Here is a 51676-nt window from a genome sequence, read left to right as displayed (position 1 = left end):
AGGCGCCTACCATGACGTCCTTCGCCGCCCTGCCCGACTTTCACCGTCCTTAGAAGCCGTTGGCGCTGCTGAGGAGGCCGATGCCGACGTTGTTGAGGGCGTTGAGGCCGATGAGGTTGCCGTTCGCCTGGGCGATGCCGTGGCCGAACCCGCTGCCGGCACTGATGTTGCCGTAGTTGCCGCCCCCGAAACCGCCGAAGCCGCCGCCGCCGAAGCCACCGCCACCGAAACCGCCGAAGCCGCCGCCGCCGAAACCGTTGCCGAAGCAGGGGTCAGAGGGGATCGCCGCTGCCTGAGCCGGAGCGGCGGCCAGTGCGGGCGCGGCCAGGATGGCGCCGAAAGCGATCAGTCCGGCGGCGATTGTGGTGCGCTTCATTACGATTCTCCCTTTGAGCAGAGATGTCCCGCCTGCTGCGGGCCACCCTCCCGTTAATGCACGGTCCATATGACTACTCGAAGTGAGTGAATCCAAGCTTGGCAGCATCCGGGCGTGTCCATCTGAACTGGGATTCCGCTTACTGCACCGGTCGGTTCTTCTTGGATACGACGTCCCTCGCGTACGTACGCGTAAGGGGCCCCCGAAAAACCCCGAAATTCAACCCTCGGGTCAGTTCTCCCGAGGTATTTACCGCAAAGTCCGGGCATCCGGAGACCGTTATCATTTCAACGCGTGCCACAGCTGTGCCACGACAACCGCTTCAGGAATCAAAAAAAGCCCTCTCCCGAAATGGCAAATTCGAGAGAGGGCCCCGTTCACGTAAGTAAGGTCATGCGCCATAGATCGGGTCGACATGCCGGTAGTCATCCACGGCCCGCCCGGTGAACACCTCGTTGCGCAACAGCGCTCCTACGCCGTCGATATGCCACATGTCACCCCATACTCGGGCTGTCCGCTGGATGTGGGAGGTGCGCGGAATGCGCTCGTCCTGGTAGGCGTGCAGTGCCTTGTCCACGGAGACGGCATCCGGGGCGGCGTCCGTCAGGTGCCGGTCCAGCGAGTCGGCGAGCGACACTCCGTCCTCGATCGCCTGACAGGCGCCCTGGGCGAGATACTGCAGCATCGGGTGAGCGGCGTCGCCGAGCAGGACCGTACGGCCGGTCAGCCAGTTGTCCAACGGCTCGCGGTCGTACATCGGCCAGCGATTGTTGCGCCACAGGGACGGAAGCGCCCTGCGGACGGGCTCGCACGTGACCGAGAACGCCGCGTCGAGCTCGTCCGGGTTGCCCCAGTCGGGATCACCGGCCGCGAACCCCGGGCTGCGGAACACCGCGACCTGGTTGAGCAGCCGGCCGGAACGCAGCGGGTACTGCACCAGGTGCAGTCCGGGACCGAACCAGACGACGACCTCGGAGAGCGAGATCGGGCCGGTGACCTCGTCCATCGGAATCGTGCCCCGATAGGCCACGTATCCCGAGTCGATCGGCTGGTCGTCCGACAGCCGGCCGCGCACGCCCGACCGCAGGCCGTCGGCCGCCACGGCCAGCACGCCGGTGTGGCGCGACCCGTCCGCACAGGTGACGGTCACGCCGCCGGGCTCCGTGGTGACCTCGTCGACCTCCCTTCCGTTCTCCAGGGCGACGCCGTGGGTGCGGCAGGCCTCGACGAGGATCCTGAGCAGGTCGCTACGGTGCATGACCACGTACGGGCCCCCGTAACGCCGGCGGAAGTCCTCGCCGAGGTCGAGGTGGGTGAGCCGCGCACCGGTGAGCGCGTCGTTGAAGACCAGGCGCTCGGGCAGGACACCGGCCTCGACGCACGCGTCGAGCACGCCCAGCCGGTCCAGCAGCCGGGTCGCGTTCGGCGCCAGTTGCAGGCCCGCGCCGATCTCGGCGAACTCGGGCGCGCGCTCCAGCACGCGTACGGCACGTCCCGACCGAGCGATGGCCAGGGCGGCGGTGAGTCCTCCGATGCCGCCGCCGATGACCAGAATCTCCCCGTCGCTCACGAAACTCCTCCTTTGTTATTCATTCAGGTGTCCTTCGCGGCCGTCACGATGCGACCCGGCCGGGTACCCCGGGCCGCGGGCTCTCCGCCGTCGTGCCGGCGAGCGAGGTCCCCACGGTCTCCAGGTCGATCTTGCGGGTGTCGGGCAGGCCCCAGGCCGCGATCAGCCCGAGCACGGCCGTTCCGACGATCACGAAGGCCGGGGCCAGCGGCATGTCGTACGTCGTGGTCAGCACGTTGACGATGACCGGCGGCAGACCGGCGAAGATGAATGTGCCGAGGGTCCCCGCGATTCCGGCCGCCGTCGCCCGCACCTCGGTGGGATAGAACTCCATCGAAATGGCATGGATCGACCCGAGGCACAGGGGGACGCTGATCAGGATGAGCACGCCGCCGAGCACGGCCGCGAGGAAACCGCCGCTCTGCGCGACGAGAAAGCCCGGCAGGACAAAAAGCACCGACGCGAGCCCGCCCAGCAGGAGCGGAAGCTTCCGGCCGTAGCGGTCACCGAGCATCCCGACCAGCGGATTGAACACCACGAGCAGCGAGATCAGGATCAGCGGCACTATCCGGGAGTCGCTCGCGGAAAGTCCGGTCTCCTTGACGAGATAGGTCGGGTAGTACACGAACATGATGTAGAACGTGGTTCCCAGGGCGCCGAGGCAGCTCACCCGCAGGATCATTCGCCAGTGCCGCAGGGCCGTCCTGATCGGCGCGGGCTTCACCCGCGATCGCGCCTTCTGGTACGTCACCGGCTCTTCGAGGCCGTAGCGGAGGTAGAGGGCGAAGAGAGCCAACGGCGCGGCGATCAAGAACGCGAACCGCCACCCGTAGTCGTTGAACGTGCTCTCGTTCACGCTCAGGCCGACGATCACACCGGTGGCGGCGGCCACCAGGGTGCCCAGGTTGCCCGCGGCGGCGACGAACGAGGTGATGAATCCCCGGCGCTTCCGGGAGGCGTACTCTCCCAGGAACACCGGGGCCACCGTCGCCTCGCCACCCGAGGCGAAGCCCTGCAGAAGCCGGCAGACGACGAGCAGGATCGGGGAGAGCAGCGCCGCCGTCTCGTAGGTGGGAATGAGACCGATGGCGGCGGTCGACCCTCCGACGAGCAGGATCGAGGCCATCAGCGAGTTACGCCGTCCGACCCGATCGGCCAGGACCCCGAAGAACAGGCCTCCGGCCGATTTGGAGAGAAAGGAGACACCGAAGACGGCGAGTGTGGCGATGAGTGCCGCGTCCGCGTTTCCGGCGGGGAAGAAAGCCGTGGCGATGGGCGCCACGAAGAGCCCGTAAAGAGCCGTGTCGTATACTTCGATGAAATGACCGAGCACCAGTGCCGCGACCGTTCTCGGGCGTGGTTTTGTCGTTTGGATAACGTGGTCGTCGGTTGGATTTTGCATGCCGTTTCTCCTGGTCATCCAGACTTGACAGCGATCGTCCCCCGAAACCGCGTTATACGGACGCGTTCATTGAACGCGCGTTATCAATAGCGCACCCTGTCTCTCTGCCGAACCTTTTCCATCGATTCTCATGACCAGGTCCTGAGCATGTTGTGAATCGCCGCCCCAAAGGTCTCCGGTGCGAAATTCGGGCAGGCCAAACCGCCCGTCGGTCCCCCGGTGAGTTCGCGAACCGGGCTGGAAAAGGTTCGCGCGAAGTGGCCTCGGAAAATCCAGGCCTTGTTGGTCGGTGTTGATCGGTGTTGATCGGTTTTTCCGGCGAGCCCGCGGGTTCCGGAACGCGTTGGCCCGGCGGACTCGATGGTCCGCCCGCGCTCGGGAACCTGCGGGATCTCGCGGCTCGGATGAGTTCAGGTGGGCTCAGGTGGGCTCAGGTGGGTTCGGGCAGTGGTCGGCGGATCAGCCGGCCAGGGCCTGACCGCTCAGGTAGCCGAAGACCATCCCCGCGGCGAGCGTCGCCCCCGCTCCGGGGTATCCCGGGCCGAACGGGCTGGAGGCGACGTTCCCGCACGCGTAGAGTCCGGGGATCCGGGCTCCGTGGGTGTCGAGGACGGCGCCCTCCGTGTCGGTGAGCGGGCCGCCCTTCGTGCCCAGGGCGCCCAGGTGGAGCTGGACCGCGTAGTACGGACCCGATTCGAGCGGCCGCAGGTTGCGGTTCGGCGTCACCTCCGGGTCGCCGCGGTAGAGGTCGTAGACCGATTCGCCGCGGTGGAAGACCGGATCCACGCCCTTCGCCGCGTGCCCGTTGAACTCCTCGACCTGCGCTCCGAGACCGGCCGGGTCGATTCCCGCCGCCTCGGCGAGCTCGGCGAGGGTGGGCGCGGTGAGCATCCAGTGCGGTGTCGGGGTCCCCGGGGTGACCGTCGCGATCGGGTACGACTGGCGGAAGCGCTCGTCGAAGACCAGCCAGCACGGGAGGTTCGCGTACTCGTAGTCGTGCGAGTCGAACGCCGCGAGCATCTTGCCGAAGTCGTTGTAGTTCATGGCCTCGTCGAGGAATCGGCGGCCCTTGCGGTTGACGATGATCCCGCCGGGGAGCGTGCGCAGACCGCTTGTCGGGCGGTACAGCGGCGCACCGTCGTAGCTGTCTCCCGATGCGGCGATCATGGGGCCCCACCAGGCCTCGCTCATGTTGCCGAGCGCGGCGCCAACGGCCATCGCCATGTTCAGACCGTCGCCCTCGTTCGCCGGAGGGCTCGCGGGCGCGTCGCACGGCACCCCGAGGAAGTTGTCGACCAGCTCCCTGTTCCACTCGAAGCCGCCGGAGGCCAGGATGACCCCCTTGGTGGCCCGGAACAGCCGTCGCTCGCCGTCCACCTCCGCGTACACGCCCACCACCCGGCCCTGCGGGTCGCGGTCGAGTTCGACGGCGCGGGCGTTGACCACCGCCTGCACGCCCTTCTTCAGGCAGGCGTCGAGCAGCGTGCCGACCAGGGAGGCGCCCATGCCCACCAGGCCGCTCGCGACGCGCTCGGCGAGGAGCTTCCAGTCCCAGCGTTCGGGCCGTTCCATCCCCCAGGCGTCGCCCTCCAGCCGGGTGATCGGAACCGAGCTGTGCCCCTTGCGCAGCTGGCTGGCGCGTTCGCCGAGGAGATTGGTGTCGTAGATGCCGACCTGCAGCGTGCGCCCGCCCTCCCTGGCTCCCGGAAGGTGCGGCTGGTAGTCGGGGTGGTGGGGGTTGGAGGAGAACTCGATCGCCGTTTCCTTCTCGAGGAAGTCCAGCGTCGGGTTGATGGTGTCGACGAACGTCTCGATGAGGCGATCGTCCACCCGGCCCAGGGCCAGCGCCCGCACATACGTCAGCGCGTCCTCGCGGCTGTCGGGCCGACTTCCCCGCTCCAGATACTTGCTGTTCGGCGCCCATACGGAGCCGCCGGAGACGGCGGTCGTGCCGCCAAACACCGGGGCCTTCTCCAGCAGCGTGACACGCAGCCCCAGGGAGGCCGCCGACAGGGCCGCTGTCAGGCCGGCCGCCCCTGACCCGATGATGACCGCGTCGTTCTCTTCGGTCATTTTATTGTTCCCGTCCTTCCAGCTCCGTACGGATCCCGACCGCCAGGTCCTTCGCTGCCGGTTCGAGTAGAGGTGACATCAGCAACTCGATCATGGGCGCCATCGGCCCGCCCGGGCTCACTTCGAGGTGGAAGGTGAGCCTGGACCTCGGGCCGCTCCCGGACGCACCCGCGGGAGCGGTGTTCGGGGTGCCGGTCGGCGCGTTCCGAGTACGCTGACCGGCCTGTCTTCTCGCCGACTTGGTGATCACTCTGAACACGAACTCCGCCCAGCGCCGGCCGAGTCGCCTGCGCCACGATTCGCCGGCCGGGGACGCGCCCGTCCCCGCCGGAGCGGACGCGGAGCCACCGGGCCCGGACGGAACGGCCTGAGCGGACACGGAACCGCCCTGCCCGGACGGAACGGCCTGAGCGGGCGCGGAGCCGTCCGGCACCTCGCCGATCCCGAACGTGCCGCTGCCCGCGATCTGCTCGGTCAGCCCGTTGACCGTGAAGTTCAGGAAACTCCTGGGCTCCCACTCATCGATGATCACTTCGAGGTCGACCTCGCGGCTGAGCACGCCGACATCGCCCTTGAGCGTCCAGACGGAGTGCTGCTCGTCGACCACCTTGACCGTCTGGAAGCCGATCATCAGATGCGCCCAGTTCGGAATGTTCCAGAGGTAGGTCCACACCTCGTCGATCGGGGCGGCGATCTCGACCGTGTAGTCGATCTCAATCATCGGTGGCGTCCATGCTCGTGCCCGATGCCCGCCGCCGTACGTGCGTCATCGCGCTCGTTCCAGGGACCCGCCGCCGTACGTGCGTCATCGCGGTTCACTCGTCGTAGGTGATGATCGGAAGCATGCTGTCCCGGTTCAGCGAGTGCCACAGCGCCTGATCTCCCTTCTCGAAGGGCATGACCGGATCGCAGAGCGACTTCGCGTCCAGGTATCCCATCTCGATGAGCTTGGCCAGGCGCGGGATGTCGCGAAGGACGTTGGCGCCGCCATAGGACGCGGAGAGATACTTCTTGCCCTCGTAGTCGAAGGGGCCCGGCGAGCCCGGCCACCACTGCGGGTCGTTGGTCCGCTCGATCCACCCGGTGTGCACGAACGTCCCGCCTCGCCGGGTGGCCTGGTAGCCGTAGCCCAGGGCCGCCGATCCGGTGGTGTCGGCCGGCTTGCCCGTCGTGGGGTCGCCGATCGTCTTGCCCGCGGCCTCGTAGATGTGGTCGGCGCCGCGCCCGTGGTAGAAGCCCACGGACGGCTTCCCACCCGCCGCCATGTTCGGCGTGTCCGGGCCGCACAGCTCCTGGATCTTCTTGACGATGTCGGCGCCGTACTCGTCGGCGTCGAGGACGATGTGCGCCCCCGCGCGCTTGGCGGCCTCCATCCGGTGCGGGATGCGCTCGACCGCGATGATCAGCTGGGCGCCCATCATCTTGGCGGCCTGGATGATGGAGAGACCGAGCGCGCCACAGCCGAGCACGGCGACCTTCGAGGCGATCTCCACCGGCATGCCGAAGAGCGCGAAGCTCCAGCCGGGCCCCGGAACGCAGGCGAGCGAGGCGAGCTCGACGTTGGACAGCGGGGAGTCGAACACCGGCACGACCCAGGACTCGTCGCAGACCGCCAGCTCCGCGAAGCCACCCGTGTGGTCCTGCCACACCGGTGTGCCGTCCTCCAGCTCCGCGAACGGCGGGGCTTCCTGCGTGGCGAAGTCCAGGTCGTTCTTGTGGCCGCAGGCGTGCCATTCGCCGCGCACGCAGCTGTAGCACGTACCGCAGCTCGGCAGCACCGGCGTCACGACCCGGTCGCCGACCTTGACCCGCCGGACCTGGGAACCGACCTCGACGACGACCCCCATGGCACCGTGGCCCGGGCTCCTGGCCTTGCCGTGGTGCGCGGGCAGGTCCGCGATGTTCGGCACGAGCGTGTAACAGGCCTGTGCCGCGAGGTTGCGGATCACCACGTCGGTCGGTCGCCTCGGCCGCAGCCTGAGGCCCCGGATCTCGAACCAGTCCTGGTATCGCACCCAGCCCTTGAACTCGCCGGACTGGTTGCCGGGGTATCCGACCGCAGCCGCTGGATTGATTGATTGGTCCGTCATGTACAGCCTTCCTTAGTTCCCACCGGTTCGAGCACCTGCCCGGCCGTGACCGCGGCCGGTTACTTCCACTGCCTCGGGGTCAGGTCGCCGCGTTCTTCAGCGCGGCCCGGACGTCGACCGGCTCCCACCACGGAGCGAGCCCGAGGTCTTCCGCGATGATCCGAGAGACGATGTAGCCGGCGCCCCCCGAGATCGCACCACCCGGATGCGTGGGCGACCCGGCCATGTACAGGCCGTCGATGGGGGTCCGGTAGCCGAAGTGGTTCCACATGCTCTGCTCGCCCGCGAAGGACCCCATGAAGATGTCGCCCCGCGTCATGTTGATCAGCTGGCGGCTGTAGTCGTTCGCCGTGTGGGTCCAGGCGTGCAGGATGTTGTCGCGGGTCATGTTCGGCGCGTACTCGCGCCACTTGTCGAGAACGCGCTCGGTGAACTCCGCCTTGACCGGCTCGATGTTCTCCGGGCTTCCGCCGGGTGCGAACGGCATCACGTGCCAGGCGTACGCGGTGTGGTGTCCGGGCGGGGCCTGCGACGGGTCGAACTGCGTGATGTGCCCGGTGCCGAATGAGATGTGCTCGGGGACCTTGCCCGCGGCCACCTCGTCGTGCAGCGCGAACAGTTCCTCGATGCTCTCGCATCCGACGTTGTACTTGAGCGCCTTGTTCACGTTCGGATCGAAGTCCGAGCCGAGGTAGTCGGGCGCCTCGCGCAGTGCGAGGTGCACGCCGAACAGCGTCCAGGCCGTCTGCTTGAACTTCTCGACCTTCTCCCGGTACGCGACGGGCAACTGGTCCGGGCCGACGAGCCTGGTGAAGGTCTGCGGGACGTCGAGGGTGCTCGCCACGAACCGCCGTGCGGTGAGGCTGCGCCCGTCGACCAGTTCGACACCGGTCGCCCTGTTGCCGTCGACGACGATGCGCTCCACCTCGGCGTGGTTGATGAAGGTGCCACCGGCCCGGATGAAACTCTCCATCAGCCCGCGTGCCAGGTTCCAGCTCCCACCGACGCACACCTGGTAGCCGGCGGCGAGGTCGAAGCCGCGGATCGCCGCTCCCATCGGGCTGCGCTGGCTCACCGCGTCGTAGAGGACGGTGCCGAAGATCGAGAGCTTGAAGAGCATCAGCAGCTTGACGCGCTCGTTCTCGAACAGCTCGTTCATCAGGTCCAGCGGCTGCCGTTCGATGATGTCAAGGAAGTCGCGCCCGACGGCGGTGCCCGAGAGCAGCTCGTTGCGCTCGTCCTCGTCGAGGGGCTCGGAGTAGCGCTCGGCCAGGAAGATCGCGTCACTGATGGCGTCGGCGCGACGGTTCCACTCGCGGAAGGTCTTGGCATCGCGCTGCGAGAACCGGCCGATCGACGCGCAGGTCTCGTCGACGTCACGGGAGAAGACCAGCGACGTGCCGTCGGCATGCGGCTGGGCGAAGTCAAACCGCGGCGTCTCATACCGTACGGTCGCCGCCAGGCCGAGGTCGCGATACCACGGCGTCTCGGTGATGTTGAAATGATTGATGGAATGCGGATTCTGGTAGAACCCGGGCGGTCCGGGCTCGATGGTGCTCAAGCCGCCACCGAACATCATGCGCCGTTCCAGAACCGCGATCTTGAGCCCAAGCTTCGACAGGTAGCTGCCCAGAACCAGGCCGTGCTGGCCGGACCCGATGATGATTCCGTCATATTCACCGTTAATGGGAACCGCCCCCTAGCTCGAACTGGATGTAGACGTTCTTCTGCTGGGTGTAGGAGTAGAGCTCCTCGACCCCTTCCTCACGACCCACGCCGCTGTTCTTGAATCCGCCGAACGGCGCGCCCGGGATGTGGATCGAGCTCGTGTTGACCCAGACGTAGCCGGCCTCCAGATCCCGGGTCGCCCGCATGGCCGTGCTCAGGTCCGTGGTCCACACGCTGGCCGTCAACCCCAGCGGGAGCCGGTTCGCGCGGGCGATCACCTCGTCGTACTCTTCGAACGGCAGGACCGACAGCACCGGGCCGAAGATCTCCTCGTTCAGCAGCGGCGAGTCGCAGTCACCCTCGTCGAAGGCGAAGACGGTCGGGCGTACGAAGAGGCCGGCATCGGGGCCTTCGACGTCGCCGCCCGCGATCAGGCGCGCTCGCGGGTCGGCGGTTCCCGCCTCGATGAACCGGACGACCCGGTCGTACTGCGACCTGCACACGATGGCGCCCACGTCGGTTTCATCGTTCTGCGGGTCGCCGATCTGAAGCTTCTCGACCCCCACCTTCAACCGGTCGAGAAACTCGTGCCACAGGCTGCGGTGCACGTACACCCGTGAGGTCGACCCGCAGCTCTGCCCCTGCCAGGTGAAGTTCATCCCGCGGATCGCCCCGGCGACGGCCGCGTCGAGGTCCGCGTCGGGGAAGACCAGCAGCGGGTTCTTGCCGCCCAGCTCCAGCGTCACCGTCTTCACGCGGTCCGTGGCGGCCTGCCGCTGAATGCCCAGTCCGGTCTGGACGCTGCCCGTGAAGGCGATCCTGGTGACGTCGGGATGCGTCGTCAGGCGCGCGCCGACGGTGGCGCCGAGCCCGGTGACCACGTTCACCACCCCGGGCGGCAGGATCTCGGCGCACAGCTCACCGATGCGCAGTGCCGACAGCGACGTGTGCTCGGAGGGCTTGAGGACCACCGTGTTGCCGGCGACGAGCGGTGCGGCGATCTTCGTCGCGGCGAACATCATCGGATGGTTGAAGGGCACGATCCGCCCGACGACGCCGAACGGTTCGTGCACGGTGTAGTTCAGCCCTCCCGCGGGCGGGGGGATCGACTGTCCGCGCAGCTCAAGCGCCAGCCCTGCGAAGTAGCGCAGCTGGGTGGTCGCGAGGCGGATGTCGTTGCGCAGCATGCTGATCGGCGTGCCGTTGTCGATCGAGTCGATCCGGGCGAGTTCCTCGCCGTGCGTCTCAACCGCGTCGGCTATCTCGTTGAGCAGGCGAGCACGCACGACGGCCGGAGTGCGCCTCCACCCGTCGAACGCGTTTTTCGCCGCCGCGACGGCCGCGTCGACATCCGCCTCCGTGGCCGCCGGAATCGTCGTGACGACCTGACCGGTGGCCGGGTTGACGACCTCCAGCCTGCCTCCGTCGACGGCGCCGACCGGCTGGTTATCGATGATCATGAACCATTCCCGGTCGACGACAGCCGTGGCGTCGGGTGGTCTCATCATCCGCGTCTCGCTCCTCCCACTCACGATCAGCCGAGGTGTCCTGGGCGTCGCGTCGGACCAGCGGGAACGCGGGCCGTTGCGGGCCCGGCCTGACCGCTGATCTGGCGACGTGTTTTCCCTGAAGCCTTGCGTTCTACAGTGGAGAACGGTAGACCGTCATGCAGAACACCATGGATGTTAAGCACGCGTGTCGCCCACCGTCAAGGCATCCCTTTCTTGACCATTTGGGGTCAAATCGACCCACTGTGCGGCGGCGAGTTACAAAGAGATAGGAGACATCTGGTGGACTCTATGGAGCAGTCTGCTCTCCATGACCGAAATGCCCGGACAGCGTCCGGGCCCGACCCGGCCGGCAAGGTCGGCATCATCACCGGCGCGGCCCAGGGCATCGGCCGTACCTTCGCACGCGCCTTCGCCGAATCCGGGTCCCGCGTCGTCGTCGCCGACCGCGACACCGACGGTGCCGAATCCACCGCGGCCGAGCTGCGCAAGGACGGTCACGACGCCATGGCGGTGACCGTCGACGTCGCCGACGAACAGAGCGTCGACATGTTGCTCCGCCTGACTCTCGAGACCTACGGGCGGGTCGACACACTCGTGAACAACGCCGCGATCTTCTCGACCATCGTGATGAAGCCCTTCGACGAGATCAGCCCGGCGGAGTGGCGGCAGGTCGTCGACGTCAACCTGACCGGCGTGTTCCTCTGCTGCCGTGCGGTCGGCGCCCACCTGCGGGCCCAGCGCGGCGGCAGCATCATCAACGTCTCCTCGGCGGCCGTGCTCCAGGGGCGGCCGAACTACCTGCACTACGTGGCGTCCAAGGCAGGCGTGGTGGGTCTGACCCGATCGCTGGCGCGCGAGCTGGGCGCCGCGGATGTCACCGTCAACGCCCTGATGCCCGGCTCGGTGGACACCGGCATCCCCCGCGACTCCGTCAAGCCCGGCCAGGCCGAGCAGATCATCGCCGGCCAGGCCCTGCACCGGCGCCTGCGGTCGGACGACATCGCCGGTACGGCGGTCTTCCTCGCGTCCGACGCCGCGCGCACGATCACGGGACAGAGCATCGTCATCGACGGAGGGATGAATTTCCTGTGAGCTCGTCTCGATCGAACGTGCATCTCACCCTTGCGATCAATGACTCCGACCAGGTTCGCGATCTGGTGTCAGGATCTGTGCCGGTGAACGGCGTCGACCTGACCTGCCTTCTTCTTGAGGTCGAGGAGATCTTCTTCAGGTTCACCAAGTTCAGGGAATGGGACATCTCGGAGATGTCGCTGGGCAAGTACTGCTCGCTGCGCGCCCGGGGCGACGACTCCCTCGTCGGACTGCCGGTGTTCCCGTCCCGTTCCTTCCGGCACTCCGGCATCTTCGTCCGCGCGGACGGACCCGTGGACGATCCGGCCAAGCTCGCCGGGGCGCGGATCGGCCTCCCGGAATGGACGGTGACCGCGACCGTCTACCAGCGGGCACTGCTGCAGCACGAATTCGGCGTGGACCTGGCCGGCGTCACCTGGGTACAGGGCGGGATCAACGAGCCCGGACGCATCGAGACGCTGCCCGTCGGACTGCCCGACGGCATCACGGTCCGACCCGAACGGCAACGGTCGCTGAACCGGCTGCTGCTCGACGGCGAGCTGGACGCGATCATGGTGCCCCACCCGCCCACCGCGTTCGAGGACCGCTCGGGGCGCATCGTCCAGCTTTTCCGCGACGGCCCCGCGATCGAGGAAGAGTACTACCGGAGGACCGGCATCTTCCCGATCATGCACCTGGTGGTGCTGCGTCGCGAGGTGCACGAGCAGTATCCGTGGGTGGCCCAGAACCTCGTCACGGCGTTCACCACCGCCAAGGACCGGAGTCTGGCCAGGCTGCTCAGCCCGACCGCGCCGCACTTCCCCCTGCCCTGGGGACCGGACCGTGCCCGGATGGCGGAGAAGGTCTTCGGTCGGGATCTGTGGCCGTACGGAACGGCGCCGAACCGCACGACCCTTGAGGCGTTCCTCCGTTACGCCCACGAGCAGGGAGTCTGTGAGCGCCTGCTCACCTCCGACGACCTCTTCCCCGCGTCGATCGCCGAATCCCACGTGATCTGAGATCGGTCGTCCGCGGGTGACGAGGCGGTACGGACCTGCGAGACGTGAAGCGTCCGGACGTTGGCGGCAAACGGAAGCTCCCCGGCTGGTGACCCGCGGAACCGTGTCACTAGGCGGGGAGTACGGCGCTGATTCTGTCCGCGCCTTCCGTCAGCACCCTGGCGATGTTGGCCACCGCGTCCTTGTCCAGCCGGGACGGTGGCGCCGAGATGGCCAGCGCGGCGCGCACGTTGCCGCTCGCACCTCGCACGGGCACCGCGACCGACCACACCTCGTCCTCGCTTTCCCCGAAGTTGGACGCGTATCCCAACTCGCGGACCCGCACCAGATGCGCCTCAAGGTCACGCCGACTCGTCAGGGTCAGACCCGTCAGGGGAGCGAGCTTGGTCTGAGGGAGCAGGCGCCGGACCTCGTCCGGCTCCAGCCCGGCAAGAAGCACCTTGCCCGACGCCGTGGCGTGCGCGGGGAGGACCATCCCTGTCCGTGAGCCGACGCGCAACGACTTTGTCGTCTCGATCGACTCGACGAAAAAGATGTCGGAGCCGCGCAGGATGCTGATGTGCACCGTCTCCCCGAGCTGCCGGACCATGTCCTCCATGATCGGACGGGCGACCACCCGGAGGTCCAATCCACCCACGAGTGACACGGCCATGCCGATCAGCTCGGGCCCGGCCGTGTAAGCCTTCGATTCTGGATCTTGACTTACGAAGCCGTGATACTGCAGCATCTGCATCAATCGGTGTGCCGTCGATCGGGCGACCCCGATGTCCCGGCCGGCCTCGGCCACCCGGACGGATTTCTGCCTGCCGAAGAGCCGGAGCAGACGCAGCGCGTTGTCCACTGATCCGATGGGGTAATTCGGCACATCCTCGGATCCGGGATGCTCCATCGCGTCACCAGCCCGTTCTGTAGCCATCACCGCGCACCAGTGTCTCCAGCGTCTGGGAGAGCCGGTTTTGTATGCCTCAATTCTAGCATTGCAGAACCCTATCCCACCTAGCAGAACGCATAATGTCGTCGTGGTGAACCCGGCCGGCCGCCGGCCGACACCCTGATCCGGCCACACCGCCGAAGCTCACCCGACCGCCACCGGCCGGGCTTTCAGCATGCCCCTTCACGGGGCCGGCGAACACTTGCCCACTGTTCGCTCACCATTTGCGCCCTATTTGCCGAGATGCCCGAAACTTCTGGGCGAGTACTGCTCATTGTCTGCTGTGGGCCCTGCGAAGAGGACATCAACGTTGCATAAGAATTGGCGTGCGCCAATCACATTGATAGTCGCGTCCCTGGCGGCTGTCCCGTTTCTCGTCGCGGGGACGCCCGCCTCGGCGGACGACCTGGTTCCGTCCACCGTGAAGATCAATGAGGTCGAGTCCAACGGCGGCACCCCCGGCGACTGGATCGAACTTCTCAACACCGGTGCAACCCCCGTCGACGTGTCCGGCTGGGTCCTGAAGGACAACGACGACACCCACGCCTTCACCATCGCCGCCGGCAGTACGGTGGCCGCCGGTGCCTTCCTGGCCCTCGACGTCGACCCGGTCTTCGGCCTGGGCGCCGCCGACTCCGCCCGCCTGTTCCTGCCCGACGCCACCACCGTCGTCGACTCCTACAGCTGGACCGCCCACGCGGCCACCACCTACGGCCGATGCCCTGACGGCACCGGCACTTTCGCGACCACCACGACGCCGACCAAGGGCGCGGCCAACGACTGCGGAACCCCCTCATCGGTCGTGAAGATCAATGAGGTCGAGTCCAACGGCGGCACGCCGGGTGACTGGGTCGAACTCGTCAACACCGGTGCGGCTCCCGTCGATGTGTCCGGCTGGGTCGTCAAGGACAACGACGACACCCACGCCTACACGGTCGCGGCGGGTACCACGGTGGCCGCCGGTGCCTTCCTGGCACTTGATGTCGACCCGGTCTTCGGCCTGGGCGGCGCGGACTCCGCCCGCCTGTTCCTGCCGGATGCCACCACGCTTGTCGACTCCTACAGCTGGACCGCCCACGCCGCGACGACCTACGGCCGGTGCCCGAATGGCACCGGCGCGTTCGTGACCGTCACGACGTCGACCAAGGGCGCGGCGAATGACTGCGGCACCCCGTCACCGGCCGTGAAGATCAACGAGGTCGAGTCCAACGGCGGCACCCCCGGCGACTGGATCGAACTCCTCAACACGGGCGCAACCCCCGTCGACGTGTCCGGCTGGGTCCTCAAGGACAACGACGACACCCACGCCTTCACCATCGCGGCGGGTACCACGGTCGCCGCCGGTGCCTTCCTGGCCCTCGACGTCGACCCGGTCTTCGGCCTGGGCGCCGCCGACTCCGCCCGCCTGTTCCTGCCCGACGCCACCACCCTCGTCGACTCCTACAGCTGGACCGCCCACGCGGCCACGACCTACGGCCGATGCCCCGACGGCACCGGCGCCTTCGTCAACACCACAACACCGACCAAGGGCGCGGCGAACGCGTGCCCCGGTCAGGTTTCCGCCTCGCCGTGGCCGGGTGGCGCGGCGGTGGCCACCGCCGACGACGCCAACGTGTTCAGCACCAACATGAGCGGCCTGGCCTACGAGGCATCCGGCGACGCGACGCCCGGTGTGCTCTGGGCGGTGAAGAACGGTCCCGGCACGCTGTACCGCCTGGAGTGGGACGGGACCAAGTGGACACCCGCCACGACCGACGGCTGGAACGCCGGCAAGGCGCTGCACTACCCGGACGGCACCGGCGATCTCGACTCCGAGGGCGTGACCCTGACCGGAGCCGGTCCGGCCGGCGGCGTGTTCGTCTCGACCGAACGCAACAACGGCAACAGCGGCGTCAGCCGGCCCGAGGTGCTGCGCTTCGACCCCCTTGGTACGGCGACCAGCCTCACCGCCACGAAGGAGTGGAACCTCACCGCGGACCTGCCGGCGGTGGCCGCGAACAGCGGGCTGGAGGCGATCTCCTGGATCCCCGACTCGTTCCTGACCTCGCACGGCTTCCTCGACGAGCACACCGGCGCGGCCTATGAGCCGGCCACCTACCCGGGCCACGGCGACGGCCTGTTCTTCGTCGGCCTCGAAGCCAACGGCACCGTCTACGCCTACGCGCTCGACCAGAACGGCAGTGGATTCACCCGGGTCGCCACGATCACGAGCGGGTTCCCCGGCGTGATGGACCTCGAATTCGAGCCTGAGACCAACCACCTCTGGGTGGCGTGCGACGACACCTGCAACGGCCGTACCGCGACCCTCGACATCAACGCCGGCGGGAAGTTCGCCGTCACCACCGTGTACGAGCGGCCGAGCTCGATGCCCAACTACAACAACGAGGGATTCGCGATCGCGCCGCAGTCGGAGTGCGTGGACGGTCACAAGCCCGTCTTCTGGTCCGACGACAGCAACGACGACGGGCACGCGCTGCGCAGCGGAACGCTCAACTGCACCGTTCTCGACCTCGACGCGGACGACGACGGCATCAACGACGACGTGGACGTGACGTTCCCGCCGGGTACCTCGCAGGCGGCCAACCCGACCAACGAGACGTTCTCCGACGCACTCGTCGGCGGCACCACGTCGGGCAGGATCCTGAGCCGCAAGGACCGCACGCTCACGGTCTCCGACGCCCGCACCCCCTCGGGCGTACGGGTGAACGCCGGTGCCGGCTCCACCCCCGCGCAGTTCCAGCTGGCCGGTAGCGGCGCGACGGTCTCGCTGGGACGGGGCTCCTACGAGCTCACCGGCTCCGCGAAGACCAGTACGGTCACGACGCTCGACGGCGAGCAGGCGGTCGTCACGGTGAACGTGAACGGCACGCCGATCACGCTGACGGTCGGCAAGGGCGCCTCGGTCACCTACACCGAGGTGTCAGCCAACGGCAAGGTCACCGGGCTGACCGGCATCCAGCGGACCGGGACCGTCGGCGTCCGCGCGGACGGCATGTCCGCGACCGCGTGCGCCGGCATCGCGATCCAGAACGTCATCGTCGCCACGACCGGCAACAACCAGATCGCCGGTACCGGCGACAACGACCTGGTCCTCGGGCGAGGCGGCAACGACACGGTCAACGGCAACGGCGGCAGCGACTGCGTCACGACGGGCAGCGGCAACGACCAGATCACCACGACCGGCGGCGACGACTGGATCGACGCGGGCGGCGGCAACAACGTGGTCCGCGTCGGCGGCGGCGCGAACACCGTGGTGACCGGTTCGGGCAACGACCAGATCACCGCCGGCGACGGCGACGACACGGTCAACGCGGGCGGCGGCAACAACACGGTGACCACCGGCGGCGGCGACGACGCCGTCACGACCGTGAGCGGCAACGACGGCATCGACTGCGGTGCCGGCTCGGACACCGCGCACGCCGGTGGTGGCAACAACACCAACGTCGGCAAGCGGTGCGAGGCGTTCGGGGTCTGACCTCGGTCGATTGATCGCGTAGGGCCGGCCAATTGGCCGGCCCTACTTTTTTCCGCAGCCGGCGCACGCTGCGCCATCGCCGCTCACGGGCCGACGCGGTCGGCGGACGAGGGTGTGCCGAACCTCGCTGTCAATGGTGAGCGACGTGATGCCGTCCAGGCGTTCGATCACCCCTCGTCGGGTTTTGCGACACGCGCCGGACGACGGCTACGGTCGTCCGCATGACCGAACCCTCCTATCTGACCGCCACTCGGGCGTCCTACGACACCGTCGCCGTCGACTACGCGGAGCGCTACGGAAACGCGCTCACGTCGATGCCGCTGACCCGCGCGATGCTGGCCGCGTTCGCCGAACTCGTACGGGCCGCCGGAGACGGGCCGGTCGCCGACATCGGGTGCGGGCCCGGGCATGTGGGGGCGCATCTGAACACGCTGGGAGTGCCGGTGTTCGGCATCGACCTGTCGCCCAAGATGGTCGAGGTCGCCCGGCGGAGGTATCCGGGCCTGCGGTTCCACGAGGGTGCGATGACCGAGCTGGATCTCAAGGACGGCGAGCTGGGCGGCATCGTCGCCTGGTATTCGACCCATCACGTCCCGACGGAGCAGTTGCCGACGGTGTTCGCCGAGTTCCATCGGACGCTGGCACCGGGCGGCCACCTGCTGCTGGGGACTCATGTCGGCGATGAGAACCTGCACTTCCAGGAGGCGTACGGCCACCCGGTGTCCTTCGGTTCCTATCTGCTGCCGCCCGACCGCATCACCGAGTTGCTCGCCGAGGCCGGGCTTGTCGTCAGCGCGCGACTGCTGGAGGAACCCGGCGAGGGACAGAAGAGGCCGCATGTCTGCCTGCTGGCCCGCAAGCCCGAACCGTCGTGACAGGCGGGCTCATCGACGATCGGCACACATGGACACGCTCATGATCGACGCACGTCGGACGCATGAGCCACGATCAAGAGTCGCCCCTCTGCCATGTGCCGAACTGGGGGGCGGGCGGGTCCATCAATTCTCTGAGCCGCTCTGCCCTCTTCACGCAGTCGGAGCAGATGTGTTCCTTGACCGATCTGGCGGTGACCTCCGGTGCCGGCTCCCGGAAAGCACCTGACACCGTCATGCCCAGCGGAAGATTGGTCTCGGGGTCCATCATGATCGTCATGACACTCGCAGGGGTGAAGCTGAAGGTTCGCTTGCACATGTGACATCTGCCGATTGTCGTGATCTGCTCGTCTTCCATAAAGCATCCGCCCTCCTCCGTCGCACCGTACAACGTAGGCCGAGGAGTGGGCCATCTCGCGTACTGGCGGCTCTGCCACCTGTCCGCCTGCCGTCGGCCCGTCTGACCGATCGGGCGGCGGCGCGGTGCGCCGGTGGCTCATGCGCGCTCGGCGTACTCCGGCAGACGACGGGCGACCTCGTCCGGGGAGGGCATGCGGGCGATCTCCTCGGCGATCGTACGGACCGCGTCGGTGTGACCGACCGACGCAAGACTGGCGAACAGCACGCGCATGCCGACGAATCTACGCCCGACAACCCGGAGCCGGGTTTGACGGTTGTCGACTGAGCAGCCGAAGCGGGCAGATCGCCGACTCAGTCACGTCCCGCCCATCGCGGCTCCCTATCGGCAACTTGGTATGGTGCCCAGGTCGCACCGCTTGGGGAGTACGGCAGCGCTCAAGGAAGAGGACCAGACGACGATGCAGGCGTCAGAGGTCCCGCGTGCGGTGGCAGCGGCCATGTCGATCGCCTCGTCACTTGGCCTGACAGCCGACGACGCGATCGTTCTTCATGACTCGAACAAGCTCACTCTGCGTCTGCTGCCCTGTGACGTCCTGGCCCGGGTGGCACCCGTAGCGCATCGGGTCGCACAGTTCGAAATCGATCTTGCTCAGCGGCTCGCCGAATCCGGGTGCCCCGTGGCCGCTCTCGATCCTCGGGTGGAGCCACGCGTTTATGAGCGTGATGGTTACGCGGTCACGCTGTGGACCTACTACGAACCCGTGACGCATCGAGAGGTCTCACCAGCCGACTACGCCAATGCGCTTGAGCGGTTGCATGCCGGCATGCGCAAGCTCGATGTCCCGACGCCGCATTTCACGGATCGGGTCGAGCAGGCTCAACAACTCGTGGCGAGCCGCGACCGTACTCCGGCACTCGCCGACGCGGACCGGGAACTGCTCGGCGACACATTGCGAAACCTGAGGCGAGTGATCGGCGAGCGCGGCGGCTCCGAGCAGTTGCTGCACGGCGAGCCGCACCCGGGCAACGTGCTCACCACGGAGAACGGGCTGCTGTTCATAGATTTCGAGACGTGTTGCCGTGGGCCTGTCGAATTCGACCTCGTCCATGCGCCCGAAGAAGTCAGCGAGCACTATCCGTGTGTCGATCAAGCCTTGCTGCGCGAGTGCCGGATCCTCATGCTGGCAATGATCACAACGTGGCGCTGGGACCGAGGCGACCAATTCCCGAACGGGCGCCGGCTGGGCACAGAGTGGCTCAGCCAGATCCGAACAGCGCTCGACCGCAAAGGGCTGGACACCCATGGCTGACCGCGGGCCGACGGACCCTGCTCCTGCTCCTGTCGATCATCCCGGAGCCCGATCGTCGCCGCCGTCCAGACCGCGGGCGACACTTTTTCAGCCGTTGGTACGGCGGCGGAACAGCCAGGCGGCGAGGATGAACGAGCCGGTCAGCAGGCCGGCGCACCAGGCGAGTGCGATCCAGCCGGTGTTGCCGATCGAGGTCCCGGTCAGCAGGCTCCGGACGGTCTCGATCACCGGAGTGATCGGCTGGTTCTCGCTCACCGCGTGCAAGAACGACGGCATGGTGTGCGTCGGCACGAAGGCGCTGCTGAGATAGGGCAGGAACAGCATGAGGAAGCTCAGCGTGCTGGCCGACTCCACGGACTTCGCGATCACGCCGAGCCCTGCCGCCAGCCATGACAGCGCGAGCACGTAGAGCAGGAGCAGACCGGCCGCCAGCATCCAGTCGGTGACCGTCGCGTTGGGACGGAAGCCCATCGCGATGGCCGCGCCGATGACGATGGTGGTGGACAGCAGGTTCCGGACGACGCTGGCGGCGACGTGTCCTGTGAGAACGGCGGAGCTGCGGATCGGCAACGAGCGCAGCCGGTCGATCATGCTGCTGGTCATGTCGTCCGCGACGGACATCGCGGTGGACGCGGCGCCGTAGCCGGTGCACAGCAGGATGATGCCGGGCACCACGTAGTTGATGTACTGGGTGCCGGTGTCGATGGCCCCGCCGAAGACATAGACGAACAGCGACATCATCAGCAGCGGCAGGACGATCGACATGATCAGCGTGTCGACGTTGCGGCGGCTGAGCCGGATGCTGCGGCCGATCATGGTCAGGGAGTCGCTCACGGCGTTGCGGGCGCCGCCGTGCACAGCGATGGTGGTCATGGTCGTGGTCCTTTCGGAAGCCGGGTCAGACCCGGGCCGGGGTCCGGTCGGTGGTGGTCAGGGACAGGAACACGTCGTCCAGCGTCGGCCGGTGCGACGACACCTTGACCACCGGCACGCCCGCGATCCGCAGGTCGTCCAGCACCCGGTGCAGGTGCTCCGCGCTGCCGTCGGACGGGATGCCCAGCACGAGCGGGTCGGTGCCGCGCGGCGCGTCGAACAGCGCGGCGGCATGGGCCACGTCGGTCTCCGCCGCGAACCGCAGGTCGAGCCGGTCCCCGCCCACCTGGGACTTCAACTCGTCGGTCGTGCCGGACGCGGCGACCTTGCCCCCGTTGATCAGTACGATCCGGTCGGCCAGCCGATCCGCCTCCTCCAGATACTGCGTGGTGAGGACGATCGTCGTCCCCGACGAGACCAGGTCCTTGATGGCGTCCCACATCGTCGTCCGGCTGGACGGGTCGAGGCCGGTGGTCGGCTCGTCCAGGAAGATCACCTTCGGCTGCGAGACCAGGCTCATCGCCAGGTCCAGTCGTCGGCGCATGCCTCCGGAGTAGGTCTTCACTCGTCTGTTCATGGCGTCCACCAGGTCGAACCGTTCCAAGAGGTCCGTGGCGCGGCGGCGAGCGGCGGGTCTGCCCAGGTGCATCAGGCGGCCGATCATGACCAGGTTCTCCCAGCCGGTCTGCTGGTCGTCCACCGCGACGGACTGACCGGTCAGGCTGATCACGCCGCGCACCTTGGTCGCCTCGCGTACGACATCGTGCCCGGCGACCCGCACGCTGCCGAGGTCAGGGCGTAACAGCGTGGTCAGGATGCGGATGGTGGTGGTCTTCCCGGCGCCGTTCGGACCCAGCAGCGCGAAGACCGTACCCTCCGCGACGTGCAGGTCCACCCCCTCCAGAACCTTGGTGGATCCGAAGGCCTTGTGCAGGCCGGTGGCCTCGACGATCATTCGCGCTCCTCGGATGCGATGGCATAATTGCGTATGTGCTACGCCTAAAAGCGTAGCTCATACGCATCGGGGCGCGGAAGGGTGTTCCTAGACTGTGTTCGTGTTCGTGATGAGAGGGACCGGATGACCGACGAGATCGACCTGCCCGCCGAGGTGACCCTGCTCTGGGGGTTGCGCGAGACGGTGCGGCGGGGGCGCAAACCGTCCCTCACGGTCGCCGACATCACGCGGGCCGCGATCGAGGTGGCGGACGCGGAAGGGCTGGCCGCGGTGTCGATGGCCAGGGTCGCCGCCCAGCTCGGCAACTCCACGATGGCGCTGTACCGCTACGTGAAGAGCAAGGACGAGCTGCTCCTGCTGATGTCGGACGCGGCCCTGGACGGACCGCCGGACCTGCCGGACGGCGTGGACTGGCGGACCGGGCTGACGCTGTGGGCACGGGGCGTGCTGCAGGTGCTGCGACGGCACTCGTGGTCCGCGCAGATCCCGATCAGCGGTCCACCGATAGGGCCCAACAACCTCTGGTGGTTCGACCGTGCGCTGCACGCGTTGGGCGACACCGGTCTCACCGAGGAGGACAAGGTCGGCGTCGTGATGGGCCTGCTGACCTTCGTGCACGGCGAGCTCCGGCTGAGCGTCGACCTGGCCAAGGGCTACGCGGAGAACCCCGATGCCTTCGGCCGCCAGTACGGCATGGCCCTCACGCAGGTGGTGGACGCAAAGCGGTTTCCCGCGCTGAGCAAGGTGGTCGTCGCCGGCGTCTTCGAGGGCGAGATCCCCTACGACGAGGAGGCCGAGGGGGAGTTCGTGCTGGGCCTGTACCTGGACGGCGTGGCCGCGTTCATCGAGCGCAGGACCGCCAGGCAGGGGTAGTACCGAAGCCCCGACTTCTACCTCAGCGTGCGACATGGAGGATTGACAGGCAAGTGACGGCTTGCCTATCCTCACCCGCATGGGCGATGTCTTCAAGGCCCTCGCCGATCCCACCCGGCGAACCATCCTTGACGAGCTGACCGAGCGCGACGACCAGACCCTGTTCGAGATCTGTGTCCGCCTGACGAGCCGACATCAGCTGAGCCTGACCCGGCAGGCCGTATCCCAGCATCTGGCGGTGCTGGAGGAGGCCGGGCTGATCACGACGCGCAAGCAGGGGCGGTACAAGTTCCACCACCTCGACACCACCCCCCTGGCCGCCATCTTCGAGCGGTGGCCGGTGACCAGGAAAGGACAGGCACCGTGAAGATCTACGTCACCAGCGTGTTCGTGGACGACCAGCAGAAGGCCCTCGACTTCTACACCGAGGTGCTCGGCTTCACCGTGAAGCACGACATCCCGCTGGGCGAGGCCCGGTGGCTGACGGTCGTCTCACCGGAGGACCCCAAGGGCACGGAGCTGTTGCTGGAGCCGGACGGGCACCCCGCGGTCAAGCCGTACAAGGAGGCGCTGGTCGCCGACGGCATTCCGGCCGCCTCGTTCCAGGTCACGGACGTGCAGGCGGAGCACGAGCGGCTGCGCGGGCTGGGGGTGACGTTCACGCAGGAACCGATGGAGGCAGGGCCGGTGACCATGGCGGTCTTCGACGACACCTGCGGGAACCTGATCCAGATCGTGACCCTGGCCTCGTAGTCCTTTGTCATGATCGGGCGAGGGTTGATCGGTACGCTGCCCGCGTGACTGGGGACAGGGATAAGGATCCGATCGAAGTAGGCATCGATGATCAGAGCTGGGGCGCCACGCGTACCTGGGTGGAGAAGGGTCTGCCCGAGGGGGACCGGGTTGAGCATGTCGAGCGGTTGCGCGGCGGATGGACGTCGGAGATGCGGCGTCTGCACATCACCGGGCCACGCGGCGAACGCTCACTTGTCCTGCGGTCCTTCGTCAAGCCGTTCTTCCGGCAGCATGCCGAAGGACTGCTCACTCGCGAGGCGGACATCCTGACCCTGCTCCGCGGTACGGACGTGTCGGCGGCCACGCTCCACGCCGTCGACGCGACCGCTCAGCACTGCGACCACCCCTCCCTGCTGATGTCCCTGCTCCCCGGCAGCGTGCGGCTGGATGAGGACGGAGCCGAACGGCGCGCCGACCTCCTGGCTCGACAGCTGGTGCTCATCCACCAGGTGCAGGTGACCGAGCGGACCCGCCCGCGCTCCTACCAGGCGTGGACCTCACCCGAGCGCGTCCGTATACCCGAGGTCACCCACCGTCCCGAGCTGTGGCATCGTGCCGTGGACGTCATTCGCCGTGACCCTCCGGACTACCGCGCCTGCTTCCTGCATCGGGACTTCCACCCCGGCAACGTGCTCTTCGCCGAAGACGGCGACGACCTACGGATCAGCGGCATCGTCGACTGGGTGGAGACCTCCTGGGGGCCGGCGGACTTGGACGTGGCCCACTGCTCCACGGCACTGACACTCCTCCACGGCGCCTCTGCCGGGATGCTCTTCGCCGATCGGTACGTCGCCGCCGGCGGCCGGCTGACCGCCGATCCCGCCGCCCACCTGTACTGGCGGATATTGGACGCCCTGGCCTTCGCGCCAGATGCCGAAAAGGTCGCCGGCCCCTGGCACGAGCTCGGACGCATTGATCTGACCTCCACGCTGCTCACCTCCCGGCTGGAGGACTACCTCCAGGAGCTCTTCAACCGTTACGGCTGACGTCACTGCGGAGGCTGGGAGACTCGAACTCCCGATGGCATTGCTGCCAAACCGCATTGGCAGCACGGGGCATGACCGTTCAGGACGGTTCCACCTGGACCAATGCACCTCGGTGGTCCAGGTGGAACGAGCTGGTACGGCGGTGAACTGCAACCCGTGCAGGGTTCGAGCTGCGTGTCACGCATGCCTTGATCAGGCCCACCTCAGCCAAATACGGCCCTGTGGCCGCGTACTGACGATCATTCCGGAGTCGAGCGCCCTCGCCGGAGTCGTAGGGAGATCCACGAGGGACCCGTCAAAAGCCGTCGCCTTGGCCGGGCTCGTCGCCGAGGTCCACGACCTCGGCGTCACCCTCGTCGCGCTCGTCGCGCTCGGGCTTCTTGGGCGCGCAGCTGTTGCAGCCGCCGAACCGGGAGCTGTCCACGGGGTGGAAGGGGGTCTTCTTGATGCCCTTCAGTGCGTCGAGCATGGTGGCCTTCCAGATCCGCCCAGAGATGTCGGCTCCGAAGACCGTGGAGTAGCCCTGGCCGCCAATGGTCACCCCCCTAAGCGGGTGATCGATCGGGCCGCGGGGGTCGCCGAGGCTGACCGCGCCGGCGAGGTCGGGGGTGAACCCGCCGAACCAGGCAGTGTAGGAGTTGTCGGCGGTTCCGGTCTTGCCGGCCGCGGGGCGGCCGATGCCTCCGACGTGGCTCATCGTGCCCCGGGTGAAGACCCCCGACATGATGTCCGTCGCGGCGTCGGCAACGCCCTCGTCGATGGCCTGGCGGCATTTGGGCTCGTAGGTGGTGGTCTTGCCCTCGCGGTCAGTGATCGAGGTGACGGCCATCGGCGCGCAGTACTTGCCCCGCGCCGCGATGGCTGCGTAGGCGGTGGCCACAGTGACCGGGTCCATCTCGTTGACGCCGAGCGTGAAGCTTTCGACCTCCTGCAGCGGCAGGCCGTCCGAACGCTTGATGCCCAGCGCCTTGGCCGTCGTGACCACGTCGCACAGGCCGACGCGCTGCTCCAGCGTCATGAAGAACGTGTTGACCGACTGCTCGGTGCCGGTGCGCAGGGTCAGGAAACCGGCGTCGCCCTCGTCGTTGGTGACGGTGTGGGTGGGATCTCCGCGGGTGCCGCCCTTGCAGTCCTTGAACGACGAGTATCCAGGCGCCCGGTAGCCGCCGGGGGCGTTGAACCCGTCGTTGATCTTGTAGCCCTTATCCAGGGCGGTCAGCAGCGTGAACACCTTGAATGTCGAGCCGGCCTGAAAACCGGTGGCGCCGCCGTGGGCCCTGTCGGCGACGAAGTTGACAGAGGTCTGCTTCTTGCGCTTGTTGTCCCCGAACTTCCTGCTCGTCGCGAGCGCCTTGATCTCTCCGGTGCCCGGTTCGACCAGGGCCTGGGAGGCGACCGGGTAGTCGGTGGGGTACACCTTCGCCCTGATCGCCTTTTCCGCGGCCTCCTGCATCGTCGGGTTGATCGTCGTCTTGATGGTGAGACCGGCGTTGTCGAGGTACTTCTCGCGGGCGTCCCGCGTCTTGCCGAACGCCTTGAAGGCCGGGTTGGTGAGGATGTCCTCGCGCACGTACATGCAGAAGAACGGGTAAGGGCTCGTGCCACACCCGCCCCTGAGCACCTTGGTGCTCTTGTAACCCAGCGGCTTGGCCTTGGCCTCCGCGGCCAGCGCGGGCGTGATCTTCTTCAGCTCCAGCATTCGGCCGATCACCACGTCGCGCCTGGCCAACAGGCGCTCCCTGGCCTTCCTGCCCGCACTGGGAGAGGTCGCATTGGGGTCCTGTACGGCCCCGGCCAGGGTCGCTGCCTGGGCGAGGTCGAGGTCGGAGGCCGAGACGCCGAAGAACTGCTTGGCTGCTGCCTCGATACCGTTGGCCCCGGCGCCGAAGTAGGCGATGTTGAGATACTTCGCGAGGATCTCGTCCTTGGAGTACTTCTGCTCCATGCCCATCGCGTACCGCAGCTCGTTGAGCTTGCGCGCGTAGTTGGCCTCCAGCGCCTTGTCCTGCTCCGCCTTGCTCTCGGCCTTGTTCAGCTGCACCTGCTTGACGTACTGCTGGGTGATGCTGGAACCGCCCTGACTCACCCCGCCGGCCTGCAGGTTCTTGGCCAGCGCGCGGATCGTTCCCTCGATGTCGATCGGCCCATGCTGGTAGAACCGGTAGTCCTCGATCGAGATGATCGCGTCTTGCATGATCTTGGAGACCTTGTCCAGCGGCACGACCACACGGTACGTGTCGTAGAACTGCGCGATCTGCTTGCCATTCGCGTCGAGCACGGTCGACTTCTGGGCAAGCGGAGGTTCCTCCAAATCCTTGGCCTTGAGATCAAGTTCGTCGGTGAGGGCCACCACTCCGAGCCCGATGCCGCCGACCGCCGGTAGCCAGATGCCCGCCACCAGTACGCCCGCCGCGACAGCGATCACGAGGAGAAGAGCGATGCCCTTTCCCAGTCCTGTCCGATTTAACCCCCGATTTGGCATGCGCCAAGATTATTCCGAAAGCACGGAATGCTTCGTACGGTCGTATGAGCAAGTGTCCGCTTCCGGGTCGCCGTCACCCGGGGTCGAAGACGTTCGCATCTGCCTTGCAGGTACCTCACCATCCAACGGCTTTCCGTGGCTTGCCGTGAGTCACCGTGCTGACGGGCACGCGACGGGCACGGGCAAGAAGCGCCGGTACGGGTAGCCGTCGAGGTGGAAATCGATAAGGTGAGATCCATGGATTCCCGAGCCGATCCGGACGGCGGCGATGGTCACCGTAGTCCGCGGGACGTGTTTCTTCGCCTGGTGAATGGGGTCTGCGAAGGGCCGTACGAAAATTTGGCCGACCTCTATGCCGAACAGACCCATGTCACCCACCCGTTTCACCCGCTCAACCCGCCGCCGCTGCTGAGCCGCAGTGAACTGCACGAGCACTTCACCGCGCCGCCGCCGTTTGCCCGGACGCTGAACCGTAAGCCGGTCAACATCATCATCCACGACACCGCTGATCCGGAGGTGATCGTCGCCGAGTTCGCTTACCAGGGGCACGTGGACGAGACAGGAGAGGCGTTCACCGTGCCCTGTGTCTTCGTTCTCCGTATTCGCGACGGGCTCATCGTCGAGTCTCGCGATTACATCGATCACATTGCCAGCGCACGGGCATGGGGCCAGCTCGAAAGCCTCCTGGCCGCGCTGCGCCCATCGAGCGACGTCGACCGCTGAAAGACAGTTGCTGGTGATCGCGGGATCGCGTGCTTGGTCTGCGGCCGAACCAGACACTGGCCGAGGTCGTGCCTCGCTCGGCGCAGCCGCTCACCGCAACCTTGGTTCGCGCCATCTTCGACCAGCCCGACGCCGCCTCCGAGATTCTGTTGGTGTTGGCGGTCTGGTGCGTTCCGGCCGTGTTGCTGTTCTTCCTCATCTACTGGGCGATCCGTCTGGCGATCCGACACGAGAAGCGGCGGATGCCGTCTGCCATCGACCCCGACCGCGAAGCGGCAGCGGGCCGACGACGGAGGTGCAAGTCCGGCTTGACGTGTCCCTGCGCCTGTGCACCTTCCACGGTGCTTGGACGCCAACGGTCACAGCCGGGCTGCTGGGCTTGCCTGGGTCGATGGCGGGTGGAATGGACCTCGAACCCGCGTAGCCAGTTTGGAAGACTTCGGTACGCGATCCGCTGACGTGCGGCGCTCCAGGTCAGAGCGGGTGACGCTCTCTCCGTGAGTCCCCGTGATTCCTTCTGATTGCCCGTCCGTACTGGCGTGCGAGTGGCACGGCCTGACCTTCTGATCCGTAGGTTCCCAAATGATCTCCAGCGGCGTCCGAATCAGTTCGTGGCGCTGGTCGTCGACACCACGGCCGTTCAGACCCGTACGGCTCGATCCGGCGTCGTCCGCTCCGGTGGCTCCCAAGTATGCGCCGACAGCCTCACGGCGATGGGAGGACGATGCGAGCGACCTGCGCCGGATGGGGAGCTGGGCGGCCAGTACCGTCGTCTCATGAGTCAGAGCGGATCTCAGGCCGCCGCGTTCTTCCGCGACGTGGTCGTCTGCAGGAAGGTTTGGACGGTTCGCAACTCGGCTGGGTACCCGGCACCGTTGACGTCAGATGGCCGGAGAAGCATGCCGTTCTGGTCGGCCCGCTTACTTCGGCAACGGTCTTGCTGTCGTGACCTCGGCTGATGCTGCGGAAATGAACGCCTCGACGGCGCAACGCACGTCGTCGCCTCGTTGGGTCAGGGCGGCTTTGTCGTTGGCATCGTGCATGTCGGCGACGATGGCCATGGCGTCCTCTGCCAGCCGCGTGATTTCGGGGTCGTCGGCAAGAAGCCGGACGCGATAGAGCGAATGCCAGGCAGACGCACGAAGTGTGTAGGACGTCGTCTTGGCCTCGTCATAGGCCGTGCTGCTCTTGCTCTCAAAGGCGCGGAGGGTCCGGTTGTACTGCGCAGTTCGGAACTCAAGGACAGTACCGGCGAAACCGCTGTAGACGGCCATACGTTCCTCGCGAAGGCGAGCTGAGATCGTGAACTGTTCGGCCCGCTGAGCGGCTCTCTGCTGGAAGATGTATGTGACGAGCGAACCTAACAAGGTTCCCCCGATCGCAATGAGCCCCGCTATGACGGCTTCCATAAGGGACAGTTGATCACAGCCGCCGCGGTTGCGCCTCCTGTTTGAGCGCCTATCTGGGTGCCGATCTGGGTACCGATCTGGGTGCCGTTCAGGACCTCAACTGAGACGGAAACTGAGACTGAGGGGCCCCGAGTTTTCGGACGGTGGAGATCACCTCAGAACCCCCGTTGGTAGTCGACGACGTCGCGGTGTGACCACATGCCCACCGCAAGCACGTGACAGGATGTTTCGGCACTCTCCCGGAGCCTGTGCCATGTGTCTCCAGGTCCAAGGCAGCGTGAACCGGCACTGTCAGCTTGGGAAGTGTATGGATCGCGCCTCGTAGAGCGGCTGAGCTGGGCGTTCGGCCGGTCGTGAGTGACCGTGGGTGACCCCTCGTCACCCCGTCTAATGGCACGCCAATGGCACGAGCGGCAGGATGATCCGGTGAAGCTGAACGAGAAGGTCGCGGCGGGGATCGCGGAGGAGCACCTGGACCGGTGGCGACGTGTTGCACGCTACGACGAACTTGCCGTGATGGAAGAGAACGGTGACAAGGACTGGGAGAACGTCACCGGCGAGGATGGCCAGGAGTACAAAGTCCTCGCCTATGTACTTCCGCACGGCGACGAGACGCTTCGGATGGTGATCTCGGTGAACCGCTGCAGGAAGGATCATGCGGCTGCTGACTCGATGATCCGGGAAGCGGTCATGCGCTCAGACGGCATTGTGACCACACCGGCAGATCTGGCTGAGCTAGAGGACCGTTGGCTTCTGCCCTACCGAGGGATGCAGGTGGTCCAAGTCCGGGTGAGTTATCAGTTGACGTTGCTTCTCGACGGTGGCGCTCAGGTGAACGTCGAGTCCACGGCGACGCTCACCAGCGGCCCACTGAGCGCTCCCGATGCGGAACCGGTCCAGCTGGCCCCTGAGCGCCAGGAGGTGGCGCCGACCCTGGCGCTCTTCGGCGCGACGATCGTGTCATCGATTGCCTTCAAGTCCGGTGCGCTGCGGCTGGTCTTCGACACCGGGACACACCTGAACGTGAAACCCGATTCTCAATACGAGGCGTGGAGCACCTGCGGTCCTGACGATTTGCGCTTCGTCTGCCTGCCGGGCGGTGGGCTTTCGATTTTTCGATGATTGGAGGAGCCAGTTTGGAAGATCTCGGTACGCAACCCTCTGAGCTGCTGCGCCCCAGCTCAGAGACGGTTTCGCTGTATCCGTGAGTCTCCGTGATTCCCCCCTTGTTCACCCTCCTGACGGGCACGGCCGGAGAACTCCGTGCGAACGCGCACCTCTCCCCGCCTGATCGTCCCGTCTGCCTCGTCCCACCCCGGAGGGGCAACAGCCCGGGGACGGAGGATCAAGGCCGTCTTCGCGTGTACGTCAACCGGTAGGCGTTCCTCGGCCATGGGATGCCAACGGTCACAGACGGCCTTGATCCGGAGGAGTCGAGCTGTTGGGCTTGCCTGGGACGCGGCAGGCGGGACGATCAGGCCCCACCTCAGCCATCTACGGCTCTCCAGGTGTGCAACGTCGATCATCTCGGAGCCGAAGTGCCCCCGCCGGAGGCGACCTTCTCTTGCTGAGCCTGTCGGAGGCGTCTGGAAGGGTGTCGTCATGATGGATGAACGTGTGTCAGTGTTCCAGCAAATCACCGACCAGCACGAGATGTCCCCCGACCTGCGACGGGAGCTGATCGAGTGCTGGATCACGGTCAGCAATGCCGGGGGCGCGGCCGGCTTCCCTTTTCCTCCGGTCAGCTTCGACCAGGTGGCTTTGGTGACCGATCAGCTCATCGCGGGTCTGGACTCGCAACGCAGCCGACTCCTTCTGGCCTTCGTCGATGAGACGCTGGCCGGCTGGCTGAATGTGCGCCGGGATGTCAATCCACTCATTACGCACTGGGGTACGGTCCACCACGTCCAAACACACACCGGTTTCCGCGGCAGGGGCATCGGCGCCGCGTTGATGCATCGTTTGGGCGATGTGGCTCGTGAAGAGATGGGACTGGAACAGCTTCACCTTGCCGCGCGAGGTGGCATGGGGCTTGAAGATTTCTACGGACGGTTGGGCTGGAAAGAAATAGGCCGATGGCCCGGCGCACTGCGGCTTATGCCTGGTGACGATCGCGACGAAATCCTGATGATGCTCACGCTCTGACTATGTTGTCGACTGAGCAACGTGCTGCGGCGGCGCGTCGCTGGCATCGCCGAGTTCGCTTGGTACGGCGGGCGCGCGGTGCGGCCACGGCCCGGGGCGCCGCCGGCCGGGACCGGCGGCCACGCCGCACGCCCGGCCGGCGGGCGGCAGAGGGCCGGGTACGGCGGCGCGGCGCGCCGCCGCTTGATACCTCATAAGAACAATTCGGCAAAACTCCATACCCCGGTCCGTCAGTCCTTCGACAAGACCGGGTCCACCGCCAGAACGCCGGGCATTGGTCCGATAGCGGGGGCGATCGTGCGGGCGAGAGCCGGGTCGGAGAACTTGACGTAGAAGGAACCCGGGTAGGTCTCATCCAGCTCGGATTTTGGATCGGAGAGCTTCGCGAGTTTCAGGTAATGGCCGGGGTCTTGGAAGTAAATCGTCTCCACTCCGGGCAGGTCCCGCAGCCGAGCGACGATCGCGGCCTTCTCCTTCTCGGTGACCATCCCCGTCGCTCCTCCGCGCTTGGTCCGTTGGCACTCGGATGTGACCTGGGAGATGGGGTCTTTCCCGCACAGAGAGATCTGGGCCTCAGCCCTGCCAGCCCAGAAGCTGACCCCCGGCCGCCACACAGTGGAGACCCTCGGCATCGATCTCATCTTCTCGGCCACGGCGGGGAAATCCTCGGCGCGACGGAGCATGCCCTGTAGAACGTCGCCGGACAGGCTCGAACTCTCTGCTTGCCTGGTGTCCCCGATTCGGGCGTACCCTCTCCACCGCTGGTCGTCCAGCTCTCGGCCGCTTCGCACCTCAACCGAGGTCACCTGGGGCAACGCCCGGAGCATGGCCTCGGCCTCCTGCCGTTGCTCAACGGTCGCCGAGGTCAGGCCGGGGCATCCGCACATGGCCACCGCGAATTCGAGGGACGGGGACAGCGCGACATCCGGCGGGGGCTGGGGTAGCCAGGACCGCTCATAGAGATACCAGCCGCCGGCCCCGGCCAGACCGAACACCACCAGCACCGCGGCGCAGACGGCCAGCAGCTTGGTATGCGCCGCCACCCAGGGGCCGAGCCCCGGCCCGTAACCAGGGTCGTCACCGCCGAAGGCCAACTCCTCAGGTTCCATTCACCCGACTATGTCGATCTTTTCGAGTTCCGGTCAAGGCGTGTCAGAGGGGCACTACGGTCCGCCTGCCCAGCAAGTGAGTCGCACCGTACGGCTTGGCGCCGATACTTCCGGCAGGCTTGGCGACTATTCATGCCACTACTACGGAGACCTGATGCACGAACACATTGAAGTCCGTGTTACCGCAAGCAGCGATGAGGAGGCGAGGCGGATTTGTTCGGCAGTGGTGGAGCGCCGACTGGCCGCGGGGGCACAAATCGTCGCGCCGATCGAGTCCACCTACTGGTGGGCCGGGGAGGTCCAGCGCTCTGGCGAGTGGCTGTTGCTGATGACGACCACCACCGAACGGTTCGAGGATCTGGCTCGGTGTGTGCGGGAGCTGCACTCCTATGAGGTGCCACAGATCGTCGCCGTCGCACTCGTGGCCGGCACGGCTGACTACCTGGAGTGGATCAGGCGGGAGACGGCCCCTCGTTCCGGCGCGTAGCGGCGATGTCGCCGAGAAGCTCGCGAACGGTGTGGTCGGTGTGCGGGGCCAGAGCTTTCTCCACCGTGGCGAGGTGCTGGATTCCCCAGGTGGATTCGCTGCGCTGGGCGGATTCCAGGGCGCGGCGAGCGTAGGTCACTCCTTCGGCAATGTCGCCGATCTGGAGTTGAGCCTGGGCGATGTCGGCGTAGATGATCGCCGCCTTCTTGTGGTCGCTCTCTTGGCCAACCGCGGACAGAGCGGTCTGTCCGGCTTCGATGACGTGGTGTTCGTCGCCGAGTCGTACATAGGTGGAGAGCTGGAAGGCGGCCATCCGGCCGGGGTCCAGGAAGCGGGTCCAGGCGCGTTCGCGGTGCGGGCGGGCTCGGCCGTATGCCTCTTCGGCCTGGTGCAACACCTCGATGGCGCGGCGGTCGCCGAGGGCTGCCAGTTCTTCGGCTTCGCGGCTGAGAAGCCATGCGCGGGTGGCGTCGTCGCCCTGGGCGGGGAGGAACTGCTGGGCTTGGCGTACGGCTTCGTAGGCAGCTCGACCCTCGACGGCGTACGACTTGTAGGCGTGGGTGCACGCCTGGATGATCTGGTGCCCGCTTTCCTTGGCGGCCAGGGCGGAGACGCGCTCGAAGGAGGCGGACTGCCTGGGCTGTTTGAGATCCCAGGCGATCCAGGAGGCAAGGGTGGCGGCTTCGCCGGCGGTGGCGGCCAGACGGCGACGGAAGCGATCGGGCGGACCGCTCTGGAGCAGGGTGCTGAGTTCGTTGATATGGGTGGTGAGTCCCTGATAGATGGCTCGGGCGGGGAGCACATACTCCAGGCGGTGAAAACCGATGGTGCGTGCTTCGAGACGCTCGATGGTGTCGTCGTCCAGTGCCTGAGGTCCGGTCAGGGCGCGGGAGAGTCGCTCCCAGGGGTCGGTGATGGCGGCCGCGGCCTCGGCGGTCATTCCGGCAGCGAGGAGAAGCATCGTTCGACGGTCCACGTGTGAGTCCAGCCTTCCCACGATCCAGGCCAGCGTTGGTAGGTCGACGTCCCAAGGGGTCATCGAGCTGGCGCGGGCCGACAACAACAACGCTCTCCACGTTAAGCAGGGAGCTTGTTGGCGTTCCATCCCGAGACGGGATGACCGCGTCGGGATGAGTGGAGGTGGCGATCACCCGGGGTGGCGCGGTGCGGATGGGGGCGAGTCCCAGGGCCATTCGGGCGGAGTTGGGCATGTCCAGGCCATCGGCGACGCGCTCGAAGACGTCGAAGGCGGTGACCTTCACGGCCCCTTTCATGATCTCGCTGACCTTGCCTTGGCTGAGATTCACCGCCACCCCGATACGGGTCTGACTGAACCCGGTGTACTGGCGAATCAACCGGAATACGTGGCCGATATTCCGGCTTCGAAGAGCCGCGAGCATTTCCGGGCGTTGCCATAGCTCCACCAGGGTAACGACCGGTTCAGTCGCTTCTGCGGGCATATGGCGCACCCCCTACGACTCCTCGACTACCGGATATACAACGCTTGCCACTGTGGGTTATCCCGTCAAGGGATATCGACTATCCGGGGCAAGGATTCCGCCTCGGGATGGGCATCGTAAGTGCGGGTGATGACCCTTGATTCATGACTTCCGAGGGTGAGCCGACGGACGAAGATCGCGGGGCCCGTTGCGGGCGTGGTCGGCGGTGGATCCGCAGGGACCGCGCAGGTGTCGAATGTCGCATCGACGATCAGGTTGCAAGACCGGCCGGGCTCACGTGCCTCGGCTGGCGGGCACCGGCGAGGTGGCGGCCCGATGAGCATGAATGAGGTTCCGATCACCAGGAAGACCTCAGTGATCACGCCGGTGAGCGCGGCGCGACGTCTACGCGATGAACTGGCCGCCCTGGAGATCACTTCTGATGTTCACGACGGGTACGGCCTGGCTCTGGTGTCCGCCTGGTTCGAGTTGGTCGTGTGGACCGATGGCCGGGTGTTTCGCTGGTGGACGGGCCAGCAGTCCGGACGTGCTCGACGGCGGCGGTATGTCTTCTGCCCTGTGGATGATGCGGTGACGGCTGCGCGTCGGGTGGCCGATCGCTGCGCCGAGCTTCAGAAGAAGCATCCCCGGCCGGTTCCAATGACGGGGGATCCGCGGTGATCGGGGTGAGTGACTGCCTGAGTCCGCACGTGGCGATGCCACAGCGGGATCACATGCGATTGGTCTGGCGAGAGCCGTACCAAGGAGTAACGCGCCTACGGGTGATCACTTGGACCTGCCGTTGCCGGGCCACGCTGTATGAGCTGTGCCAGACCGGAGGGCAGGCCTTCATCCGCCGCACGCTCCAGCTCGACGGCGACCGGCAGGTTCACGAGACCTATCGCTGGCCGATCCAGGAGGCAGGCGATGTGTGGAGGGCTTTGCTCTCCGGCGAGGCCCGATAGGGGTGATGACGCGGCAGGCCTCGGTCGCCCGTGTCGCGAGTGAGTGTCTCATTGCAACTCGAACTGCAACTATGGCGACCTTGAAGATCAAAAAGGCCCTCTCCCAGAATCTGGGAGAGGGCCTCTGACCTGCGGAGGCTGGGAGATTTGAACTCCCGATGGCATTGCTGCCAAACCGCATTAGCAGTGCGGCGCCATAGACCTGACTAGGCGAAGCCTCCTGGTTGCCGTGCGGCTCAGCACAGCGTACCGGCCTTACGGCGAGGCGGCAAAGTGGTTTGCCTTCGCGTCGCGAACGGCGATCGCCGCCAAGTTATCCACAGATGGTGGATAACTTGCTCCCCATCTGTGGACAGAGCAAGGAATTCCCAGCTAGGCCTGATGATAACCCTGGGGATTCCTACTATTCGAGACACTAAATCTCAACACGCGAGCACAACGAGGGCTCCTTCTCGCGGACGAGGAAGGAGCCCGTACAGATCATGGAGCTTAGGCGCGGTTGGCTTCGCCCTCGACCTCGATCTTGATCTTCTTCGAGACCAGGACGCCGCCGGTCTCCAGCGCCTGGTTCCAGGTCAGACCGAACGCCTCGCGGTCGATCTCGGTCGTGAGGGAGAAACCCCAGAGCTCCTGGCCCCACGGGTTGGTGCCGGCGCCGCCGTACTCGACGGTGAGCTCGACCTGCTTGGTGACGTCACGGACGGTGAGGTCGCCCACGAGAACGAACTCGTCGCCGGAGTGGCCCGCGACGCTGGTGCTGCGGAAGGTGATCTCCGGGAACTTGTCGACGGAGAGGAAGTCGTCGCTGCGCAGGTGGCCGTCACGGTCGGGAGAGCTGGTGTTGATGCTCGCGGCCTTGATCGTGAGCTCGGCGGAGGACTCGAGGGGGTTCTCGGCGACCGTGACGGTGCCGGTGAACTCGTCGAAGTGACCGCGGACCTTGCTCACCATCATGTGCTTGGCGACAAAACCGATCCTGGTGTGGGCCACGTCAAAGGTGAAGGTGCCGGGGGTGGGGAGCTGAAGGTTTTCCCAGGTCCGAGTGGTCATGTCTACTCCCGAAGAGATTCTTGCTGCGATGATGGTTGCGACAACAGATTTCTACACGAGGAATATTCCTCACGTCAACTACTGTGGGATAGAGTGTGAACGTGATCCCCTTTGATGACTCGCGCCTGACGGCCATGGGCCTCCTCGCCGAGGTCTACACCGGCATCTCAGCGAAGACGCACCACTCTTTCCTCGCGGTGGGGCTTTCAGACATCGACTTCGAGACGCTGATCCGGCTGGCACGCTCGCCGGAACGTCGCCTGCGCATGAGCGACCTGGCCGCACAGACGAGCCTGTCCACCAGCGGGATGACGAGGGTCGTCGATCGGCTGGAACGTGAGGGGCTGGTCACAAGACAGGCATGCCCCACCGACCGCCGGGCCTCCTACGCGGTCATCACCGAGCTCGGCACCGACCGGCTCGGCGCCGTGGTCCCGCAGCACCTTCACGACATCGAGACGTGGTTCACCGGCCTGCTCTCCCCCGAGCAGCTCTCTGTCTTCCTGGACACCCTCAGGGTCGTTCGCGACGCCGTACGGCCCTGCGCCACGGCGGGCGCCGAATTCCCGTCCCAGCGCACACCGTGCGACCACGAGGCGGAAGAGCGCATACCGGCGGATCTCACTCCGTCCGAGTAATGCTCCCCCCGGTGGACGAGTAATGCCCACCCCCGTGGACGAATGATGCTCACGCCTGTGGACAAGTGTCGCTTACCCATGTGGAGGAGCAACCCCATGTGGAGGAGCAACGCTCACCCGGCGAACGGGTGCCGCTCACACCTGTGGACGAGTGACGCTCACACCGGTGAACGGATGAGGCTTACCCGTGTGGACGAGTGACGCTCAGGCCGGTGGATCTCATCTCGTCCAGATGACGGAGAGCTCCCCCTCCGCGGCCATCGCGCGCAGTGTCCTTTTGGCGAACTTGCCCACGGAGGTCTTCGGGACCTCCTCCACAAACGCCCACTGATCCGGCAGCTGCCACTTCGCCACCTTGTCCTCGAGGAACTCCCTCAGCTCCGCGGCGGAGACCACGCCGTCCAGGACCACGCACGCGAGCGGCCGCTCCCCCCACCGCTCGTCGGGCACGCCGATCACCGCCGCCTCGACGACCGCCGGGTGGGACATCAGGAGGTTCTCCAGCTCCACCGATGAGATCCACTCGCCGCCCGACTTGATGACGTCCTTGGCCCGGTCGGTCAGCGTCACGTATCCGGCGTCCAGCCGGCCCACGTCGCCGGTACGCAGCCAGCCGTCGTGGAACCGGTCGGAGTCGGGGTCGAGGTAGTACTCCGAGGTGACCCACGGGCCGCGGACCTCCAGCTCGCCCACCGCCTCGCCGTCGGCGGGCAGCACCGTGTCGCCGTCGCCCACGATGCGTCCCTCGACCCCGGCCAGCAGCCGCCCCTGGGTGACCCGCAGGTCCCAGTGGTCCTCCAGCGGGGCGACGGTGGCCAGCGGCGAGGTCTCGGTCATCCCCCAGGCGTGCGCGATCCGTACGCCGAACTCCTCCTGCAGCGCCCGCATCAGCGACGCGGGGACCGCGGAGCCGCCGCAGGCCACCAGCCGCAGCGAGCCCAGCTCGGTGGGATGCGTCCGGGCGTATCGGAGGATGTCGTTCCAGAGCGTCGGGACCGCCCCCGACACGGTCGGGCGCTCCTCGGCGATGATCCGTACCAGGTGCTCGGCCTGGAGGAACCTGTCGGGCATGACCAGCGACGCCCCGGCCATCAGGGAGGCGTACGGCAGGCCCCAGGCGTTGGCGTGGAACATCGGCACGATCGGCAGGACCCGGTCCCCGGCGGTCAGGCCCATGGCGTTGGCCGTACAGACCGACATCGAGTGCAGGTAGGCCGAGCGGTGGCTGTAGACGACGCCCTTGGGGCCGCCGGTGGTACCGCTGGTGTAACACATGGCCGCGGCCGAGCCCTCGTCCAGCTCGGGCCAGTCGAAGGAGGTGTCCGCCGCGTCGAGCAGCGTCCGATAGTCGTGGACCTGCGGTCCGTCGATCGAGCCCTCCCCGACGACTATCACGTGCCGGACCGTTTTGAGCTGGGGCAGGATCGGCGCGAGAAGCGGTATCAGCGTGGCGTCCACGAGCAGGACGTCGTCCTCCGCGTGGTTGGCGATGTATGTCAACTGCTCGGGATAGAGCCGGATGTTGAGCGTGTGCAGCACCGCGCCCATGCTCGGCACGGCGAGGTAGGCGGCCAGGTGGGAGGCGTTGTTCCACATGAACGTGGCGATGCGCTGGTCACCGGTGACCCCCAGCCCGCGCAGGGCGTTCGCCAGACGGGCGGCGTCCCGTACCAACTCTCCGTACGACTGCCGCGTGAATCCGTCTCCGGTGTAGGTGACGACCTCGCGATCGGGGAAGAGTTCTGTGACGTGCCGCATGATCGAAGTGATCGTGAGGGGGAAATCACCCATCGTGCTCCGCATCAATCGAGTCTGACTCGATTACCGGGCAAACGCTAGGTCTGCGGCTCCAACTGCCGCTGCTCCGGCACGGTGAGGTCGCCGCGGAGCTTGGCCATCGCCCGGGAGACCGTGCTCTTGACCGTTCCCACGCTGATGCCCAGGGCCTTGGCGATCTCCGGCTCGGTCATGTCCTCGTAGTAGCGCAGCACGACCGCGGCCCGCATCCGGGTGGGCAGCCGGTCGAGTGCCTCCTCCACCTGCTCGGGCAGCCGGCTGTGATCACCGGTGACCATCTGTTCGGGCAGATAACCCTGTCCGCCGCCGAGCACCGGCTCCGGGAGGTTCTCCGAGGGATACTCCTCCAGCTTGCGCCGGCGCCACCAGGAGATGTTGATGTTGACCATCGCCCGCCGCACGTAGCAGTCCAGGGCCCCGTGGTCTTCGATGCGGTCCCAGGCGAGGTAGGTCTTGACCAGCGCCGCCTGAAGCAGGTCCTCGGCATCGCTGGGATGTCCGGTGAGTTGGTAGGCGGCATGGAGAAGCGCAGACCCGCGAGCAACGACATACTCGCGAAACTCCTCTTCGGTCCCGCCGGTCAACACGATCACCAGCCCGCGCTCAGGGTGTGCCTCGTGTGGCCAGAATCGCAGCCGGAGCCCATAGTGCGGCTGAACCGAAATCCATATTTTATCCCGCCAACGGCAAAGATCGGCATTGTTGAGCGGTGAGACACTCAAGAGCCGCTAGGCGCGGCTTTGACAGTTTATGGGTGCAATGCGTTCTACGAAGGGGGGGAACTCTAGTACATGGTCGGACACCTGCCGTATTTATTGGTGGAGCGAACAGCGGGACTGCGCGAAGCATGTGACGCTGGCTGAAACACCTCGCCGAACATGGAGAGCGACAATGCCCTATCGCAGCGCTGAACGCCGCCGCGTCCTGGCGGCGGCCGCGCTTGGCCGGACCGTTCAGGATCCGGGGCCGGTTTCCAGCGAAGGTGAACTCCTCCATTCGGTCACCGGCGAGATCTTGGACGTCAGCCCGCATCTGATCGTCATCGACACTCCCGAGGGCCGCGAGGAACGGCTCATCATCGCGCCGTGGGCGACCGCCTGGCGCGGCGAGGCCGTCAGCCCGGCCGATCTGCCCGTGGGTTCCAACGTGATCATCAGGGCGCTGCGGGCCGGCCGGGTCGTGGAGCGAATCTGGGCGGACGTCACCCGGATGACCGGGGTGATCCAGTCGATCGGCACCGACGCCAAGGACCGCACCGTGGAGCTGTACTGCGGGCCGCATCGAGGGCAGCGCACGATCGTCATCCCTTACGGCGCCTCGGGGCGGCTACGGGTTCGGCACCCGCAGTTCGAACCGGGTTACCTGTTCGACGCGATCGGGATCCGCGAGAACGGCGTGACCCACGCACGCCTGCCGGCGACCTCGCAGCCGCCCTACCGGTGGACGGCCGTTCCTCCGCCGCCCCTCGGCTACAGCAGCGTGCAGTCACGGATCTCGGGCACGGCCACCTGGTCGGACGCCTTCGACTTCGACGAGCAGGGAGCGGCCTACCCCATGTTGGAGCGGTCCGACACGGCCTGTGACGAGGCCGGGGTGTCCTGCGCCGGTCTGCCCTATCTCTCATTGGGTTCGATGCTCAACGTGCGCAACGTGTGCGCGGGACGCACCTCGGTCCTGCCGATCGTGGCATGTGGCTGTATGGCCGGCCGGTTCTGCGATCGCTGCCTGGAATGCGGGACCTCCCCGCGTGGCCGGATCGTGGAGCTGTCGCCGACCTCCTTCGTGGAACTCGGTGGTGACCTGACCAACGGGTGCTTCAACGTCCGGCTCGGATTGGGGTGACACAGATGCTGACGACGATTGTCATCGCGCAGCTTCCGGTTCTGGTTCTGCTACTGGTGGCGGGTACGGTCGCCAAGATCTGGACGGCGGCGCGCGAGTCCGAACCGGGTGCGCTGAGCAAGCTCGGGCCGGCGGTGCTGGTGGCCGAACGGTGGCACACGCCCGCGATGCTGTGCTGTGCGTTCGGAGAGCTGTTCTTGACGGTCGGCCTGTTGATGACCGACTATTCGTTCTTCCGGTGGGGCATAACCGCGTTCTTCGCGGTGTCCACCTACGTTCTCTGGGAGTTGCGCCGCCGTCGCCCGGATGTGGGCTGCGGCTGCTTCGGCGAGGTCAGCGCCACCCCCGTGGGACTGCGCTCGCTGGGCCGCACCGTTGTCCTGACCGCCATGTCCGCGGGAATGCTCCAGGCCCCCGGGGCCACCGGCTGGTCGATGTTGACCGGTATCACGTGGGCCCACGCTCCGGCCGCGATCGGCGGATTGCTGGTGCTCCTGGCGCTCTCACCGGAGATCGAGGAGGCAGCCGCCCGGCTCCGGTATCGCGCCCCCTGCGAGCAGCGGCCTCTTGACACGTCCACCGCGCTCAACCGCCTGCGCGTGAGCAAGGCCTGGCAGTCGCACGAGAGCCTGCTCTCAGGCACGGAACCGATTGACAGCTGGCGGGAGCTCTGCTGGCGATTCTTCGCCTACCCGGGGCTCAGCCACTCCGGTGAGCCGGTGGACGTGGTCTTCGCGATCTATCTGAGCGGGCGCCATCCGGCCGTGCGGGTGGCCCTCGTCGGCATCGACGGACAGCCGATCAAGGCCAAGCCTCTGCCGGATTCTCTCCCCGTATCGGCCTGACGCTAGAGAACCTTAGATTTCTCTAGCACAGCATCATTCAGCTCTATATGGCTCTCTAGCTTCCCCACTAGAGAGCCATATAGAGGGCTAGGGGCCTCTCACACTATATCGAACATGTGTTCAGACAGGTTGAGAACGGAGGAACTTGCCGAAGTGCGGAACGGTGAACGCGATCAATCCGCGCTCGGCGCTGTAGATCAGCCCCTTCTTGATGAGGCTGTCACGGGCCGGGGAGAGGCTTGACGGTTTGCGGCCGAGGCCGTCGGCCACATCGGAGGTGGCGACGGGCTCGTCACCGATGGAGGCCATGGCGTGCATGTAGTCGCGCTCGGCCGGGGTGGCTCGCTCGTAGCGACTGCCGAAGAAGCCGACCGCCAGCTCCTCCTCTGCCTCCGGCGCGGAGACCCGGATGTCGTCAGCGGTGATCGGGCTGCGCAGCGCCAGGTCCCAGGCGACCTTGCCGTAGGCCTGGACGAAGTAGGGGTAACCGTCGGCGGCTTCGTAGAGCGCGTCGAGGGCCTCGGGAGTGAACTCCACACCCTCGCTCTCGGCCGGGGCGATGAGCGCCAGGTCTGCCGCCTCACGGTCGAGCCGGTCGATCCTGGCATAGCGGAACAGCCGCTCGGAGTAGCTTTTGCTGGCCGACAGCACGCTGGGCAGGTGCGGCAGGCCGGCGCCGACCACGATCAACGGGCCACCGCTCTGGGAGAGCTCGTGGCAGGCCGCGCAGAGCGCCGAGACGTCGGGGGCCTGCACGTCCTGCATCTCGTCGATGAACAGCGCGATGCCGACACCCAGATCGGTGGCCACCGCGGCGGCGTCGACGAACAACTCGGTGAGGTCGATCTCCAGGTCACCGGAGTCGGCACGACCCCGCCCCGCGGGCACGTCGATCGCGGGAGACCAGTGCGAGGTGCCCTTGGCCGCGGACGGATCGCGCATCGCGAACGCCTTGAGCACCCCGAGGAACTCCTCGATGCGCTCGGGGGCCCGATGCCGGGGGGCCAGCTCGCGGATCGCCATGTGAAGGGCCGCCGCCACCGAACGCCGGATCGACTGCTCGGGCCGGGCCTCGATCTTCCCGGTGCCCCACAGACGCTGCATGGCCATCGACTTGAAGGTGTTGAGGAGGACGGTCTTGCCCACACCGCGCAGGCCGGTGACGACCATGCTCCGCTCCGGGCGCCCTCGGGCCACCCGCTCCAGGACGATCTCGAACTGTTGTAACTCACGGTCGCGCCCGGCGAGCTCTGGGGGACGCTGCCCCGCACCGGGGGCGTAGGGATTGCGCACGGGGTCCACGGTCTCGGACTTTATGACGGGATATAGCGGCCGACGTAGATTTCCGTAGAAAGCGCTACGGCGTGTCGCGCCATCCTCGACGGAAACCCGGGGAAGCGGGGCGAGGACCACCGGCGGCACCGTGAGCATCGCCATGACACACCCCTTCACCTGGGCAGACATCGTCCGAACCCGTGTTCGATCCAACGACTCCGACTGTAGCGCGGCTTCGAACACAGAGACGATAGTTTTCGAAGAAACCTCCGCCAAAGAACTCGAACTCGCTGGTCAGTACATCTGAAATCAGGCCAGAAACCTCCGAAACAAGAGACGGAGGCCACGCCGAGACCGCCCACTGCAGGAGAAACGCCTCAGTCCCGGACAGCCAGCCCCATCAAGCGCGCCGTACCCAAAATGATCTTCCCGGCCGGATCGGGATCGGCGTCGATTCGGCGCCGTCGGCGTGGAAGATAGCTCCTCAGCTGCTGTTTATCACCTCGTGTAATTAATCAAATACAATGACCGCTTATCGTGTTTGTCAGGCATGGGGGATGACAACAGATGAAAAAAGCTCAGTTGGCAGTGCGGATGGGGACGAGTGTCGCGGTGGTGGCCGGCTGCCTGTCCGGGGCCGCGTGCAGCGCGTCCACCTCGGCGCTGACGCCGTCCACCCCGGCGCCGGTCTCGTCGTCCGCCGCCGTCCCGGCCTCACCCTCCACGCCTCCCACCCCCTCGGCCGAGCCGACCACCGCGAGCCCTTCTCCCACCGGACCGCCGAAGTTCTCGGCCAAGGTCTCGCGCGTCACCCGCAAACAGCTCCCCTACTCCTGGCGGCCCGGATGCCCGGTCCCGGTCCAGGACCTGCGGCTGATCACGATGAGCTACTGGGGCTTCGACGACAAGCCGCACACCGGCGAGCTGGTCGTGAACAAGGACGGGACCGACGCCATCGTCAACGTCTTCGGACGCCTGTACGACTGGCGGTGGCCGATCTACAAGATGCAGCTCGTCGACGCCTACAAGGGCAGTGACTTCGACTCGATCGAGGCCGACAACACCTCGGCCTTCAACTGCCGCCCGGCGACGGGGTCGAGCAGCTGGTCCCAGCACGCCTACGGCAGGGCGGTCGACATCAACCCCCGCGAGAACCCCTACGTGTCCGCGGACGGCTCGCTGGCGCACAAGAACGCCCGCAAGTTCGGCACCCGCCCGCTGGACGCCCCCGGCGTGATCAACCCCGGCGACCGGGTGGTCAAGGCCTTCGCGAAGGTCGGCTGGGGATGGGGCGGCATCTGGTCGGGAGCCAAGGACTTCCAGCACTTCTCCGAGAGCGGCGGCTGAGAGCCGTAGTCACTCAGGCCTCCACGCGCTCAGGACGGCAGGCGCCCGGCCCGGGACAGAGCGGTCAGGAGACCCTGGATTTGGCGGCGAACGTATTGCAGGCGCCGGGATCCCCGTCTTGGAAGCCGCGCGTCAGCCAGTGGGCGTAGTTCTCGGCCTTGCCGTGGGTGGGACTGTCCTCGGCGATGTCCCGGACGTAGACGAAGTCCTCCTCGGAGCGGTCCAGGGAGTCCCAGACGCTGCCGATGAAGGCACCGCTCAGGCAGTCGGCCTGGAGTTCGAACCTGCGCTGGACGGCGTTGTAGCCCTTCTTGGTGCGGTAGTTCCAGGAGTAAGCGACATCGGTGATCCCGGAGAGCTTCTGGACATGGTGGCCGTACTCATGAGCGAGGGTCTCGAACAGGAACAGGCTGTCCAGGTAGGGGAGGAGGTTCTCGTCGAGGAGGAAGAGGATCGTCCTGTCCGTGGCGCAGTAGATCGCCTGGGCGTCCTTGGGAAACCTGCCGCAGCGGGTGCTCACGCCGGAACGGCCGACGGTCCGCAGTCTCGCCGTGGCGAAAGGCAGATCGGCTCTGGCGAACTGACGCTTCCAACTGTCGTTGAGGCATTTCAGGAGAGCCCCGAGGTAGTTTTCCGTGCCCTTGCGGCTGGTGCTGTGGATCGGCCGCTCCCGGCAGGTTCGCCGCAGCATTCGACCCGTCTTGTAGATCGGGTTGCCGGTCAGGGCGACCTTACCCGTGGGAACCCGCTCAATCCGGTCGACGGTCGCCGCGGCCGGACCGGTGAGGAACAGACTCGCCAGCACGCCGGAGAGCACCGCCAAGGGGAGCGTCCGCATGAGCCCAACCTAATAAAAGTTAAATAGCGGGCAAAGTAGGTCGTACTACCGGGCCTGCTCTGTTCATCCGGAATGGCGCGAAGCATCCGTGGGATCGGCATCCCGTGTCAGGAGCGCCGTTCGGCACGGCACTTCGGATATGGCACCTCAGCGAGCCTTCATACACGGCACCTCAGACGCGAGACTTCATATACGCGGCGCTTCATACGCGCCATTTCAGACGCCGCGCCGATCGCGGTCGCGGAACAGCCGTGGACCGGGCGCGCTGTGTGTGGTGCGTTCGCCGTACGATCCGTTCCCGGAGGTCAGGGTTCCTTGGTGCATCATTGGTCCCATGGCGGCCAAAGACGGTGACGGGTGGGCCCAATGTGATCGCGGACATCAGCACTGGGGCGTGTACGGCGCCTCCGGGCTGCTCGCCGTCCACCATGACGCCACGGGGCTGCCTCACATCCTGATGCAGAAGCGCTCCCTGTGGAGCCATCACGGCGGCACCTGGGGCCTGCCGGGCGGTGCCCGCGACAGCCACGAGGATTCCATCGCCAGCGCGCTCCGCGAGGCCCGCGAGGAGGCCGCCCTGGAGCGTGACGGGCTCCGGATCCAGGGTGTCTATCTCGACGACCATGGCGGCTGGTCCTTCGAGACCGTGATCGCCGAGGCCTCCGGGCTGCTGGAGGCGGTCCCGGCCAACAGCGAGAGCATCGAGCTGCGCTGGCTCACCCCCGCGCAGCTCGCCACCAAGCTGCTTCATCCCGGTTTCGCCGAGACCTGGCCGGAGGTCGGCCTGGCGCTCGCCCCCTCGCTGGTCGTCCTCGACATCGCCAACATCGTGGGAGCCCGGGCCGAACACGGATGGTGGAAGGACCGCGCCGGGGCCGCCGCCAAGCTGATCGCCGAGGTCGACGCCCTCAACTCCGGCGGGCTGCGCGCCGTACCCGACCAGCTCCCGCACCTGGAGCGGTGGTTCCCGCGGCTCACCGCGGTCGTGGAGGGCGCCGCCCGCGGCGCCGCTCCGCTGCCCGGCGTCTCCGTCGTCGCCGCCCCCGCCGACGGGGACGACGCCATCGTGCAGGTCGTACGGGATGCCCTTCCCTGGGAGCGCGTCCTGGTCGTCACCGCCGACCGGGGCCTGCGCGAGCGGGTCACGAGCCTGGGTGCCACGGTTACCGGTCCCCGGTGGCTCCTGTCGCAGTTGTGAGTGTTCTGCTGATGTTCCACGTGGAACATTGCCGCCGGCTGTCACAATGACCCGCATGTCAGAGCTCCGAACCGATCCGCAGCGCGTCTGGATCGACGAGGAAGGGCCGATCCCTCCTGACTCCTGGGGTCGCGAAACCTCCTCGCGACGCGCCCTTCCGTGGGGCTTCGCGTTTGTCGTCATCCTGCTGGTCGTGGGACGGTTCGCCCTCACTCCCCACCTGACGGCCCCGGCGCTCCAGACCTGGGCCACGGTTTTCGTGGCGATCTGCGTGCAGGCCCTGCCGTTCCTGGTCTTCGGCGTCGCCCTGTCCGCCGCGATCACCGCGTTCGTCCCGGCGTCGTTCTGGACCCGGACGCTGCCCGGACATCCGGCCCTCGCCGTACCCGTCGCCGGAATGGCCGGCGCGGTGCTGCCGGGCTGCGAGTGCGCGTCCGTCCCGGTCGCGTCGGGGCTGATGGCCAGGGGCGTGGCTCCGTCCGCCGCGCTGGCCTTCCTCCTGGCCTCACCCGCGATCAATCCGGTCGTGCTGATCGCGACCGCCGTCGCCTTTCCCGGGCAGCCGCTGATGGTGGTGGCCAGGTTCGGGGCCTCGCTGGCCGTGGCGGTGCTGGTCGGCTGGCTCTGGCTGCGGTTCGGCCGGAGCGAGTGGCTGCGGATCCCCTCCCGCCCTCAGGGCGACGGCCCGAAGTGGGCGCAGTTCGGCGAGGCGATGCGTCACGACCTGCTGCACGCGGGGGGGTTCCTCATCCTCGGCGGGCTGGCCGCCGCGACGCTCAACGTCATGGTCCCCCGCGAGTGGCTGACCACGATCGCCGGGGTGCCGTGGCTGGCCGTCCTGGTCATGGCGCTGCTGGCGGTGCTGCTGTCGATCTGCTCGGAGGCCGACGCGTTCGTGGCGGCCTCGATGACCGCGTTCTCCCCGACCGCGAAACTGGCCTTCCTGGTGGTCGGGCCGATGGTGGACCTGAAGCTGATCGCGCTGCAGACCGGCACGTTCGGCAGGGCTTTCGCGGTCAGGTTCGTCCCACTGACCTTCGCACTCGCCGTTGTGGTGAGCGCCCTCTTCGGATGGTTGCTGCTGTGAACCGCGTGACCCAGAACCTGGTCCTGACGCTGCTCGGCTGCGCCGTGCTACGGATCTCGGCGTTCTCCACGACGTACCTGAACTACGTGAAACCGGGCTTCCGGCCGTTCCTGATCGGCGCCGGGGCGGTGCTGGTGATCCTCGGGATCATCGGGCTGGTCCAGTCCTTCCGGCAGAAGGAGTCCTCCTCCGGCTCGGACGGCGAGGCACACGCGCGGGACCACTCGCGGGAGCCGACCCCGTACGACCTGACCTCGCAGGGCTCAGGGGATCCGGCCCCGTACGACCTGGCCGCGTGGCACCTGGCCTCGCAGGGCTCGATCTCGCGGGGTTCGGCGCACGGCGGCTCGGGGGATCCGGCCTCGCGGGACGGACGGGCACCGGGGGACGAGGACCATGCGCATGGGCACGACCACGCGCACGGCGGGCCTCGGATCGCGTGGCTGATGTGCCTGCCGGTCTTCGCGATCTTCCTGATCGCACCGCCCGCGCTGGGCTCGTTCGCCGCCTCCCGGGACGACACGCCCGCGCCGCGCAGCCAGGTCCTCAGCGCCTTCACCCCGCTGACCGGTGACGGCGCCGTGGACATGCCGATCAGCGAGTTCATCGGCCGGGCCTGGGACGACGACAAGAAGTCCCTCACCGACCGCGAGGTCAGGCTGACCGGCTTTGTCGTCCCCGCGAGGAAGAAGGGCCAGTGGTACGTCACCCGCATGCAGATCGCCTGCTGCGCCGCGGACGCGTTCCCGCTGAAGGTCGCGGTCAAGGGAATCGAGCCGCCGCCCACCGACACCTGGGTCGAGGTCACCGGCACCTGGATCCCGCAGACGTTCGGCAAGATGCCCAACGGGGTCATCTATCCGCAGTTGTCCGGCAGAAGCCTCGCGAAGGTGGCGGCTCCGGACGAGCCGTACGAGTAGGCGAGGCCTCTCCCGGTCTCCTTCCCGGTCCGTACGGCCCGCGTCGCCAGGGCGGCCTTCACGGTCGGCCCACCTGGCGGCACGGGAACGGATGCGGGCGTAGGCGCGGGAACGAGTGCGGGCTCGGAAGGTCAGACCCGTAACGGCTCCGGGCCTAAGACCATCCTCGGTTTCAGGTCGCGGGTCGCCCGGTAGAAAAGCCAGTAGCTCACGGCCGCGACGCCGATGAAGAGCAGCCTGGCTGGCCCGGGGATGTTGATCGTGAGCAGGCCGTCGTTGAGCGAGTGAAGTACGGCTGCCGCCACGAAGGCGCCGACGATGGGAAGCGTGATCACGACCCGCCCCTTCACCTCCCAGACTCCGAAGGCAATCGCACAGATCAGGCCGGTCCAGACGAGGTGGCTGAAAGGAGTGGTGAGACCGCGTATGAACAGCACCGTGCCCGCGCCGATCACACCGTCGGAGTGGATGCTCTTCCAGGCGTAGGACATCGACTCCATGACCGCGAAACCGGTCGCGCACGACAGGCCCAGCGCGACGCCGGCGGCTTTGGTCAGGTAACGGCCCTTGAGCGCGACGGCCAGGGGCGGGACAATCTTGGCCGCCTCCTCGATCCATCCGACCCGCAGGATCGTGGGACCGTTCTTGGAGGTGATGAGGAGTGAGTCGAAGTATCCGCCGATCATGAGGGCGACGCCCCCGCCGAACAGGAACATTCCTATCAGCGTGGTGCCCGGCACGCTGTTGCCGATCCCGGTGCGGTCGTGGATGGCGACCAGAAGCGCGATCGGCCCGGCCGCGGCACCGTAGAAGAATGCCGCCGGCAGCACTGCCTGATTGCCGACCGTCTGGATGACGGCGATGAGCGCGGCAGACAGCGCGATCATGGCGATCCACACCTTGAACCATCGATGTCGGTAGAACCTCAAATGCTCACGCATGGGGGGTTGTTCCCCGATTAAGGTGATCCAAATTCGGACTAATCGCCCATATTTACCTAAAGCTCGACATTTAGCCGAAAAAGGACTCCGTCGCAATGGTCCCGCAAACCATCATGAACACCACTGGCACCAGCCATCTCCCGGAGCGCTCGACCAGGGCAATGATCTTCTTGTGTGATCCGAGCCACGAGGCAGCCGCACGCCAGAGCGCCTGGAGTGCGTCCCCTCTCCACGGAGGCGTCGTGACGCCTGGAGCCGCACGTCCTCCACGGTCACATGGCCAGTAAGATGCGGCGAGCGTTACGATCATGTTGTCCGTTCCTGTCGGCCCCTCGGAGACCGCACGTGGGCTATCCGCCGCAGTACGGCCCGCCGTCCCGGGGCGAGACAAGTCGTGGATTGGCCGCAATACTGATCATGGTTCTCGGCTTGCTCATCGGGGCTGCCATCATCGTGTTCACGGTGCTCAACCCGCCTTCCTCACCGGCGAGCTCTCCCTCGACGCAGGGGCCCGATCACTCCGAGACCTCGGTCCGCCAGGCCGCCCAGCTGATGCTCGACACCTACGCCAGCGGATCTTACGGCGACTTCTGGGACATGTGGGGCACAGAAGCCCAGGGGTTGATCGCCCGCGAGGAATACGTCCGGCTGTTCCAGCTCTGTCCACAACGCATACCGGGCACCTCGTTCACCATCACCAAGGTCACGGTCACCGGCGACAACGCCAGCGTCCAGGCGACCCGGTTGAGCGAGGCGGCAACCTTCGACTTCCTCTTCGAGAGCGGCTCGTGGCGGTCTGTGCCCTCGCCCGATCTGCGACAGGAATATCAGAGCAAGACGGTCGACCAGATGGTCCAGGAACGGCAGGCCGCGGGAACCTGCGGCGCGGCTGCGGCCACCCCGCCCGCCACCTCGCCCGTCCCCCCGCCGGCCACGCCGCCTGCCACCCCACCGGCCACCTCGGAGACCGCTCCGCCTGTCACCCCACCGGCCACCTCGCCCGCCACTCCGCCTGCCACCTCGGAGACCGCTCCACCTGTCACCTTGTTCACGGGGTGAGCCGCTCGGCTCCGAGGCCTCCGGGACATTCGAGGCCGAGGCCCGATCCCGATGCGCGCAGACCCGATACACGGAGAAAGAACGAAGACGCCGGTGCAATCTTTGATCGACATATCGACTGATCCTCAAAGTCACACCAAGGTGATGCCGACGCCGGAATTCACAGCTACTGTCAAACGTATGGCCTACCCACTGCCGGCCTGGCGAGACGGCACAGGATCGGACACGTCACCACCGAACGACAAGGATTCCGCCATGCGGGAATCGGCGTCGGTTCCCCTGTGGCTGGCGCATCTCCAGCCCCGAGAAGGTCAGCCGGAAATCAGCATTCCGAGCCCTGACACCTCCATCACGATAGAGCTGGACAGAGCGGACTACGAAGCGCTTTCTCGTAAGGCCCGGCTGACCGGAAACAAGGTCGCCGACGTGATCCATGCCGCCGTCCAGCGAGAGATCGGCAACAAACCCCACGTCATCACCCTGATGCACCGCTGGAACCTCCATCGGGAAGATCTCGACACCGCGGCCGAATCACTCGGGGTCGACCAGCTGTCCGAGGCGGAGTGGGGACAGATCGGCATTCGTCATTTCCGGAGGGGCTGAAACATGCTCCCGGGTCGAGTGCTTGACGTAAGTGCCCTGGTAGACATCGCGGTGGCGAAGACCGAATACTCCCGGAGCATCGCCGCCATGTGCCTTTTCCGCGGTGGCGGGATATGCATTCCGGCAACCGGTCTGGCGGCCGTGTTGTCCATCTCTCCCATGTCCACCCAGGTGGAGTTGTTCGAGCTTGTCACGACGCCCGGTGTAAAGATCGATGACTTTACCCACGGCAAAGTGGGAGACATCGCGGAGATCCTCGACGGTTCACGCGATATCACCGCCGGGCACGTCATCTGGTGCGCTCGGAGCACCAAGTGGCCCATCCTTACGGATCGCGGCGGAGAGCTGACCCAGTACGACCAGCACATCGTGATCGACCCGTTGCCCTAGGGAATATCGATAGGTCGCACTGCCGACGGCTGCGATGAGGCGGGACCTCCAGCCTCCAGCCAGAACCTTCCGCCGTGGAATGGTGCCGAATATTGTGCGCATACTGTCGATTTGTAGGGCTCAGCCCCTCACACTGAGAGGGTGACAGACCAGGTAAGGCGCATCAAACTTGACATTCCCGACAGCCCGGAATACGACCAGGTACGCGATATGCACGGCCATGCGGTGTCGGTGTTCGCATCCACGGAGAACAACGGTGAACGCTCACTGAAAATCGGCAGCCGGACTCTGGCGCTGCGGAAGGTGGGCGTCGACGAGGACGGCGACGAGGCGATGGACGTCTATCGAGCCGAGTCGATCTCGGACCCGTCGTACTGAGACCAGGTACGAGCACGTCGCACTCGGGGGGCCGGACCAGACCTGGTCCGGCAGCAACGGACTGACACCCGAGTGACCATGGCCTCCTGAAGACACTGACGAGGCGAGCTCGGCCTGCTCCCTCCTCAGCGGTGAGGGCTTATCCGTCCGTCGGTCCGAACCCGGAGCCGTGCAGCACCGCCGGCACGATGATCCAGGCGATCCACCCCACGCCGTGTCGATCGGACTCTCACCGTCGGCTGACGGACCACGATCCCTGCGGGGCACGTCCAGGACGGTGGCGCCGGCGAGAAGGCAGCATGTGCCCAGGAACGCCAGGCGGGTGAGACGACCCACCAAATCCATGATGAGACGTTCATGGGGCAAAAAGGAACTAATGTGCCTTTTGGTGGGAATTCTGCGTGTCGAGACTGGAGGCATGGACACCACCAACGACACCCTTCACGCCGATCTCCTTGTCATCGGCTTCGGCAAGGGCGGCAAGGCCGTCGCCAACACA

49 protein-coding genes, 1 tRNA gene and 1 pseudogene are annotated in these 51676 nt (G+C 66.7%); 26 read left to right on the top strand and 25 right to left on the bottom strand.

The window, feature by feature from the left end:
• Positions 1-49 precede the first annotated feature (49 nt).
• The 8 genes from CHC08_RS39220 to CHC08_RS39185 all read right to left on the bottom strand — a co-directional run bounded on the left by CHC08_RS39220 (position 50) and on the right by CHC08_RS39185 (position 10687).
• On the bottom strand, positions 50-376 hold the full coding sequence (locus CHC08_RS39220) for a hypothetical protein (RefSeq protein WP_089212455.1): 327 nt from the start codon (positions 374-376) through the stop codon (positions 50-52).
• A 391-nt stretch (positions 377-767) separates the two neighbouring features.
• Complete coding sequence (locus tag CHC08_RS39215) at positions 768-1946, bottom strand: FAD-dependent monooxygenase (RefSeq protein WP_089212454.1); 1179 nt, start codon at positions 1944-1946, stop codon at positions 768-770.
• Between the two features lie 43 nt (positions 1947-1989).
• Positions 1990-3348 carry an MFS transporter gene (locus CHC08_RS39210; RefSeq protein WP_179282471.1) on the bottom strand — a complete coding sequence of 453 codons (1359 nt, stop codon included), beginning with the start codon at positions 3346-3348 and terminating at the stop codon, positions 1990-1992.
• 459 nt (positions 3349-3807) lie between these two features.
• Positions 3808-5421: an FAD-dependent oxidoreductase gene (locus tag CHC08_RS39205; RefSeq protein WP_089212452.1), complete on the bottom strand. Its 1614-nt coding sequence runs from the start codon at positions 5419-5421 to the stop codon at positions 3808-3810.
• A gap of 1 nt (position 5422) precedes the next feature.
• Positions 5423-6142, bottom strand: a complete 720-nt coding sequence (locus CHC08_RS39200; protein ID WP_089212451.1) for an SRPBCC family protein — start codon at positions 6140-6142, stop codon at positions 5423-5425.
• A gap of 94 nt (positions 6143-6236) precedes the next feature.
• Entirely contained in the window at positions 6237-7511 is a 1275-nt protein-coding gene (locus CHC08_RS39195; protein WP_089212450.1) for an alcohol dehydrogenase catalytic domain-containing protein, read from the bottom strand.
• Between the two features lie 79 nt (positions 7512-7590).
• Positions 7591-9171, bottom strand: coding sequence for a phytoene desaturase family protein (locus CHC08_RS39190; protein ID WP_275937238.1), 1581 nt, complete (start codon positions 9169-9171; stop codon positions 7591-7593).
• A 22-nt stretch (positions 9172-9193) separates the two neighbouring features.
• Positions 9194-10687 carry an aldehyde dehydrogenase family protein gene (locus CHC08_RS39185; protein WP_089212448.1) on the bottom strand — a complete coding sequence of 498 codons (1494 nt, stop codon included), beginning with the start codon at positions 10685-10687 and terminating at the stop codon, positions 9194-9196.
• A gap of 291 nt (positions 10688-10978) precedes the next feature.
• Here CHC08_RS39185 and CHC08_RS39180 point away from each other — a divergent pair, with 291 nt between their 5' ends.
• Together CHC08_RS39180 and CHC08_RS39175 are read left to right on the top strand one after the other, a co-directional pair.
• Complete coding sequence (locus tag CHC08_RS39180; RefSeq protein WP_089212447.1) at positions 10979-11782, top strand: SDR family NAD(P)-dependent oxidoreductase; 804 nt, start codon at positions 10979-10981, stop codon at positions 11780-11782.
• Between the two features lie 17 nt (positions 11783-11799).
• Positions 11800-12780, top strand: a complete 981-nt coding sequence (locus tag CHC08_RS39175) for a substrate-binding domain-containing protein (protein WP_218825699.1) — start codon at positions 11800-11802, stop codon at positions 12778-12780.
• 109 nt (positions 12781-12889) lie between these two features.
• On the opposite strand, the gene CHC08_RS39170 is transcribed toward CHC08_RS39175, so the two are convergent.
• Complete coding sequence (locus CHC08_RS39170; protein WP_179282470.1) at positions 12890-13645, bottom strand: IclR family transcriptional regulator; 756 nt, start codon at positions 13643-13645, stop codon at positions 12890-12892.
• Positions 13646-14051: 406 nt separating this feature from the next.
• Between CHC08_RS39170 and CHC08_RS50960 the strand changes: the two genes are divergently transcribed.
• Together CHC08_RS50960 and CHC08_RS39150 are read left to right on the top strand one after the other, a co-directional pair.
• Positions 14052-17186: a lamin tail domain-containing protein gene (locus tag CHC08_RS50960; protein ID WP_218825698.1), complete on the top strand. Its 3135-nt coding sequence runs from the start codon at positions 14052-14054 to the stop codon at positions 17184-17186.
• A gap of 221 nt (positions 17187-17407) precedes the next feature.
• Positions 17408-18061, top strand: coding sequence for a class I SAM-dependent DNA methyltransferase (locus CHC08_RS39150; RefSeq protein WP_089212444.1), 654 nt, complete (start codon positions 17408-17410; stop codon positions 18059-18061).
• Positions 18062-18134: 73 nt separating this feature from the next.
• Here CHC08_RS39150 and CHC08_RS39145 read toward each other — a convergent pair whose 3' ends face one another.
• The gene (locus tag CHC08_RS39145; RefSeq protein WP_089212443.1) at positions 18135-18416 is read right to left on the bottom strand and encodes a hypothetical protein; all 282 of its coding nucleotides are present in this window, start codon (positions 18414-18416) and stop codon (positions 18135-18137) included.
• A gap of 138 nt (positions 18417-18554) precedes the next feature.
• Positions 18555-18689, bottom strand: coding sequence for a hypothetical protein (locus tag CHC08_RS52615; protein ID WP_275937237.1), 135 nt, complete (start codon positions 18687-18689; stop codon positions 18555-18557).
• 187 nt (positions 18690-18876) lie between these two features.
• Here CHC08_RS52615 and CHC08_RS39140 point away from each other — a divergent pair, with 187 nt between their 5' ends.
• Positions 18877-19728 carry a phosphotransferase enzyme family protein gene (locus CHC08_RS39140; RefSeq protein ID WP_089212442.1) on the top strand — a complete coding sequence of 284 codons (852 nt, stop codon included), beginning with the start codon at positions 18877-18879 and terminating at the stop codon, positions 19726-19728.
• Positions 19729-19815: 87 nt separating this feature from the next.
• Here the strand turns inward: CHC08_RS39140 and CHC08_RS39135 are convergent, their stop codons facing one another.
• Positions 19816-20601, bottom strand: coding sequence for an ABC transporter permease (locus CHC08_RS39135; RefSeq protein WP_089212441.1), 786 nt, complete (start codon positions 20599-20601; stop codon positions 19816-19818).
• Positions 20602-20626: 25 nt separating this feature from the next.
• Complete coding sequence (locus CHC08_RS39130) at positions 20627-21556, bottom strand: ATP-binding cassette domain-containing protein (RefSeq protein ID WP_089212440.1); 930 nt, start codon at positions 21554-21556, stop codon at positions 20627-20629.
• A gap of 123 nt (positions 21557-21679) precedes the next feature.
• On the opposite strand from CHC08_RS39130, the gene CHC08_RS39125 reads away from it, so the two are divergent.
• The 4 genes from CHC08_RS39125 (at position 21680) to CHC08_RS39110 (ending at position 24210) form a co-directional block, all read left to right on the top strand.
• Positions 21680-22429, top strand: a complete 750-nt coding sequence (locus CHC08_RS39125) for a TetR/AcrR family transcriptional regulator (protein WP_089212439.1) — start codon at positions 21680-21682, stop codon at positions 22427-22429.
• 79 nt (positions 22430-22508) lie between these two features.
• Positions 22509-22796 carry an ArsR/SmtB family transcription factor gene (locus CHC08_RS39120; RefSeq protein WP_089212438.1) on the top strand — a complete coding sequence of 96 codons (288 nt, stop codon included), beginning with the start codon at positions 22509-22511 and terminating at the stop codon, positions 22794-22796.
• Positions 22793-23182 (top strand): VOC family protein, encoded by a 390-nt coding sequence (locus CHC08_RS39115; protein ID WP_089212437.1) that lies wholly within the window; start codon positions 22793-22795, stop codon positions 23180-23182. The genes CHC08_RS39120 and CHC08_RS39115 overlap by 4 nt, the downstream gene beginning before the upstream one ends.
• A gap of 44 nt (positions 23183-23226) precedes the next feature.
• A complete protein-coding gene (locus tag CHC08_RS39110) occupies positions 23227-24210 on the top strand; it encodes a phosphotransferase family protein (protein WP_218825697.1) in 984 nt (327 codons plus the stop codon).
• 295 nt (positions 24211-24505) lie between these two features.
• On the opposite strand, the gene CHC08_RS39105 is transcribed toward CHC08_RS39110, so the two are convergent.
• Positions 24506-26635: a transglycosylase domain-containing protein gene (locus tag CHC08_RS39105; protein ID WP_338055727.1), complete on the bottom strand. Its 2130-nt coding sequence runs from the start codon at positions 26633-26635 to the stop codon at positions 24506-24508.
• Positions 26636-26929: 294 nt separating this feature from the next.
• On the opposite strand from CHC08_RS39105, the gene CHC08_RS39100 reads away from it, so the two are divergent.
• Positions 26930-27415, top strand: coding sequence for a nuclear transport factor 2 family protein (locus CHC08_RS39100; protein WP_089212434.1), 486 nt, complete (start codon positions 26930-26932; stop codon positions 27413-27415).
• Between the two features lie 920 nt (positions 27416-28335).
• Here CHC08_RS39100 and CHC08_RS39095 read toward each other — a convergent pair.
• Positions 28336-28824: a hypothetical protein gene (locus tag CHC08_RS39095; RefSeq protein ID WP_089212433.1), complete on the bottom strand. Its 489-nt coding sequence runs from the start codon at positions 28822-28824 to the stop codon at positions 28336-28338.
• Positions 28825-29250: 426 nt separating this feature from the next.
• Here CHC08_RS39095 and CHC08_RS39090 point away from each other — a divergent pair, with 426 nt between their 5' ends.
• Both CHC08_RS39090 and CHC08_RS39085 read left to right on the top strand, forming a co-directional pair.
• Positions 29251-29946 (top strand): DUF6188 family protein, encoded by a 696-nt coding sequence (locus CHC08_RS39090; RefSeq protein ID WP_089212432.1) that lies wholly within the window; start codon positions 29251-29253, stop codon positions 29944-29946.
• Between the two features lie 480 nt (positions 29947-30426).
• A complete protein-coding gene (locus tag CHC08_RS39085; protein WP_089212431.1) occupies positions 30427-30969 on the top strand; it encodes a GNAT family N-acetyltransferase in 543 nt (180 codons plus the stop codon).
• A 230-nt stretch (positions 30970-31199) separates the two neighbouring features.
• Here the strand turns inward: CHC08_RS39085 and CHC08_RS39080 are convergent, their stop codons facing one another.
• On the bottom strand, positions 31200-32078 hold the full coding sequence (locus tag CHC08_RS39080; RefSeq protein ID WP_089212430.1) for a hypothetical protein: 879 nt from the start codon (positions 32076-32078) through the stop codon (positions 31200-31202).
• Positions 32079-32301: 223 nt separating this feature from the next.
• Here CHC08_RS39080 and cutA point away from each other — a divergent pair, with 223 nt between their 5' ends.
• A complete protein-coding gene (cutA, locus tag CHC08_RS39075) occupies positions 32302-32565 on the top strand; it encodes a divalent-cation tolerance protein CutA (protein WP_245878842.1) in 264 nt (87 codons plus the stop codon).
• Here the strand turns inward: cutA and CHC08_RS39070 are convergent.
• Positions 32531-33526 (bottom strand): NsdA family TPR-like regulatory protein, encoded by a 996-nt coding sequence (locus CHC08_RS39070; protein ID WP_143653527.1) that lies wholly within the window; start codon positions 33524-33526, stop codon positions 32531-32533. The two genes, cutA and CHC08_RS39070, sit on opposite strands and share 35 nt — an antisense overlap.
• Positions 33527-33821: 295 nt before the next feature.
• Positions 33822-33965 (bottom strand): annotated as a pseudogene (locus CHC08_RS53075) (hypothetical protein); the annotation flags it as partial.
• Between the two features lie 375 nt (positions 33966-34340).
• On the opposite strand from CHC08_RS53075, the gene CHC08_RS39060 reads away from it, so the two are divergent.
• Complete coding sequence (locus CHC08_RS39060) at positions 34341-34685, top strand: hypothetical protein (RefSeq protein ID WP_143653526.1); 345 nt, start codon at positions 34341-34343, stop codon at positions 34683-34685.
• A gap of 101 nt (positions 34686-34786) precedes the next feature.
• Entirely contained in the window at positions 34787-34969 is a 183-nt protein-coding gene (locus tag CHC08_RS39055) for a hypothetical protein (protein ID WP_089212425.1), read from the top strand.
• Between the two features lie 132 nt (positions 34970-35101).
• On the opposite strand, the gene CHC08_RS39050 is transcribed toward CHC08_RS39055, so the two are convergent.
• Both CHC08_RS39050 and CHC08_RS39045 read right to left on the bottom strand, forming a co-directional pair.
• A tRNA-Ser gene (locus tag CHC08_RS39050) sits at positions 35102-35190 on the bottom strand.
• A gap of 268 nt (positions 35191-35458) precedes the next feature.
• Complete coding sequence (locus tag CHC08_RS39045; protein ID WP_179282469.1) at positions 35459-36019, bottom strand: YceI family protein; 561 nt, start codon at positions 36017-36019, stop codon at positions 35459-35461.
• A gap of 101 nt (positions 36020-36120) precedes the next feature.
• Between CHC08_RS39045 and CHC08_RS39040 the strand changes: the two genes are divergently transcribed.
• Positions 36121-36657, top strand: a complete 537-nt coding sequence (locus CHC08_RS39040) for a MarR family winged helix-turn-helix transcriptional regulator (protein ID WP_245878841.1) — start codon at positions 36121-36123, stop codon at positions 36655-36657.
• A 219-nt stretch (positions 36658-36876) separates the two neighbouring features.
• Here the strand turns inward: CHC08_RS39040 and CHC08_RS39035 are convergent, their stop codons facing one another.
• Positions 36877-38460 (bottom strand): fatty acid--CoA ligase, encoded by a 1584-nt coding sequence (locus tag CHC08_RS39035; RefSeq protein WP_089212423.1) that lies wholly within the window; start codon positions 38458-38460, stop codon positions 36877-36879.
• 32 nt (positions 38461-38492) lie between these two features.
• Positions 38493-39038 carry a SigE family RNA polymerase sigma factor gene (locus CHC08_RS39030; RefSeq protein WP_089212459.1) on the bottom strand — a complete coding sequence of 182 codons (546 nt, stop codon included), beginning with the start codon at positions 39036-39038 and terminating at the stop codon, positions 38493-38495.
• Between the two features lie 307 nt (positions 39039-39345).
• Between CHC08_RS39030 and CHC08_RS39025 the strand changes: the two genes are divergently transcribed.
• Positions 39346-40296, top strand: a complete 951-nt coding sequence (locus CHC08_RS39025) for a hypothetical protein (RefSeq protein WP_089212422.1) — start codon at positions 39346-39348, stop codon at positions 40294-40296.
• Positions 40297-40301: 5 nt separating this feature from the next.
• Entirely contained in the window at positions 40302-41141 is an 840-nt protein-coding gene (locus CHC08_RS39020; RefSeq protein WP_089212458.1) for a MauE/DoxX family redox-associated membrane protein, read from the top strand.
• A gap of 120 nt (positions 41142-41261) precedes the next feature.
• Here CHC08_RS39020 and CHC08_RS39015 read toward each other — a convergent pair whose 3' ends face one another.
• Positions 41262-42434, bottom strand: coding sequence for an ATP-binding protein (locus tag CHC08_RS39015; RefSeq protein ID WP_245878840.1), 1173 nt, complete (start codon positions 42432-42434; stop codon positions 41262-41264).
• Positions 42435-42983: 549 nt separating this feature from the next.
• Between CHC08_RS39015 and CHC08_RS39010 the strand changes: the two genes are divergently transcribed.
• Positions 42984-43763: a M15 family metallopeptidase gene (locus tag CHC08_RS39010; RefSeq protein WP_245878839.1), complete on the top strand. Its 780-nt coding sequence runs from the start codon at positions 42984-42986 to the stop codon at positions 43761-43763.
• A gap of 64 nt (positions 43764-43827) precedes the next feature.
• Here the strand turns inward: CHC08_RS39010 and CHC08_RS39005 are convergent, their stop codons facing one another.
• Positions 43828-44601, bottom strand: coding sequence for a neutral zinc metallopeptidase (locus CHC08_RS39005; protein WP_089212420.1), 774 nt, complete (start codon positions 44599-44601; stop codon positions 43828-43830).
• 334 nt (positions 44602-44935) lie between these two features.
• Between CHC08_RS39005 and CHC08_RS39000 the strand changes: the two genes are divergently transcribed.
• From CHC08_RS39000 to CHC08_RS52610, 3 genes are read left to right on the top strand one after another with little or no spacing between them, the layout of a single operon-like run.
• On the top strand, positions 44936-45799 hold the full coding sequence (locus CHC08_RS39000) for an NUDIX hydrolase (RefSeq protein WP_089212419.1): 864 nt from the start codon (positions 44936-44938) through the stop codon (positions 45797-45799).
• A gap of 55 nt (positions 45800-45854) precedes the next feature.
• Positions 45855-46886, top strand: a complete 1032-nt coding sequence (locus CHC08_RS38995) for a permease (RefSeq protein ID WP_089212456.1) — start codon at positions 45855-45857, stop codon at positions 46884-46886.
• Complete coding sequence (locus CHC08_RS52610; protein ID WP_179282467.1) at positions 46883-47806, top strand: TIGR03943 family putative permease subunit; 924 nt, start codon at positions 46883-46885, stop codon at positions 47804-47806. The genes CHC08_RS38995 and CHC08_RS52610 overlap by 4 nt, the downstream gene beginning before the upstream one ends.
• 131 nt (positions 47807-47937) lie before the next feature.
• On the opposite strand, the gene CHC08_RS38985 is transcribed toward CHC08_RS52610, so the two are convergent.
• The gene (locus CHC08_RS38985) at positions 47938-48747 is read right to left on the bottom strand and encodes a PrsW family glutamic-type intramembrane protease (RefSeq protein WP_089212417.1); all 810 of its coding nucleotides are present in this window, start codon (positions 48745-48747) and stop codon (positions 47938-47940) included.
• A 417-nt stretch (positions 48748-49164) separates the two neighbouring features.
• Here CHC08_RS38985 and CHC08_RS50065 point away from each other — a divergent pair, with 417 nt between their 5' ends.
• The 4 genes from CHC08_RS50065 to CHC08_RS48835 all read left to right on the top strand — a co-directional run bounded on the left by CHC08_RS50065 (position 49165) and on the right by CHC08_RS48835 (position 51177).
• Positions 49165-49806, top strand: coding sequence for a hypothetical protein (locus CHC08_RS50065; RefSeq protein WP_089212416.1), 642 nt, complete (start codon positions 49165-49167; stop codon positions 49804-49806).
• A 93-nt stretch (positions 49807-49899) separates the two neighbouring features.
• Complete coding sequence (locus tag CHC08_RS38970) at positions 49900-50409, top strand: hypothetical protein (protein WP_143653524.1); 510 nt, start codon at positions 49900-49902, stop codon at positions 50407-50409.
• Positions 50410-50427: 18 nt separating this feature from the next.
• Positions 50428-50799: a hypothetical protein gene (locus tag CHC08_RS38965; RefSeq protein ID WP_179282466.1), complete on the top strand. Its 372-nt coding sequence runs from the start codon at positions 50428-50430 to the stop codon at positions 50797-50799.
• 141 nt (positions 50800-50940) lie between these two features.
• Positions 50941-51177: a hypothetical protein gene (locus tag CHC08_RS48835; RefSeq protein ID WP_143653523.1), complete on the top strand. Its 237-nt coding sequence runs from the start codon at positions 50941-50943 to the stop codon at positions 51175-51177.
• Positions 51178-51676 lie beyond the last annotated feature (499 nt).

Source organism: Streptosporangium subroseum (genome assembly GCF_900188345.1).
In the GTDB taxonomy this organism is placed as follows: Bacteria; Actinomycetota; Actinomycetes; order Streptosporangiales; family Streptosporangiaceae; genus Streptosporangium; species Streptosporangium subroseum.
The sequence above is the reverse complement of the archived record's forward strand: the minus strand, read 5'-3'. Positions and strand labels throughout refer to the sequence as shown.

Coding starts and splice junctions, on each gene's coding strand:
- CHC08_RS39010 (WP_245878839.1), top strand. CDS start 42,984: ATGAAAAAAGCTCAGTTGGCAGTGCGGATGGGGACGAGTGTCGCGGTG.
- CHC08_RS39195 (WP_089212450.1), bottom strand. CDS start 7,511: ATGACGGACCAATCAATCAATCCAGCGGCTGCGGTCGGATACCCCGGC.
- CHC08_RS39020 (WP_089212458.1), top strand. CDS start 40,302: ATGCTGACGACGATTGTCATCGCGCAGCTTCCGGTTCTGGTTCTGCTA.
- CHC08_RS39180 (WP_089212447.1), top strand. CDS start 10,979: ATGGAGCAGTCTGCTCTCCATGACCGAAATGCCCGGACAGCGTCCGGG.
- CHC08_RS39220 (WP_089212455.1), bottom strand. CDS start 376: ATGAAGCGCACCACAATCGCCGCCGGACTGATCGCTTTCGGCGCCATC.
- CHC08_RS52615 (WP_275937237.1), bottom strand. CDS start 18,689: ATGCGCGTGCTGTTCGCCAGTCTTGCGTCGGTCGGTCACACCGACGCG.
- CHC08_RS39035 (WP_089212423.1), bottom strand. CDS start 38,460: ATGCGGAGCACGATGGGTGATTTCCCCCTCACGATCACTTCGATCATG.
- CHC08_RS39070 (WP_143653527.1), bottom strand. CDS start 33,526: ATGCTTCTCCTCGCTGCCGGAATGACCGCCGAGGCCGCGGCCGCCATC.
- CHC08_RS39205 (WP_089212452.1), bottom strand. CDS start 5,421: ATGACCGAAGAGAACGACGCGGTCATCATCGGGTCAGGGGCGGCCGGC.
- CHC08_RS50065 (WP_089212416.1), top strand. CDS start 49,165: ATGGTTCTCGGCTTGCTCATCGGGGCTGCCATCATCGTGTTCACGGTG.
- CHC08_RS39120 (WP_089212438.1), top strand. CDS start 22,509: ATGGGCGATGTCTTCAAGGCCCTCGCCGATCCCACCCGGCGAACCATC.
- CHC08_RS39125 (WP_089212439.1), top strand. CDS start 21,680: ATGACCGACGAGATCGACCTGCCCGCCGAGGTGACCCTGCTCTGGGGG.
- CHC08_RS39135 (WP_089212441.1), bottom strand. CDS start 20,601: ATGACCACCATCGCTGTGCACGGCGGCGCCCGCAACGCCGTGAGCGAC.
- CHC08_RS39100 (WP_089212434.1), top strand. CDS start 26,930: ATGGATTCCCGAGCCGATCCGGACGGCGGCGATGGTCACCGTAGTCCG.
- CHC08_RS38985 (WP_089212417.1), bottom strand. CDS start 48,747: ATGCGTGAGCATTTGAGGTTCTACCGACATCGATGGTTCAAGGTGTGG.
- CHC08_RS39200 (WP_089212451.1), bottom strand. CDS start 6,142: ATGATTGAGATCGACTACACGGTCGAGATCGCCGCCCCGATCGACGAG.
- CHC08_RS39145 (WP_089212443.1), bottom strand. CDS start 18,416: ATGGAAGACGAGCAGATCACGACAATCGGCAGATGTCACATGTGCAAG.
- CHC08_RS39025 (WP_089212422.1), top strand. CDS start 39,346: ATGCCCTATCGCAGCGCTGAACGCCGCCGCGTCCTGGCGGCGGCCGCG.
- CHC08_RS39085 (WP_089212431.1), top strand. CDS start 30,427: ATGATGGATGAACGTGTGTCAGTGTTCCAGCAAATCACCGACCAGCAC.
- CHC08_RS39140 (WP_089212442.1), top strand. CDS start 18,877: ATGCAGGCGTCAGAGGTCCCGCGTGCGGTGGCAGCGGCCATGTCGATC.
- CHC08_RS38995 (WP_089212456.1), top strand. CDS start 45,855: ATGTCAGAGCTCCGAACCGATCCGCAGCGCGTCTGGATCGACGAGGAA.
- CHC08_RS39000 (WP_089212419.1), top strand. CDS start 44,936: ATGGCGGCCAAAGACGGTGACGGGTGGGCCCAATGTGATCGCGGACAT.
- CHC08_RS39150 (WP_089212444.1), top strand. CDS start 17,408: ATGACCGAACCCTCCTATCTGACCGCCACTCGGGCGTCCTACGACACC.
- CHC08_RS39060 (WP_143653526.1), top strand. CDS start 34,341: ATGAGCATGAATGAGGTTCCGATCACCAGGAAGACCTCAGTGATCACG.
- CHC08_RS39095 (WP_089212433.1), bottom strand. CDS start 28,824: ATGGAAGCCGTCATAGCGGGGCTCATTGCGATCGGGGGAACCTTGTTA.
- CHC08_RS39080 (WP_089212430.1), bottom strand. CDS start 32,078: ATGGAACCTGAGGAGTTGGCCTTCGGCGGTGACGACCCTGGTTACGGG.
- CHC08_RS39130 (WP_089212440.1), bottom strand. CDS start 21,556: ATGATCGTCGAGGCCACCGGCCTGCACAAGGCCTTCGGATCCACCAAG.
- CHC08_RS39185 (WP_089212448.1), bottom strand. CDS start 10,687: ATGATGAGACCACCCGACGCCACGGCTGTCGTCGACCGGGAATGGTTC.
- CHC08_RS39210 (WP_179282471.1), bottom strand. CDS start 3,348: ATGCAAAATCCAACCGACGACCACGTTATCCAAACGACAAAACCACGC.
- CHC08_RS39005 (WP_089212420.1), bottom strand. CDS start 44,601: ATGCGGACGCTCCCCTTGGCGGTGCTCTCCGGCGTGCTGGCGAGTCTG.
- CHC08_RS39045 (WP_179282469.1), bottom strand. CDS start 36,019: ATGACCACTCGGACCTGGGAAAACCTTCAGCTCCCCACCCCCGGCACC.